This is a genomic window from Kitasatospora phosalacinea (assembly GCF_030268885.1).
Lineage (GTDB): Bacteria > Actinomycetota > Actinomycetes > Streptomycetales > Streptomycetaceae > Kitasatospora > Kitasatospora phosalacinea_C.
On the sequence record NZ_BSSA01000024.1, the window covers coordinates 47,577 to 103,100 of the forward strand.

Below are 55,524 nucleotides of genomic sequence, written 5' to 3' on the forward strand. Positions count from 1 at the left end.
CCGCGATCTGCTTCAACCCCGTCGCCGACCCCGACACCGCGTTCCACCCGCTCCACGAACTCGCCGAGTACGCACCATCGTTGATCTGCAACCCACCCCCCGCCCCCAGATCGAACAGATGCGCCGTGCTCCCCACCATCGCCGCCGCCAACGGCACCACCGACGGAGCGGGGGAGGGCGTGGACGGGTAGGGATCGGCGTGGTCGGCACCGAGTCCGACCTTGGGACCGCAGTACGGCCAGGCGTTCTGTCCCTGAACCGCGAGGACCTTCTCGCCGATCAGGATCTGCTGCTGCTTGGTGGCGAGATCGGCCCGGGCCGCGTACTGCGTTCCGCCGAAAGCCGTCCAGGTGTCGGCCGAGAACTGCAGGCCGCCGTAGTAATTGTTGCCGCTGTTGATGCTCCAGTTCCCGCCGCTCTCGCACTGGGCCAGCGCGTCCCAGGTGGCGATGGAGGCAGCGGACGCCTGACCGGCCAGGAGGAGCGGAGCGGTCCCGGCGATCAAGGCGGCACCGGCGATCAAGGAGGAAAGTTTGCGCATGCGGAGGGAAGGCATGGGTCGGTCCTGTTCTCGGGGAGGGGTATTCGGTGGGGCGACCACGGCCGGGCCCGCGTCTCCGGCGGGCCCGGCCGATGTGCGGGGGGTTTACAGGTCGTACCAGTTCGACCAGGTGTGGGAGTCCCAGCTGGCGTTGATGCCGTGGACCTTGCCGTCCGCGGTGGACCCGAACACGTGAGCACCGTTGGCGTCCGGCACCGCCGCGATCTGCTTCAGCCCCGACCCCGGGACCGTGTTCCACCCGCCCCATGAACCCGCGCTGTAGTCACCGTCGTTGATGTGCAGCGTCCCGTCCGACGTCACGCCCAGCACGTGCGCCACCGAACCGATCTGCACCGCCGCCACCTGCGTCACGTTCCCGCCACCCAGGCTGTACCAGCTCGACCAGGTGTGGGAGTCCCAACTCCCGTTCACCCCACCCACCGAACCGTCCGACATCACCGCGAACACGTGCACGCCGTTGCCGTCCGGCACCGCCGCGATCTGCTTCAACCCCGACCCCGGGACCGTGTTCCACCCGCTCCACGAACCCGCGCTGTAGTCACCGTCGTTGATGTGCAGCGTCCCGTCCGACGTCAACGCGAACACGTGCGCCACCGAACCGATCTGCACCGCCGCCACCTGCGTCACGTTCCCGCCACCCAGGCTGTACCAACTCGACCAGGTGTGGGAGTCCCAACTCCCGTTCACCCCACCCACCGAACCGTCCGACATCACCGCGAACACATGCGCACCGTTACCGTCCGGCACCGCCGCGATCTGCTTCAACCCCGTCGCCGACCCCGACACCGCGTTCCACCCGCTCCACGAACTCGCCGAGTACGCACCATCGTTGATCTGCAACCCACCCCCCGCCCCCAGATCGAACAGATGCGCCGTACTCCCCACCATCGCCGCCGCCAACGGCACCACCGACGGAGCGGGGCTGTCGTCCCGGCCGCCGATGGGCGAGACGTAGCCGCTGACCCGCTTGGAGCCGTAGTAGCCGCTCGCGCTGATGACGCCGCGGGTGACGTAGCCTCCGCCCTGGTTGCCGCCGATGGTGCCGATGGTGCCGTCGGCGTTGATGCTGGTGACGATGGCGACGTGCGCGGCCCAGTCGCTGCCGTTGTAGTCGAAGACGACGGCGTCGCCGATGTGCGGGGTACCGGTGAGGCCGCCGTTGTAGTGGGCGAAGCTGGCTGCGGCCGCAGTGAGCCCGGAGACGTTGACGCCGTCCTGGCTCCAGACCCACTTGGCGAAGTCGGCGCACCAGTCCTCGTTGGCGCTGTTGTAGTAGCCGTAGGTGCCGGCGCTGTTCAGGCCGGACCCGCTGTTGCCGAGGTTGGCGGCGGCGATTGTGCCGATCGTCGTCCCGACCGAGGCGGAGGCGGTGGTGGTGCCGAGCGCGAGGGAGAGCGGGAGGGACGCGGCGGCGATGGCGAGGGCGAGGCCACGGCGAATACTCTTCATGTTCATGTCATTACTCCGGATGGCGAACGGCGGAAGCCTGGACGTCTGACAGCGGCGACGGGACCCCCGGCCGCCCCCGGGACGGCTGCCCTGCAGGAGCAGCGGTCTCCGGTGCCCGCCCCGGTCACTCCGGGGCGGCGACCACTACTCTGTCGATCCGGAACGGGCACCGGAAGGCTTCACCGGTGTCCGCAACCCGCCAGTCCGACACCGGACAACAACTCGTGTCCATGTCATGAAAGCGCCGGGGGCGGAGTCCGCCTCCGCCCCCGGCCCCCGGGTCCGTTCGGGGCTACTCCGGCTTGCGGAACACCCTGGTCGCGGTGATCTCCCCGTGGATCGTCGGCCCGTCCGGGCCCTGCGGGGCCGGGAGGCCGGGGCGCAGGTGCTCCTCCACCGAGATGTACTTCAGGCCCGCCCGCAGGTCGGCGTCGTTGCGCAGCCGGATGACGAGGGGGAACTCGGCCAGCGCGGTGGTGTCGAACAGGCCGGTGGTGTAGATGAGTTGGACGCCGAGCGCGTCGGCGACGGCACGCTGCAGCTCCAGCAGGTAGGTCGCGTTGGCGCGGCCGATCGGGTTGTCGAGGAAGAGCGTCCCGGCGTGCCGCAGCTGGGACTGGCCGCGGTCGTTGGCGCGCAGCGCGGCCATCGTGCAGTAGAGGGCGATCGCGGCGGTGAGCAGCTGGCCGCCGGAGAAGACGTCCGACATCTGGCCGACCGAGACGCGTTCGGCGCGCAGCACCGCGTCCGGCTTGAGGATCTCGACCGAGACGCCCCTGGGGCCGATCGCCGCGGCGACGCCGCGCAGCAGCAGCGACATGCCGTCGCGGCGCAGGTCGGAGTTCTTCCTGACGGCGGAGCGGGTGGCCTCGTCGATGACCTCGCCGAGCCGTTCGACCAGGACGGCGTGGTCCGGGTCCTCGAAACGGATCCGCAGGAACTCCTGGCCCGACCACTCGCCGAGGCCCTCGGGGAGGCGGGAGAGGCGCTGGGCGGCGCGCAGGGTGCCGAGCGAGGTCTCGACCAGGCCGCGCAGCCGGTCGACGATGGAGGAGCGGTTGCGCTCCAACTGGGCGAGCTCGTCGGTGAGGACGCGCAGCCGGGGCGCGAACGCGGCGGCCCAGGCGGCGGCGTGGTCGGGCAGCGCGGCGGCGGGCAGTTCGCGGATCTGCTGCCGGGCGGGGGTGCGGACGGCCTCGTAGCGGGCGGCGTTGGCGTGCCGGACGAGGGCGTCGGCGGCGTCGCGGACGGCGAGTTCGGCGCCGGTGAGCTCGGTGGCGGCGGTGCGCATGGCGCGCCGGGTGTCGGTGACGGCGGCCCGGGCGGCGGCGAGCGAGCCGAGGTAGGCGTCGGCTTCGACGTCGCTCTCCTCGCCGTTGTCGCGCAGGGCGTCGCGGAGCTGTCCGGCGAGTTCCTCGAAGTCCGCGGCGGCGGCCTGCGCCTGGTCCAGCGTCCGCTGCAGGTCGCCGTGCTCGGTGCGGGCGGCCTCGACGCGTTCGCGGCGTTCGGCGAGCAGCGCGGTGGCGGTGCGCAGCAGGGCCTGGGCGTGCTCGGGGTCGGCGGGGAGCAGGTCCTCGGGGAGTTCGGTGTGCGCCTCGCCGTTCACCGGGGCGGAGCGTTCGGCGTCGCCGCGCAGGCGGCCGACCTCCTCGGAGGCGGCGCCGGAGCGGGCCTCGATGAGGGTGACGAGTTCCTCGGCGCGGGCGGCGGCGGCCTGCCGGGCGGGGCCGTCGGCGCCGTCGGGGCTGGCGAGGAGTTCCTCGGCGCGGGCCTTGACCTTGTTGCTGAGCCGGTCCAGCTCGGCCGCGGCGGCGGTCTCGTCGCTCTCGGCGCGGGCCTGTTCGGCGCGCAGGTCGGCGCCGACGCCGACCTTCTCGTAGAGCTGGGCGGCGGCCCGGTATGCCTCGCGGAGGGCGGGCAGCGAGGCGGGGGTGACGGTGGGGTCGGGTGCGGCGCTGGTGTCGACGGCGGCGATCTCGGCGCGTTCGCCGCGCAGGGTGCGGGCGGTGCGGCGGGCGTCGTCGGCGGCGCGCTGGGCGGCGCGGCGGTCCTCGTCGCAGGTGCGGGCGCGTTCGGCGCACTGGGCCTGGCGGCGTTCGCACTCGACGGTGTCCTCGGCGAGTTCGCGCAGGCGGCGGGTCCAGTTGGCGCGTTCGCGCAGCCGGAAGGCGAGTCCTTCGAGGGCGTCGGCGCGGCGGCGGGCGCGCTGGGCGCGCTCCCGGCACTCCTCGTGGCGGGCGGCGGCGGCCTGGTGCTCGGCGTCGGCGTCGGCGCGGTCGGCCCGCAGGGTGGCGAGTTCGGCGGCGGTGGTCTCGGCGTGCAGGGCGGCCGCGGCGGCGCTCTCGGCGAGTTCGGCGAGGGTGCCGGGCGGGCAGCTGGCGTGCCAGGAGGCGAGCCGGGCGGCGAGGGCGCGGTCGCCGCCGAGGCGGGCGGCGAGTTCGCGGATGTGCTCCTCGCGGGCGGTGGCGCGGGTGCGCAGTTCGCGGCGCTCGTCGTCGGCGGCGGTCTCGTTGTGCATGGCCGGGTTGGGCGGCACCAGGAAGAACGCGGGCTCGCCCTCGATCGGGGCGATCAGGGCGGCGGCGGTGCCGACGGCGACGGTGGAACGCGGCAGCAGGGCGGCGGCGGCGAGCGCCTCGCGGGCCCGCTCCAGCGAGGCGGGGTCGGTGACCACGACGCCGTCGACGAGTTCGGGGCGGGCGGCGAGGATGGCGTCGTGGTCGGCGGGGTCGACGGACTGGGCGAGGTAGCGCCAGCCGGGGAGGGCGGGGATGCCCTGCTCGCCGAGGTGCTCGACGGTGGCGAGGACGTCGGGGCCGGGCGGCAGCAGGCCGCCGTCGCCGAGGGCGGCGAGGATGCGGGAGTCGTCGGCGGCGGCGGTGCGCAGGTCGAACAGGGTGCGTTCGGCGGTGGCCACCGACTGGTCGAGCAGTTCGCGCAGGTCCTCGGCGCTGGCGTCCAGCAGGCGCGGGGTGAGGAAGCCCTCGGACTCCTCGGCGCCGTCCTGGTAGGGCGTCAGGGAGAGCAGTTCGGCGAGCCGGGGTTCGGCGGCGAGCTGGGCGGCGGTGCGCTGCTCGGCGGCCAGGGCGCGGTCGGCGGCGGTGCGGGCGTCGGCGGCGCGGGCGGCGGCGAGTTCGGCGCGGGCCTCGGCGGCGGCGGCTTCGCGGGCCCGGACGGCGCTGTGCTCGGCGGCGGTGCGGGCCTGTTCGAGCGCCTCGGTGGCGGCCTGCTCGGCGTCGGCGGCGTGCAGGGCGGCGCGGGCCGGGTCGGGCTCGGCGCCGGAGTCGTCGATCCAGCCCGCTTCGACGGCGGCGGCGGTCTCCTGCTCGACCTCGGCGAGGCGCTGGCGCAGGTGCTCGGCCTCGGAGCGGGCCTTCTGCGCGGCGGTGGCGGCGGCGGTGGCCTCGGACTGGGCGGTGGCGCCGTCCTCCTGCAGTTCCCCGGCGCGCAGTTCCTCCTGGTCGGCGCGGGCCTCGGCGTTCGCGGCGGCGGCTTCGAGGGCGCGGGCGAGGGCTCCGGCGGCCCGGTCGCGGGCGGCGAGGGCGGGGGCGGCGTCGAGTTCGGCCTCGCGGATGGCGGCGGCGACCCGCCCGGCCCGGTCGGCGGCGGCGCGGTGCCGCAGGACGGCCTCGGCGGCCTGCCAGGCGGCGAACTGGGCGCGGGCGTCGGTGAGTTCGCGGCGCAGCCGGGCGGCTTCGGCGGTGGCCGCCTCCAGGCCCAGCGTGGCGTGCCGGTAGGTGAGTTCGGAGACGATCAGCGAGTGCCGGGTGCGGTCGGTCTCGGCGGCGGTGACGGCGCTCGCGGCGGCGGCGACCTCGACGGCCAGGTCGTGGACGCGGTCGCGTTCGACGGCGGAGCGGGCGGTGAGCGACAGCGCGAGCTTGCGGGTGCGGCGTTCGGCGGCGCGGTGGCCCTCGCGGACGGTCTCGCGGGCGGCGGTGGCGTCGACGATGCGCTGCAGCAGGTCGACCGAGCCGGCCGTGAAGTCGCGTTCGGCGGTGAGTTCGGCGCGGCGGCCGAGCTTGGCGGCGAAGCCGTGGACGAGGTCGGCGAGGCCGTCGGTGTCGCGGGTGTCGGTGACGGCGCGCAGCAGCAGGTCGGTGAAGTCGGCGTCGTTGCGGACCGCGAACAGGCCGGCCGCCTCGCCCTCGTCGGCGTTCATCTCGCGCTGGTAGCGGAAGAGTTCGGGGTCGAGCCCGAGGGCGCCGAGGTGCTCGATCCAGCGGTCGTGGATCTCCTCGAAGGTGACGTCGAGGTGGGGCTGGGCCTTGCCGGCCTCGGTGAGGGCGTCGCGGAAGCCCTTCATGGTGCGGCGGCGGCCGCGGACCTTCTGGTCGCCGGTGAGGGCGGGGCGTTCGGCGACCGGCAGGCCGTCCAGGGTGAGGCCGGGGCCGGGCCGGAAGGAGTACCAGAGTTCGGCGAACTTCCGCGGGTCGGAGGAGACCTGGCGGCCGCGCCACTCGCTGACCTTGCCGACCACGATGAGTTCGCCGGTGACGGTGTGCTGCCACTCCAGGGCGACGTGGCCGCAGTCGTCGGCGAGCAGGAACTTGCGCAGCACGCCGGAGGAGGCGCCGCCGAGGGTGTTGCGGTGGCCGGGCAGCATCACCGAGAAGATCAGCTTGAGCAGGACGGACTTGCCGCCGCCGTTCTCCAGGAACAGCACGCCGGCGGGCGCGGGGCGGCGCTGCGGGCCCTCGGGCTCCTCGCCGAACAGGCCGATCTGCTGGGGCTGCGGCTCGGGCACCGGTTCGCCGACTCCGCGCAGGTCGAGCACCGTGTCGGCGTAGCGGGCGCCGGCCGGTCCGATCGAGTACAGGCGGACCCGGTTCAGCTCGTACATGTGCGGTGGTTCTCCTGAAGCTGTCTCAGCCGTGCCGAGGGTGGATCGGAGGGCGGGTCAGAGGGCGTGGAACGGCAGGCCGGCGTCGGCCACCAGCTCGTCGCTCTCGTCGGGCGGGGCCAGGGTGGGGGTGCCGTCGCTGACCGGGACGACGCCCAGGTCGAGGAGCTCGGCCATCGCGGCGCCGCCCGCCAGGTCGCGGACCTGCAGCTGGTAGCGGGCGGTGGTGCGGTAGGTGCCGCCGGAGTCGTCGGAGGTCTTCTGCAGGAAGCCGGAGTCGACCAGGAAGGACACCGCCTTGGAGACGATGCCGGTGGTGGAGCCGGCCAGGCGGCGGGCGTCCTTGGTGGCGCCGGTCGCGGAGCGGCGGGCCCAGACCCGCCAGGCGGCCTCCAGGCCGGGGGCGTCGCTGGCCGGGTCGGTGTTGGTGCCCTCGGCCTCGGCGCGCTCCTCCAGGCGGCGGCAGGCCTGCCGGACGAAGGCGTCCACGCCGTTGACGGTGACCCGGCCGAGGTAGCCGTCGTCGGCGAGGTCCTCGGGGCGGGGGAAGGCGAGCGCGGCGACCGCGAGGTGGGCCAGGCCGTGCAGGAAGCGGTCGGTGGACTCGGAGGCGGCGCGCCGCGAGTAGTCGCCCATCCGGACGGCGAACACCGAGTCCTCGGCGGCGGCGACGGCCATCCCGGCCCGGGCGGAGACCTCCAGCACGACCAGGCCCATGCCGGTGGCGACGGCGTCGGCGAGCCGCCCGAACGGCGGGTCCTCCCGGTAGCGGCGCACCAGTTCGCCGTACTCGGCGTCCCGGGCGGGCAGCAGCTTGGCCTGCAGGCCGAAGGAGACCAGCCGGGCGGCCTCGGCGACGTCCGCCGGGCTGATCGGCGCGGGCCCGGCGGCGGCCGGTTCGCTCTCGGGCGGTGTCCACGCCTCGCTGGTGGTGGTCATCCGAGCGCTCCTTCGATCCGGGCGGTGCGAGTGGTGCAGGTGGTACAGGTGGTGCGGGTACGGCGCGTGCGGGGGGCGGTGCGGGTGCTGCGGGCGGCGCGGGTCACCCGGCCGCCCCGGTGCCCTTGGCGTCCTTGCGGTCGGCGGCCATGCCCACCGCGTCCAGCAGCGCGCTGCCGACGATCAGGTCGGCGCCGCCGAAGCCGGGGTCGTCCAGCCGGGTGCCGTCGTCGACGGCGAACAGCAGCCGTTCCTCGCCCTGCCGGTAGGCGGTGCCGACCGGCGGGCTGGCGGCGTGCACGGCCAGCAGGGCGACCAGGTAGGCGAGTTCCTCGCCGTCGCCGTCCTCGCCGTCCTCGCCGAGCGCGGCGCCGCGGGAGCGGGCGTCGGCGAGCAGGCCGGAGAGGCGGCGGGGGGCGTCGGCGGGCAGGTCGAGCAGGTCGAGGGCGGCCTCCAGCTGGGCCTCGGAGAACCGGCTGTCGTCGGGGGTGGCGACCAGGTCCGGTTCGGGGAGCTCGGCGCCCAGGTGCTCGCGCTCGACCGGCGGGGTGAGCAGCAGGTCGACCAGGTCGGCGACCCGGACGGAGACCGGGGTGCGCAGGCCGGTGGCGCGGGCGAAGAAGGCGTCGGTGGGCCGGGTGGCGTCGCCGAGCGGGAGGGTGAGCACGGGGGCCAGCAGCTGGCCGTACAGGTCGATGCCGCTGCGGGCGGCGGGGGCGGCGAAGGCCTGCCGGTCCTGCTCGGCGCGGAACAGCGGGCCGGCCTCCAGCAGGCGGGTCTGCAGCTGGGTGTGGCGGCGGATGCAGTCCTTGACGATGTCGACGAGTTCGGCGGCGCGGCGCTTGTGCTCGCCGTCGACGCTCTCGTCGCGGGCCTTGCGGATGTTGGTGAGGATCGCGTTCTCGTGCCGGTAGCGGTCGGCGATGTGGTCGAGCGCCTCGTCGATCAGGTCGGGGACGGTCTCCATCCAGTCGACCGCGCGGACGTTGCGCCGGGTGGCCTCCAGGGCGCGGCGCAGCGTCTCGGCGTACTGGACGGTGCGGTAGCGGGCCTGCTCGGCGGCGAGCTGGGCGTCGGCGAGGCGGCCGCGGCGGATCAGCACCTCCAGCTTGACCTCGGCGGCGATCTGGGCGCTGGTCACGTCGGTGTCGAGGGCGCCGACCAGGACGTTGACGGCCTCGTCGGTGGTGCGCAGGTAGACCCCGCCGTCCTGGCCGGGGACCTCCTCGATCAGCTTGAAGTCGTAGTCGCGGCGGGTGTACTCGCCGTCCGGGCCGAAGGTGCCGTAGACGGCGCGGAAGCCGCGGTCCACGCTGCCGACGTTGATCAGCGACTCCAGCACCCAGCGGGCGACCCGCTCGTGCTCGGCGGTGGCGCGGCCCGGGTTCTGGGCGGCGATCCGGGGCAGCAGCCGGGCCAGCACTATGTCCCGGTCGGCGCCGGTGTCGAAGTCCATGTTGAGGGTGACCAGGTCGATCGCGGCGAGGCCGACCTCGGCCATGGTGTACGAGGCGTACTCGCCGGCCAGGTTGACCTTGCGGCTGTCCAGGTCGTGCAGCGGGGCGGTGCACGCCAGCGCCTTGAGCCGGCGGGCGAGTCCCTCGTCGGCGGCCGGGCCGGGGGCGGGCCGGGTGGGCTGGTCTGCGATGGCGGTCACGGGGGACAAGATTAGGGCTTTCCACGGACAGGTCCGAAAAGCCCCTTTCGGGCGGCCTGTCCCCGCATGTTGAACGCGTTCAAATTCGGGTCTAGAGTCCTCCTCGCGACACCGCGTGCCATCTCCAGGCACCCGCGCCATGAGGGGGGTTCCCCATGTCCGACATCGCCACCGTCCCGGCCGGTTCCACCACCGCCGGACCGGATTCCGCGCCCGCCGCCGACCCCGCACTCGTCCGCCGCCGCATCCGGCGCTGGCTGGTCCTGTTCGTCGTCTGCCTGGCCCTCAGCGGACTGACCGCCTTCCCGCTGCAGACCGAGACCTCCCTGCTGGCCCGCCTGCTCGACGCCACCGGCCTGGGCGGCACCTTCCCCGCCCTCGACGCCTGGGTGCACCGCGTCCGCGACGGCGTCGCCGACGGCTACGGCCGCCACCCCTTCCTCGCCTACGGCACCGACTGGCTCGCCTTCGCCCACCTGGTGATCGCCGCCGCCTTCTGGGGCCCGCTGCGCGACCCCGTCCGCAACGTCTGGGTGGTCCGCTGGGCCGTGCTGGCCTGCGGCGGCGTCATCCCGCTCGCCCTGATCTGCGGACCGCTGCGCGGCATACCCGTGTTCTGGCAATTCGTCGACATGTCGTTCGGCGTCGTCGGCGTCGTCCCACTGCTGGTCGTCCACCGCCTGATCCGCACCCTGGAGTGGCAGCAGGCCGTCACCGTCCACCACGACTTCGCCCGCGCCGTGCCCTGCCCCTGACCGGTCCGACCGCCCGTACACGGCCCGACTCCTCGTCGGCGAGGCACCGGTACGCGTCCTCGTCCCCGACCTCGGCGGTAGCGGTCGGTGGAGGAAGCGAGGAAGCACTCGGCGTGGCCGACCAGTTCGGGGCGGTGCCCGGCCAGGTCCGGGTGCTCGGACAGCGGGAGCGCGGCGAACAGTCGGGGGCGCAGCGCCCAGAACTCCCGCAGCGGCGGGTGCTCCTCGTCCTCCGCCGTCCCCCAGAACGCGGCCGCCCTCCGGGCCTCCTCCGCGGCGTCCGCCGTCCGCGCGATCTGCCGCAGCAGATCGGCCCGGTGGGTCGGCGGCCCGGGCCCGCTCCGCCGGGTCGGGGTCGGTCATCCGGGCCAGCAGCGCCGCGTCGAGTCTCTCCGTCGGGTGCGGGACCTCCAGCGCGGGCCAGTCGACGGCCGCCAGCAGGGCCCGGTGGTGCGGGAGTTCGGTCATCGCGGGTCTCCGGTTGCGGTCAGTCGCAGGTCGCCGTCCCAGGACTCGCAGCGGACGGTGCCGCCGGGGAAGTCGAGTTCGAACGCGGTGCGGCCGGTGTGCGGGGCGTGCTCCTGGCGGGTGGCCAGGACGGGGCGGCCCAGGTGGGGGGCGAAGGGGGTCTCGTGCGGGGCGTCGCGGACGTCGAGGCGGCCCCACTCGCCCAGGTCGACGTCGGGGTGCGGGTGGTCGTCGGCGACGATCAGGCACCAGTCGCTGCCGGTGGCGACGAAGGTGCAGCCGCCGCGGTCGTCGCGCAGCCAGAGGGCGACGGGGTCGGCGGCCCGCTCGCCCTCGTGGCTGTACCAGGACGCGACCACGCCGGTCAGCCGGCGGCCGACCAGCGCGGCCGGGTCGGGGCCGGGACCGTGCGCGGGGCACATGGGAGGGGAGGTCACCAGCGCATCCGGACGTCCTCGGCCCAGCCGAGCAGCCCGTCGACCGCGACGCGCAGGCCGTCGTCGGTGCGGATCGTGCCGCGGTAGTGGCCGAAGCACTGGTCGGTGCGGTTGGCGACGAACCCGGCCTCGGTGCGGGTGCGACGGTCGTGGAAGGGGAGGAAGGTGAGGTCGACCAGGTCGCTGTCGGGGGTGGTGATCCGCCAGGGGGCGAGCGGGGTGGCGGGGTCGTAGTGCCAGTCGAGCTCGCTGCCGATCTTGGTGAGGCGGCCGTCCACGCACAGCGCGTTCTCGGTGCTGCCGGTGCCGACCGTCCACTGCCCGCCGAACTGGAGGCCGACGGTGTGCCCGTCGGTGCGGCCGGAGGCGGCGCCCCAGTTCCAGCCGAGCGAGCGCGGCCAGCGTCCCCGGCCGTGGTCGAGCACGCCCCAGGCGTCGTCCCCGAAGGCGTACGTGCGGTCGCCGAGGCGGACGGTGCCGGTGGCGGGGCGGGCGGTGTGCTTGGAGGTGTACTGGAAGCGCCTGTCGTCCCAGGGGACGACCACCGACAGGGTCTCGTGACCCTCGGGCAGGGCGACCAGCAGGTCGACCTCCAGCGGGCGCAGGTCGGCGGTCAGGGCCCGGGCGCGCAGCCGGGTGCCGCCGGGTTCGTGGCCGATCGAGATCCGGACCCGGCGGCGGCCGGGCCGCTCGGGGCCGACGGCGAGGTCCGCGCCGTGCGGGCCGCCGGAGCCCGCGATGCCCTCGGGGAGGGCGGTGCGGCGGGTCGGCAGGCCGGGGGCGATCGCGGTGCGCTCGTGGTCCTCCAGGACGCCGTGCCCGTCCCAGGCGAGGAAGTACACGGTGTCGAGGGTGAGGAAGTCCAGGTCGCTGACGGTGAGCGCGATCAGGTGGGTGGGCGTGGTGACGCACCAGTACTCCCAGCGCTTGGTGCGCCCCCAGCCCTGCAGGTTGCCGCGGTGCAGCGGGGTGCGCGACCAGCCGACGGCGTCGCGGTCGAGCCGCCCGTCGGGTCGGCACAGGTCGACGGGGCCGGTGATCTCTCGCTCGTGGGTCGCCATCCGCGCACCCTACTGCCGCGACCTGCGCGGGAGCCACGGCGGGGCGTTCGTCCACGCGGGGACGAACGGCCCGCCGCCGACCACGCGCGCCTACTTCGCGGTCGCGCCCCCGGCCGCGGCGGCCTGCGCCGCGCCGTCCTGCGGACCGGCCTGGCCCGCAACACCGCCACCGCCACCGGCGACCGCGCGGCGGACGCCCGGGATGGCCAGGGTGACCAGGGCGGCGGCGACGGCCGCACCCGCGCCGATCACGAAGGCGGTGCGGAAGCCGCTCTCCGAGGGCAGGACGTGGCCGTGGAAGTCGGTGGTCAGGTGCGCCAGCACCACGCCGATGACGGCGGAGGAGCTGGAGGTGCCGATGGAGCGCATCAGGGTGTTGAGGCCGTTGGCGGCGGCGGTCTCGGAGACCGGGACGGCACCCATGATCAGGGCGGGCATGGCCGCGTACGCGAACGCGATGCCGCCGCTGATCAGGCAGGAGAAGAGGAGCACGCCCCAGGCGTGGCCCATCAGGACGAGTGCGGAGAGGTAGCCGCAGGTGATGACGACGGCGCCGACCAGCAGCGAGACCTTGGGGCCCTTGGCCCGGGAGAGCTTGGCGGAGAGCGGCGAGAGCAGCATCATGACCACGCCCGCGGGGGCCATCCACAGGCCCGCGGCGACCATCGACTGGCCGAGGCCGTAGCCGGTGGCGGTGGGCATCTGCAGCAGCTGCGGGGAGACCAGGCTCATCGCGTACATCGCGAAGCCGATCACCACGGAGGCGAGGTTGGTCATCAGCACCTGGCGGCGGGCGCTGGTGCGCAGGTCGACCAGCGGCTGCTGGGCGCGCAGCTCCCACCAGCCCCAGACCGGGAGGATCACGACGGCGGCGGCGAGCGTGCCCAGGGTGGTGCCGGAGCCCCAGCCCCAGTCGCTGCCCTTGGAGATGGTGAGCAGCAGGGCGACCAGGCCCGCGGTGAGTCCGAGCGCGCCGACGGTGTCGAAGCGGCCGCCGGAGCGGACGGGGGACTCGGGGACGAGGAAGAGGACGCAGGCGGCGACCACCGCGCCGAGCGCGGCGGAGATCCAGAACAGCGCGTGCCAGCTGGCGTGCTGGGCGATGACGGCGGACAGCGGGAGGCCGAACGCGCCGCCGATGCCGAGCGAGGAGCTCATCAGCGCCATGGAGGAGCCGAGCTTCTGCGGCGGCAGTTCGTCGCGCATGATGCTGATGCCGAGCGGGATGACGCCCGCGGAGACGCCCTGCAGGGCGCGGCCGACCACCAGCGGGGCGAGCGAGCTGCTGAAGCCGCAGATCAGCGAGCCGATGACGAGCATGGTGAGGCTGGCGAGCAGGATCCGGCGCTTGCCGTACATGTCGCCGAGCCGGCCGAGCACCGGGGTGGCGACGGCGCCGGCCAGCAGGGTGGCGGTGATCGCCCAGGACGCGTTGGCGGCCGAGGTGTGGAGCAGGTTCGGCAGGTCCGGGATCAGCGGGACGACCAGGGTCTGCATCAGCGAGACCACGATGCCCGCCCCGGCGAGCACTCCGACGACGGGGCCGGTGCGTGCCTGACTCATGGGGTACTTCCATCTCTCTAGCTACATATGCATGATGCACACAATGTGTACCATACACATGACACCCCTGCGGGATATGCTGCCGAAAAGTGACCCGCGGGACCGCTCCGGACGGACAGGACGGACAGGACGGACAGGACGGAGGAGCATGCAGCGCCACGAGGAACTCGCCCTGATCGAACGCGAGATGATGCTGCTCGCCCGTCACCAGGTACTGGCCACCGCCCGCACCAACGGCGGCCCCGACGCCCTGGAGCGCAGCGCGTACACCCTGCTCAGCCGGATCGAGACCGAGGGCCCGCTGACCATCGGCCAGCTCGCCGAAGCCTTCGGGCTCGACACCTCCACCGTCAACCGGCAGACCGCCGCGATGCTGCGGGCCGGCCTGGTCGACCGCATCCCGGACCCGGACGGCGGCGTGGCCCGCAAGCTGCGGATCACCGAGGAGGGCCTGCGCCGCCTGCACCAGGACCGCGACTGGTCGATCCAGGGCCTGGCCAAGGTGGTCGGCGACTGGACGGCCGCCGACCTGGCCGGCTTCGCCGAGGTGCTGGAGCGCTTCAACCGCGACATCGAACGGGTCCAGGGCCGCCCCTGGCCGCGCGGCTGACGGCACGACCCGGGCCCGCCCGCCCCGACCGCCGAGCACCCGCCGAGCACCCGCCGCACGCCCGTCCCCGGCCGCCGCGCACCCGTCAACGCCCGCCACCCACCGCTCCCCCGGCGGGTGTTGCGCCGAGCGGGTGGCCCTCGTGACGCCCGTCCGCGACCTGACGGGTAAAACCTGTCGCCCGGCCGCGGCCGCCACCCCCGGCCGAAACGATCAGGCCCTACGATCACCCCCAGAAGCGGACACCGGCCCCGGAACGGCCCCGGAACGGGCCCGGTCCCGGCCCGGAACGGGTCGCGTGCGGAAGGGCGGACGAGGAGGAGAAGTGGCCGACGCGGTGATCGATCTCAATGCGGACCTCGGCGAGGGCTTCGGACGCTGGAGCCTGACCGACGACGAGGCCCTGCTCTCGGTGGTCACCAGTGCCAACGTCGCCTGCGGCTTCCACGCGGGCGACCCGTCCACGATGCGCCGGGTCTGCTCGCTGGCCGCCGAGCGCGGCGTGCGGATCGGCGCCCAGGTCTCCTACCGCGACCTCGCCGGGTTCGGCCGCCGCGCCATGGACGTCCCGCCGGAGGAACTGGCCGACGAGATCGCCTACCAGATCGGCGCGCTCCAGGTGTTCGCCCGCGCGGCGGGCTCCCGGGTCTCCTACGTCAAGCCGCACGGCGCGCTCTACAACCGGGTGGTGCACGACAACGAGCAGGCGGAGGCGGTGGTCTCGGGCGTGCTGCGGGCCGGTGCGGTCTGCGACGGCCCGCTGCCGCTGCTCGGCCTGCCCGGCTCCCGGCTGCTGGCGGTCGCCGAGGGCGTCGGCCTGCCCGTGGTCACCGAGGCGTTCGCCGACCGCGCCTACACCTGGGCCGGGACCCTCGTCCCGCGCCGCGACCCGGAGGCCGTCGTCCACGACCCCGAGGCGGTGATCGCCCGCGCCGTCGGCATCGCCCGGGACGCCACCGTCACCGCCGTCGGCGGCGAGCCGATCGCCGTCCAGGCCCGCTCCCTCTGCGTCCACGGCGACACCCCGGGCGCCGCCCAACTCGCCTGGCGGGTACGGGGCGCGCTGGCCTCTGCGGGCGTCCGGGTCGAGGCGTTCGCCTGATCCTCCCGACGCCCCGTCACGCCCCGGAAAATTCCTGGAATTCCCGCCCCGCCGCCCGCCCGGAAAGGCCCCTTCCCGGCCCTGCGCCGCACCGCCGCGCCCCCGGCCCCCACCTCCCGGTGCGTGGCGGTCACCCGGCCGCGCAACCCCTCGCCGCGGGCCGCACAGCCCTTCGACACATAGCCGCTGACCTGGTGTTTTCCCGTTTTTCCCCTAGGGTTGGCGGCACTGCGGACCATGTCGGAGGGGACACGTGATGACCGAATACAACGCTGCGCACATCCAGGTACTGGAGGGGGCGGCCGTCGCCCGGAAACGGCCCGGGATGTACATCGGCTCGACCGGCGCGAGCGGCCTGCACCAACTGCTGTACGAGGCACTGGACCCGGCGGCGGAGGCCGCCCTGCGGGGCCGGGCGAGCCGGATCGAGGTCACCCTGACCGTCGACGGCGGCGCCCGGGTCGGCCACGACGGCCGCCCCGACGAGAACCTGCCGGAGCAGCTGGCCCGCTTCTGGACGCCCCCGCGCCAGGCCGGCCCCCGGGTCTACCTCACCCGCTTCGGCACCGGCCTCTTCACCGTCAACGCGCTCTCCACCCGGCTGGTCGCCGAGCAGCACCGCGACGGCGCGGCCGTCCACCACGCCTACGCCCGGGGCGAGTTACTCGCCCCGCCCACCGAGACCGGCGCCACTGACCGCACCGGCACGACGATCACCTTCCACCCGGATCCGGAGATCTTCGAGACGGTCGCCTTCGACTACCCCACCCTGGCCGACCACCTGCGCGAACTTTCCCTGCTCAACCGGGAGTTGGACTTCACCCTGACCGACGAGCGCAGCACCCCGCCGCGCACCGAGCGCTTCCACCACCCGGCCGGCCTGGTCGACTTCACCACCCGCCTCGGCGGCGACCCCGCCCAGACCCTCACCGTCGTGACCGAGGACGAACGGATGGGCGGCGCCCTCGAGTTCGCCCTCTCCTGGACAGGCCGCGGCGGCGTCCACTGCTACGCCAACAGTCGCCGCACCGGCGAGGGCACCCACCTCACCGGTTTCCGGGCCGGCCTGCGGGCCGCCCTGCTCCCCCGCCTGGGCCGGCACGCCCTGCGCGCCCTGTCCGGCGAACTGACGGCAGTGGTCTCGGTCAAGCTGGACGACCCGGACTACCAGGGCTGCATCCGCGACGTGCTCGGCAACCACCCCGTCCACGCCTGCACCGCCGAGGCCGTGCGACACGCGGTGGAAGCCTGGCTCGGCGAACACCCCGAGCGCGCCGCCGAGTTGGCGGGGGCGGGCCGGTGAGCGAGTACGACGCCAGCGCGATCGTGGTCCTGGAGTGGCCGGAGTCGGTGCGCAAGCGGCCCGGCATGTACATCGGCTCGATCGGCGAACGCGGGCTGCACACCATCGTGCACGACACGGTGGAGGCGGCGGCGAACGAGGTGCTGTCCGGACGGGCGACCCGCGTCGACGTCGCGCTGACGGCCGACGGCGGGGTGCGGGTGGGCCACGACGGCACCCACCCCCTCGACTTGACCCGCGTGCTGACCGTGATCGCGGCCGGCTACGGCTGCGGCCTGGATCGCCGGCAGATCGCCTGGGGCGGCACCTGCCTGGCCGTCACCAACGCGCTCTCCACCCGCCTGGAGGTGCGGGAGCAGCGCGACGGCACGACCGTCCACCACGCCTACGCCCGGGGCGAGCGGATCACCCCGCCCGTCGACAGCGGCCCGGTCGACGGCACCGTGATCACCTTCCACCCCGATCCGGAGATCTTCGAGACCGTCGCCCTCCGCTACCACCTGCTGGCCGATCACCTGCGCGAATTGGCCCTGCTCAACCGGGAGTTGGACTTCACCCTGACCGACGAGCGCAGCACCCCGCCGCGCACCGAGCGCTTCCACCACCCGGCCGGCCTGGTCGACTTCACCACCCGCCTCGGCGGCGACCCCGCCGAGACGCTCACCGTCGAGACCGAGGACGACCGGATGGGCGGCACCCTCGACCTCGCCCTCTCCTGGACGGGCGGTGGCGGCGTCCACTGCTACGCCAACAGCCGCCCGCTGGACGGCGGCACCCAACTGGTGGGCTTCCGCGAGGGGTTGGCCGCCGCACTCGGCCGCGCCGACCTGCCCGACGGGCTGATCGAAGGGCTGACCGCCGTCCTCTCGGTCAAGCTCGACGAGTTGGAACTGGAGGGCGCCACCCTGCGCACGCTCGGCAACACCCCCGCCCGGGCCTGCACCGCCGAGGCAGTGCAGCGCGCGGTGGAAGCCTGGCTGGCCGAACACCCGCACCGGGCCGCCGAGTTGGCGGGCGACTGACACCTCAGCCGAGGTACCGCACCGCGACCTGCTCGCTGTGCGGTGCCAGCAGGGCGCGCAACTCCTCGGCGGGCCCGGCGAGTTCCGCGCCGTCCATGGTCTCCAGCACGAACAGCACGTCCGTCGCCCGTTCGGTGACGCGGGTGCGGTGGGCGTCGCGGTGGTTCCAGTGCCGGGTGAGGACGCCCGCCGCGTCGGCGTAGACCACCTCGCCGGGCCTGGGGTGCTCGACGGTGTCGGGCGCGCCGAGCGGGGTGAACTCCTCGGTGCCGTCGGCGAACCGGATCTCGATCGGGCCGTCGACCGCCGCCAGGTCGAACGCCCCGGCCGGGTGGGCGTGCCGGACGGAGACGGCGTTGTACGAGTCGACGGCGGGGTTGATCCGGGGCAGCGCGCCCTGCTTGGCGAGGCGGCGGCCGAGCGCGTCCACGCTGGGGCGGACCCGGCGCGGGTTGCTGCCGAAGGCGCGGTAGGCGGTGTGCCAGGCGGCGATCCGCGGGTCGTGCTCGTCGGCGGGGTGCCAACCGCCTCGGGACGCCAGGGTTTCCAGCCGGGCGAGCGCGGCCTCGGTGGCGGGCCAGGGCCGGTCGGCGCGGACGCCGTGGGCGGTGAGGACGGCGATCCGGGCGGCGGGGAAGGCCGCGGCGACGTCGGGGTGCAGGCGGGGAAGGGTCATGGTGGGTCTCCGGAGGGGTCAGGTCAGGGCCAGCAGGCCGACCGCGAGGGCGGCCGCGCCGAGGCCGGCCAGCTGGCCGCGGTGGATGCGTTCGGCCAGGACGGCGCGGGCCAGCAGCACGGTGCCGGCCGGGTAGAGCGCGGTGATCACCGCGACCACGGCCAGGTCGCCGCTGCGGGCGGCGAGCAGGAACAGCACCCCGGCCAGCGAGTCGAGCACCCCGGCGGCGGCCGCCAGGGCGTACGCGGGGCGCTCGGGGCCGAGCCGACGGCGCCACAGCACGGCGGCGCCCAGGGTGAGCGCGGAGGTGACGGCGCGGCCGACGATCAGCGGGGCGACGCCGCTGCCGGACGGGGCCTGGTGCAGGCAGACCAGCTGGACGGCGATCGCGCCGCCCGCGCCCAGTGCCAGCAGCAGCGCGTGGCGGCTCACCCCGGCCCGGCCGCCGCCCGGGCCGGCGCTGACCAGCACCACCGCGAACAGCGCCAGCGGCAGGCCGAGCAGCCCGGCGGCGCCCAGCCGCTCGCCCTGGAGCAGGCCGACCAGGACCGGCAGCATCGCCGAGACCAGCGCCGTCACCGGCGAGAGCACGTTCATCGGGCCGATCGCCAGCGTCCGGTAGAGCAGGGCGAACGCCGCCGCCGAGGCCACGCCGGAGGCCGCGCCCCAGCCGACCGCCCCGGCCTCGAACCGGGCGCCGAGCAGCGGCCAGAGCAGCAGCTCGACGGCCAGGCTGGCGGGCGCGGCGACCAGCACGGTGCGCAGCACGTGCGCGCGGCGGGCGCCGAGGCCGCCGAGGAAGTCGGCGCAGCCGTAGGCGAGGGAGCAGCCGAGAGCGAGCAGCAGAGCGAGCATCACACTTCCCCGATGGTGAGGCGGAACGGTTCGACCGTACAACAGAGTGAACGAAACAGACCAACAGAGTGATCGGCGCCCGCATTCCCCACTCCGCCCCCTCCCCCGGAAAAGCGCTTGCCGCTCCCCCGACCCCGGTGCTCTGCTCGCCCGGTGACCACCCTCCGCCTGCGCACCGAGCGGCTCGCCCTGCGCCGCCTCACCCCCGCCGACCTGCCCGCCGTCACCGCCCTGTGCGGCGACCCGGAGGTGATGCGGTACATCGACGACGGCCGCCCCGTCCCGCCCGCCCGGGTCGCGGACGAGCTGCTGCCCGGCCTGCTGCGCGAGTACGCCGAACTGCCGGACGGGCTGGGCTGCTGGGCGCTGGAGGCGGACGGGCGCTTCCTGGGGTGGGCGGCGCTGCGCCCGCCCGCCTCGGTCGGCCTGGCGGAGGCGGACGGCCTGGAGCTGGGCTACCGGCTGCTGCCCGCCGCCCGGGGCCGGGGGTACGCCACCGAGGCGGTGTCCGCGCTGGTCGGCGCCGCGTTCGCGGAGCTGGGCGCCGAGCGGGTGGCGGCCACCACGATGGCGGTGAACACGGCCTCCCGGCGCGTCCTGGAGCGGTCCGGGCTGCGCCACGTGCGGACGTTCCACTTCGACTGGCCGGACCCGCTCCCGGGCAGCGAGCAGGGCGACGTGGTCTACGCGCTGACCCGCGCCGAGCGGGAGGCGTCCGCGCGCTGAGGCCGCCGGTGCGAATGGTCCGGTCCGTCCGGATCTGCACCTTTGCGATCTTCAGTACATCCGGACCCCTTATCATCTGCCCGCACCGGACCGCGCCCGGCCGCCGGACCACCCACGAACGAACAGGAAACCGCCATGCTGAGCCTCCGAGAGATATCCACGGCGGGTGTCCGGTGACCGAGTGGTTCCACGCCGCCGTGCTCGGCCTGGTGCAGGGGCTGACCGAGTTCCTGCCGGTCTCCTCCAGCGCCCACCTGCGGGTCTTCTCCGCCCTGGCCGGCTGGGACGACCCGGGCGCGGCGTTCACGGCGGTGACGCAGCTGGGCACCGAGTCCGCGGTGCTGATCTACTTCCGGCGCGACATCGGCGCGATCGTCAGGGCCTGGACGCTGTCGCTGTTCCGGGCTGAGTGGCGGCGCGACCAGAACGCGAAGCTCGGCTGGTACGTGATCGTCGGCACGCTGCCGATCGGCATCCTCGGCAAGCTGTTCCAGGACACCATCGAGACCACCCTGCGCGACCTGCGCCTGATCGGCACCACGCTGATCGTCTTCGGCGTGGTCCTGGCGGTCGCCGACCGCTCCCGCGCCGTCCGCAACGCCCGTCCGATCGGCGCGCTGAACTTCCGGCACGCGCTGATCTACGGCGGCGCCCAGTCACTGGCGCTGATCCCGGGCGTCTCCCGCTCCGGCGGCACGATCAGCGCGGGCCTGTTCCTCGGCTACAGCCGGGAGGCGGCCGCCCGCTACTCCTTCCTGCTCGCCATCCCGGCGGTGCTGGCCTCCGGCGGCCTGGAGCTGCTCAAGATCGGTGACGGCCCGGCGCCCGCCTGGGGTCCGACGATCCTGGCCACCCTGATCGCCTTCGCGGTCGGCTACGCGGCGATCGCCTGGTTCCTGAAGTACATCTCGCACAACAGCTTCACGCCGTTCGTGGTCTACCGGATCCTGCTCGGCATCACCATCATCGCCCTGGTCACCGCGGGCACCCTCGACCCGAACGCGGGCGCCGTGCACTGACGCCCTCGCACCGCCCCGCGGGGACGGTCCGCCGGAGCCCCGGCCGGACCGTCCCCGTGGCCGTTCCCGCTCCCGCCGTCACCCCGTCGCGGGGCGACGCGCCGGGACGCCGAAGATCGTTGCCGTTCGATCTGATGTGCGATTAAATCCCTTGGCATGACGCTCACTTGGAAAATTGTCGTGGACAGCCGGGACTCCGCCGAGCTCGCCGAGTTCTGGGCCGCCGCCCTCGAGTACGAGGTCGAGGACCCGACCGCGCTGATCGACGACCTGCTCGCCGCCGGCCGGCTCCCCGCCGCCGCGGTCCGCGAACACGGGGGCCGCAAGCTGTTCCGCGGCTACGCGGCCGTCCGCCACCCCGAGGACCCGTACGACCCGGCGAGCGGCGTCGGCAAGGGCCGCCGGATCCTCTTCCAGGACGTCCCCGAGACCAAGCAGGGCAAGAACCGGCTGCACATCGACGTCCACTCCGACGGCGAACTCGACGCCGTGGTGGCCCGGTTGGAGAAGCTCGGCGCCACCCGGGTCGAGGAGCAGGACCAGGGCCCGGCCGGCCACTGGTGGGTGATGCGCGACCCCGAGGGCAACGAGTTCTGCGTCGCCTGAACCGGTCGCCCGGACGCCCGACCTCAACCGGACGCCCGGCCTCAACCAGGCGTCCGGCCTCAGCGGGCGCCCGGCCCCGCCACCAGCCGGTCGCCCAGCTCCGTGCGGTGGTAGAGCACCCGGCGGCCCACCCTGGTCCGGTCGACCAGGCCGCTGTCGCGCAGGATCGCCAGGTGCCCGCCGACCGTGCCCACCGACTGGGCCAGCAGCAGGGCGAGTTCGCTGGTGGTGGCGGGCGTCTCCAGGTTCCGCAGGATCTGCGCCCGCCCGCCGCCGAGCAGCCGGGCCAGCGCCCGCCCGTCCCCCGGCCGGTCGCCGCCGCCGTCCTCCCCCGTCCCGCGGGCCGGGTACACCATCGCGTACGGGCGGCCCGGCGCCTCGCACAGCCAGGAGCTGCGCTGCGCCGTGACCGGGACGAACAGCATCCCGTCCGGCCCGACCAGCCGGTCCGGCCCGGGGCGGTCGCTGAACCGGATCGCGTCCGCGCCGACCCAGGCGCTGGTCCGGTTCATCAGGTGCAGGGCCCGCGGCCAGCCGTGCGCGGCCAGCAGCCCGGCCCGGTGGGTGACGTCGCGCTGCAGGGCGGCCCGCCGGGCGGGCCAGTCCGCGGCCAGGTGCGCGTCCCAGACCTCGCGGAACAGCGCGGCGGCGCGGGCGCCGTGGCCGCGGCCGGTGAGCCCGTCCAGTCGCTGGCCCGCCCAGGCGTGCGCCTGCGAGGTGCGCAGTCCCGCCTCCGCCACCTCGTCCGGCACCCGCGCCACCTCGGCGAGTTCGGACTCCAGCGTGGTCTCCATGCCGCCGCCCGGCGGCAGCGTCAGGTGGTCCGGCAGGTACTTGGTCGCCGCGATCAGCTCCACCAGCGCCCGCGCGTACCCGTCCCCCGCCAGCCGGGCCAGGAACGCCGGACGGTGCCGCTCCCGCCAGGCCGCGGCCCACGGCTCGGTGTGCGGACGGGCCAGTTGGACGACCGCCGCCAGCGTCTCCGCGAACGGCGACAGCGCGAACCGGGACCGCGACAGCGCGAGCGAGTCCAGCCGCAGCACGACCACGGCACCGCCCTCCCCCCTCGATGGCCTTTCGGCGGATCCCGAAACGATAGAGGCAGCGGCCCGCGGCCTCCCACACTCTGCGGGTGCTTCCACCACTCCTTCACCACCCCGGTTTCCGCCGCTTCCTGCTGGGCCGGACGGTCTCCCTGCTGGGCAGCGCGACGGCCCCGGTGGCCCTGGCCTTCGCCGTCCTCGACGCCGCCGCCGGACGGGCCGCCGACCTGGGCGCCGTGCTGGCCGTCCGGACGGTGCCGCTGCTGGGCCTGCTGCTGCTCGGCGGCGCGGTCGCCGACCGGTTCCCGCGGCGCACCGTCCTGGTCACCACCCACCTCGGCGCGGGCCTCAGCCAGGGCGCGGCCGCCGCCCTGCTGCTCACCGGCCACTACGCGCTCGGGCCGTTCGCCGCCCTGGAGTTCTGCAACGGCGCGCTGACCGCCTTCACCTCGCCCGCGCTGCGCGGCGTGCTGCCCGAACTCGTCCCGCCCGGGCAGCTCCGGCCCGCCAACGCCCTGCTGGGCCTCGCCGACAACGCCGGGAAACTGCTCGGTCCGCCGCTGGCCGGACTGCTGGTCGCCGGGGCCGGGCCCGGCTGGGCGGTCGCCCTCGACGCGGCGAGCTACCTGCCCGCCGCGTACCTCCTGGCCCGGCTCCCGGTCGGGGCCGCCCGCCCCCGACCGGCCGGGCTGCGCCGGGAGCTGCGCGCGGGCTGGACGGTCCTGCGCCGCACCCGCTGGCTCTGGTGGACCACCTGGTCCTGCTGCGTCACCAACCTGCTGCTGGTCGGGCCCTGGCAGGTCCTCGGCCCGCAGCTGGCCGGGCCCGCCCGGTGGGGCGTCCTGCTCGCCGCCCGCGGCGCCGGGCTGCTGCTGGCGGGCACCGCCGCCTACCGGCTGGCCCCGCGCCGCCTGCTCGCCACCGGCCAGCTCGCCGGGCTGCTGCTCCCGCTGCCCCTGCTCGCCCTCGGCCGGCACGGCCCCGTCCCCTGGCTGCTGGCCGCGGCGTTCGCCTCCGGCCTGGGCCTGGCGCTGTCCGCCACCGCCTGGGACACCTCGCTCCAGGAGCACCTGCCGAACGAGGTCCTCTCCCGGGTGTCGGCCAACGCCGACGTCCTCTCCTACCTGGCGATCCCGCTCGGCCAGCTCGCCTGCGGACCGCTCACCGGCCGTTTCGGCGCCCCGGCCGTGGCCACCGCCGCCGCGACGGCCCAGGCCGCCCTCGTCCTGCTCCCGCTGCTCTCCCCCGCCGTCCGCCGCCTGCCGCACGCCGCCCCGGCCCCGGCCTGAGCACGGCCGGGTGACCGGGCCGACGGGTCAGGCGGAGGGGGACTTCCGGCGGCGCAGCACCAGGACGACCAGCGCGCCGAGGACGGCGACGCCCGCGATGCTGCCGAGCACGACCGCGGTGGTGCTGGTGCCGTCCGCGCCGTCCTCCGGGGCCGCGGCCGCCACGGAGGGCGCGGCGGACGGGCTGGACGGCGCGCTCGCCGAAGCCGAAGCCGGTGCTGAGGCCGAGGCCGAGGCCGAGGCCGAGGCCGCGGCGGACGCCGGGGCGCTCGCACCGACCCCCGCGAGCGGGGTCGCCCCGGGGGCGGCCGGGCGCAGGGCGAGCGTCGGGGCGGGGTGCTCCGGCTTGCTGCCGTTCTGCGGGAGCTCGATCCAGCGGTCGGTGTGGCCGTCGGAGTAGTCGACCAGGGTCTTGAAGACCAGCGAGTCGGTGTCGGGCAGCTGCCGGACCTTGACCGTCCACTCGGCGGCCGCGCCGGGCGCAAGGGACGGTCCGGCCACCGCGTAGCCGTCGGCGGTGGGCGTCAGGGCCCAGCCGTCGGGGGCCTTGACCAGGGTGACGTCGGCGGGGGCGAGCCCGCCGGGCAGCACGACCTTGACGTCGGCGATGCCCGCCGTGGAGGACTCGCCCTCGGCGGAGAAGGCCACCTGGGCGTCGACCGCGAGGGCCTGTGCGGTCGAGGAGTCGACCTCGACGTGCGCCGCCGCGGCCCCGGCCGCGCCGAGCACCAGGCCCAGCGCGAGGGCGGCGGGTACGACGGACCGGCGGAGCGCTCGTGATCGCTGCATGGCCGAACAGCTTACCGGTCGCGGGCCGTCAGGCGGCCGCGGACGGCGGCGTGCACCTCGGCCTCCTCGGCCGGGTCGGCGGCGAGCCGGCGCAGGCGTTCGAGGACGCGGACGTCACCGGTGGTGACGTGGGTGGCGGCGAGCTCGCGGGTGGACTCCTCGCAGTCCCAGAGGCACTCGACGGCCGGTCCGGCCCCGAAGTTGGGGTCGGTGACGGCGAGCGCCTGGGCGGCGCGGCCGCGCAGCTCGGAGGAGGCGGCTTCGCCGTAGACGTGCCGCAGGGCGGGGACGGCGGCGGTGGCGTGCAGTCGGCCGACGCCGTCGACCAGGCTGCCGAGGGCGGCGCCGGTGACGCCGTTCAGCGAGATCCACTGGTGCAGTCCGGCGACGACCAGCGGGGCGTCGCAGGCTTCGCCCGCGTCGGCGAGGAGGCGGACGGCGGCCTGGGCGAGGGCGCTGTCCGCGCCGCCGGTCGCCGGGTCGGCCCAGCGGCGGGCGTGCGCGAGCGCCTCGGGACCTCGCATCCGGCCGAGCAGCTCCAGCGAGGCCCGGACCACCCGGTGGTCCAGGTCCGCGGCGGCGGTCTCGATCAGGGCGGCGGCGGCCGGGTCGCGCTGCTCGACGAGGTGCCGGAGCGCGGCGCAGCGGGCGCCGGCCGGTCCGTGCGCGGCGGCGTCGTGCAGCAGCGGCGCGTCCTCGGGGCGGACGACGGCGGTGAGGCAGCGGGCGGCCGCGGCGGCGCGGCGGGCGAGGGCGTCGGGTGCGGCGCTGTCGCCCTGGTCGGCCCAGGCGAGCACGTCGGCGGTGGACCAGCCGGGGGTGACGCCGGGGCGGTTCAGTTGCCGTTGCCACAGGTCGAACGGCGACTGCTCGGCGGCGGCGGCGACCCGCGGGTGGTGGGCGGCCCACAGCCGCCACACCCGGGGCTCGTACGCGGCGCGGACGGCTTCGCGCAGTTCGGCGTCGCCCTCCGGGTCGGCCGGGAAGCGGGCGAGGACGGCGGGGGCGAGGGCGAGCAGGGCCTCGTCGGTGTCGCGCAGGGCGAGCTCGTCGAGGGCCCAGGCCCAGTTGGTTCCGGTGGTGGTGTAGGCGCGCAGCAGGTCGAGGGCGTCGCGGCGGCCGTAGCCGGCGAGGTGGCCCAGGACGGCGAGGGCGAGGCCGGTGCGGGCCTCGTCGGTGTCGAGGCTGTCCTCGGGCGAGTGCAGGTGGAGCTCGATGCCGGTGAGGGGGGCTTCGAGCTCCATGTAGAGGCGTGCGTAGTACAGGGAGCGGTTCTCGACCTGCCAGTCGGCGCGGGGGTCGTTGGTGACGCAGGTCTCGACGGCGGCGATCGCCTCGTCGCGGTCTGCGGCCAACGCATGCAGCTGCCCGTCTCCGCGGCCTCTCTGCAGGAGGCCGAGGAGGCTGGCGCTGGGCGCTATCACTGGCTCGAACATGAGGTCAGCATCCGTTGCGGCGGTCGTCGTGGCAACGGGATTTCCGTCGCCGGGGTCGGTTGGCACAGCTCAGGCGCCCGGGCGCCGGAATCACCGAAGGTTACCGCCTGGGTGGCCGGTCTGCACACAGGGCAACGGATTTCCCCGGCGTGACCGTGGCAAACCGGGTCCGTCCGTACCGGATCGACCCCTTCCGCAACGGGACGTGCGTTCGAGCACGAATCGGATCGGCCCGCAGCTGGGAAAGGGCTCCGGGCCGACGGGCCGTCAGACCGTCCGGGGGCCCCGCGGCGCGGGGAGGGCCGCGTGGATCTGCTCCCGGAGTTCGGCGACCGCGGGCAGCCCCTGGTAGCGGGTGGAGAGGCGGTACATCTCGCGCAGCCGGTCCCAGGTGCGCTTGGAGGAGGTGTCGTTGATCGAGGCGAGGGCCAGCTTGGCCTGCACCTGGGCCTCGTCGGGTTCGCCGGAGATCCAGTGGATGGAGGCCAGGTTGATCCGGTCGAGCAGCGCGGAGCGCTCCCGGCCGGTGGCCTGGCGCAGCCGGATCGCGGTCTGGGCGTGCCGGAGGGCGAGCGGGACGGCGCCGGGGTCGTGCTCGGCGAGGGTGCGGTAGACCAGGGCCTGCATGCCGTGCAGCTCGGCCTCGTTGAACAGCTGCATCCAGCTGGGGGCGGGTTCGGCGGCGTCCTGGACGAAGAGCTCCTCGGCCTCGCCGAGCACCCGGCGGGTGGCCTCGGAGCGGCCGAGCGCGGCCTGCGCCCAGGCCTCGACGGTGTGCAGCATGGCCCGGGTGCGCGGCTGGGTGCCCTCCTTCGGCCCGGCGCTGGCGTTGGCGAGCTGCATGAGTTCGAGGGCGTCGTCGGCCCGGCCGAGGTGGAGCATCTGGCGGGCGGCCCGGGAGATCGCCTCCCCGGCCCGGGGGCGGTCGTCGGCCTCCCGGGCGGCCTGCGCGGCGATCACGAAGTAGCGCTGGGCGGTGGGTTCGAGGCCGACGTCGTGGGACATCCAGCCGGCCAGCACCGCGAGGTTGGCGGCGACCGTCCAGAGCCTGCGCTCCAGCGCGGGCGGGTGGCCGTGGGTGAGCAGGCCGCCGACCTCGTTGAGCTGGCCGACCACGGCCTTGCGCTGGAGCCCGCCGCCGCGCGAGGCGTCCCAGGCCCGGAACACCTCGACGGCGCGTTCCAGGGCGGCGACCTCCTCGTTGCCGACCGGTCCGGGTTCGTAGACGTCGAGGACGGGCCGGGGCCCGCCCCGGGCGGGGACGTGGCGGGGGCCGGGACGGGCGGCCGCCGCGGCGACGGCGCCGCCGGTCAGCCAGTCGTGCAGGTTGTCGGCGATGACCGCGCCCGCCGCGAGGGCGGCCGAGGCGCCGACCAGTCCGCGTCTGTTCAGCATGAGGTCCATTCCCGTGAACTCGGTGAGGACCGCGGCCGTCCGATCCGGTGCCCAGGGCTCCTTCGGCGGTACTGCGCTGCTGCCGGACCTGGTGGGCCGGTGTCGTTCGAGACCTAGGTCCTCGGTGGTGACGACACGGCCGAGCCGCTCCGTGAACACGGCGGCCAGCACCCTCGGCACCGGGTCGCGCGGGATCTCTCCCTGCTCGATCCAGCGCCGGACCCGGGAGGTGTCGGTGGACAGCTGCTGCTCGCCCAGCGCGGCACCCCGCCGGTTGACCAGCCGGGCCAGCTCGCCCTTGGACCATCCGGTCAGGGCGAAGTGGTCGGCCAGTCTGGTGTTCGGCCCCTTGCTCAACTGAAGCCCCCAGGATCCTCGGCTGGTCACCGACCCTAGTGGCTCTGTCACATGCCAGGCGACCATTCGCCAGGGTTCGCCAGGGTGCGCTACGTGGTGTGCCAGTGCCGTCGGGGTGTCAGGTAGGTATGCGCCACCCCGGCTTCGCACCGGAACGGCCCCCGACCGGCTCGGACTCCACTTCCGACGGTACGTCAGGCGGCCGTCCGGGAGCGGCGTTCCGGGGGGTGGCGCGACCGGGTGGCGCGGGGGCGCCGGGCAGGGCGCGGTGCACGTCGGAGCGGTCGCACTCCCCAGGGTGCGGGCGGTTCCGGGGCACCGTCGGCCGTGCCCGGCGCCCGCGCCCCACCCGGCGGCCCGGCCCGGTAAGGACCCGGGCCCGCGCGTCTCCCAGCTCCACCTGCTTTCCGCTGTGCCGCCGGTCAAGGAAGGACCCTCACCAGCCCATGTACTCCACAGCCAGCACCGGTACCCGTTCGTCGTCCCCGACCGGGGCGGACGCCGCGACCGTACGCCAGTCACGCTCCCCCCTGCGCCCCCCGACCGCCGGTGCGGGCCGTCCCGCGCCGCGCGGCGCCGAACTGCGCGACCCGCGCGGGCGCACCACCCTGGTGACCCGGCCGCTGGTCGACCAGGCCGGGCGGCTGGGCCGTCCCGGCGCGGGCCGGGCCCCGGAGGCGTTCGTGGACCGGGTGGACCCGGCCGCCCTGCAGACCCCGGCGGTGCGGGCGGTGCTGGCCAACGTCGCGCGGATATGTCCGGCGTTCCTGCCGCGTCAGGTGCTGCGCGAGGGCAGCCGGCACATCCTGATCGCGGGCACCATCGGCCGGGCCCCGGTGGTGGCGAAGTGCCTGGCCCCGGCGGCGCTGCGCGGGGAGCGGGCGGAGCAGCTGATCGAGCGCTTCCACCACGAGGTGGCGGTGTACCGGGCGTTCGTGCGGCACCGTCCGCCGGTGCGGCTGCCGCGGCTGGTGGCGGCCGACCACGACCGCTGCGTGCTGGTGCTGGAGCGGGTGCCGGGCCGTCCGGCGGCCCGCGAGCGGCACCCGGTGAACGCGCCGACGCCGGGCGAGGTGCGCGCGGTGCTGGGCGCGGTGCGCACGCTGAACCTGTGGCGCCCGCCGACGGACGTGTTCGGCAAGCCGATGGACTACCAGACCGAGATCGCCCGGTTCCACTCGCTGGGCCTGCTGACCGACCGGGACGCGGGCGACCTGCGCGGTCTGCTGCACGGCCTGTCCTCGGTGGCGTGGCAGCTCAACCACGGCGACGCGCTGCTGGGCAACGTGCTGCTGGCCCCGTCCGGCCCGGTCCTGCTGGACTGGGAGCAGGCGGGCTGGTACCTGCCGGGCTACGACCTGGCGGTGCTGTGGAGCGTGCTGTCGGGCGACACCGCGGCCCGCCGCCAGATCAGCCAACTCGCCCAGTCCGGCGGCACGCTGGCCCGGGACGCCTTCCTGGTGAACCTGGTGCTGGTGCTGATGCGGGAGCTGCGGCTGCACGACGTCCCGGGCGCGGGCGAGGAGCAGCGGATCATGATCCGCCGGCTGTACGACGACGCGGCGCTGGCCCGCCGCGCGGTCCGCGCGGCGGTCGGCACCCGCTGAGTCTCAGCCGTCCAGCAGGGCTTCGCCGAGGGCGTCCAGCACGGCGTCCTCGGCGGGCAGTTGGGTGCGCAGGCTGAGGGTGTCGCGCAGGTGGCGCTCCAGCGGGTGGCGCCGGTCGAGGCCGGTGCTGCCGGTGAGGGTGAGGGCCCGCTGCACGGTGTCGCCCGCGGTGCGGGCGGCGAGCAGTTGGACGGCGGGGGCCCGGGTGGCGGCGGCCGGGTCGGCGTCGGTGCGGGCGGCGAGGCCGTGCACGAGCTCCTCGGCGCCGGTGAGCGCGGCGGCGAGTTCGCCGAGCGGGCGGCGGTGGGTGGCGGCGGCGCCGCGCAGCCGTCCGGCGGACCAGTCGAGGGCGGCCCGGGCGGTGCCCAGCAGGACGGCGGCGAGGGAGAGTTGGTGCCAGGCCGCGGCGACCGGGTCGGGGGCGAGGGCGGCACCGCGGGGCAGCAGGGCGGCGTCGGTGCCGATCCGGGCGTCCTCCAGCAGGACGTCGTGTCCGGCGGCGGCGCGCAGGCCGAGCTGGTCGGCGGCGGGGTCGATCTCCAGTCCGGGGCTGTCGGCGCGGACCAGGAAGAGCCCGGTGCGGGGCTGCGCCTCGGCGGTGCGGGCCTCGACGACCAGCCAGGCGAGCGCCTCGGCGCCGGGGCAGTGCGGGGCGCGGCCGTCGAGCCGCCAGGCGTTGCCGTGCCAGTGCGCGGTGACCGCGGGGGGCCGTCCGGCCGGGGCGCGCAGGGTGCCGACCAGGGCGGGGCCGCGGCGGGACTCGGTGAGCAGCCGCCGGTACAGCGCGGCGGGCCAGGGCGCGGTGCGGGCCTGTTCGGCGTGGTGCAGCAGGGTGTGCGCGGTGAGCAGGGCGACGGAGGCGTCGCCGCGGCCGAGCCGGGCCAGCACCCGGACGGTGTCGGCGAGCCCGGCGCCCGGCCCGCCGTGGCGGCGGCCGACGGTGAGGGTGAGCAGTCCGGCCTCGTGGACGGTCTCGACGCCCTGGTAGGGGAAGGTGCCGTCGCGGTCGTGCTCGGCGGCGCGGGCCGCGAGCAGGTCGACCACCCGGGGCAGCCGGGCGAGTGCGCGCTCGACGGCCCCGTCGGCGGGGTCGCCGGTGGTCGCGGGGGTGGGGACGGTCGGCTGCGCTGCGGTGCGGGTCATGGCGGTGGCCTCCGGGCCGGGCGGCGTGGGGTGTCGGGCGGTCCTTGACTTGGGGGTCGTCAGGGGGCCGGACAGGCCGCGCCGGCGGTGCGCCGGAGGTCCACGTGCAGGCGTCGGGTGAGCAGCAGCGGCCGGGGCATCTCGCTAGCCCTGCTGGAACATCTCCGCCGGAAGCGGCTTGAGGAGCTGGTAGAGATCGTCCGAAATCGGCCGGTCCCAGGAGGCGATGGTGACCTGGACGCCGTCGCTGCGGCCGAACTGGGAGCAGTAGAGCCGCTCCTCGGTGACCTTGACCTTGCGGACGATCAGCAGGTCGTCGCCGAGCATGACCGGGAAGTCCTCGGCCGAGACGAACTCGACCTCCTCCTCGTTCTCCAGCGAGGCGAGCAGTTCGCGGGCCTCCAGCGGCACGCCGTCCTCGCTCTCGCGGGCGGGGGACTCCTGCGGGACGTTGCCGATCAGCATGGCCGGGCCGCGGCCGCCGAGCAGGTCGTACCGCAGGAAGATGCCTTGGCAGGATCCGTCCTGACCAGCCAGGATCATGGCGCCGAAGTCGCCGGGCCAGTCGCCCGGATCCATGGCCAGTACGTCGAAGTCCGGGCCCGCGGGCTGGCCGGAGCGTCGGCGGAGAAATGACATGGGCCCATCGTACGTGCCCGGTGGGCGGGGCCCGGTGAGCGGGTCCGCGATCAGGCCGAGATCTACGCTCAGGGACCAATGTTGACTCTGAGCAACCGTCCGGGCTACGTTCGGTTCAGCACGACGGCCGCTCCGGGGCGAGATCCACAGGGAGCGGGTTGTCGCAGCGTGCCTTGCGCGCATTCCCTCACTGCGCACGCGGTCGTGTGAACTCCGAGCACCATTTGCTGATTCAATGGTCCTTAGACTGTTCCTGAGCCTGCGGGTGATTCCGGCCGGCTCCGGGCGGTCGACGCACCGTCGGATCGGTGTCGTCAGTACCACCGAGAACCACCCAACACGAACCACATAACACCCAGAGCCAGGTTCGCGGGGCCCCGTGCCGTCGCGTCCGCGAACCTCGCCCGGATCACCGCCGCGTGGGGGCGTGCGGAATCCGGGTACCGGCCCACCCGGGGAGTCGCTCTTCCCGGGGAGGCCAATCCCGTTGCGACGGCTGCCGCACCCTGTGCGGCAGGGGTCGGGAAGCCCGTCATCGGCGCCGTTGACGGGCAGCAGAAGCGGGCGCCGTGCCTATACCGCGTGGGGGCGGTAGGCACGGCGTCTGCCTGCTCTTACTGTGCTGGCAGGCTTGTCGAACAGTCAACAAGATTCGGTCCATCAGAACTCTTTTGTAACCTCGACGTATGCCCACTCGTCACCTGCGCGCGGGCCCGACCGCGGGCCGCCGTGCTGCGCGGACGCCGGTCCGGCCCGTTGCGGGGCGGTGAACGCGGGGCGAACCGGCCCGGTGCGGCGCCGCTGCGGACCGGCCGGTTCCGGCACCGTCCGCGGGGGCCCTACCGCCCCTGCGGCCCCTGGCCGTCCTGGTTCTCCAGGTCGAACTCGCCGTCCCGGGCGCCCAGGACGAAGGCCCGCCACTCGGCCGGGGTGAAGACCAGCGCCGGGCCGTCGGGCTCCGCGCCGTTGCGCATCGCGATGTACCCGTCGACGAAGGCGACCTGCACGCCCTCCTCCTCGCCGGGCGCGTACTGCCACTCCGCCCCGCTGACGTCCAGCTCGATCTTGCGCCGCTCGTCCGCCGCCCGGGCCGCCTCTGCCGGCGTCATCCGCACCCCTCCCGCTGGGAACCGCTCCTCTGGTCGAGCCACCACCCTAGCCACCCTCCCCCGCCCGTTCCGGCGGATCGCCCCGGCACGCCCGCCCGGGGGCACGACTGGGCCGATCCGGCCCTCCGGCGGCGACACCTGTGCTAATGGCCTCGGTCCGGACGCCGCGCGGGGCGAGGATGGGGCGACGAGCAGTCAGCCACGCACCCGGGAGCAGCCGATGGACCAGCGGGACGGCAGCCGCGCCGACGTCATCCCGATCACCACCGCGCCCTCGGCCCCGCCGGTGGGGGCCGCGCGGGGGACGGTGACCGCACCGGCGCCGTCCGTGCCGCGCCCCTCCCGGCCGGCCGGGCACGGGCGGGTGGGGCTGGTGCTGGTGTCGCACAGCCAGGAACTGGCGGACGCGGTGCGGGCGCTGGCGCTGGCGGTGGTGGAGGCGGACGATCCGGCTCCGGTCGCGACGGCGGGCGGCTCGCTCGCGGACGGGCCGGGCACCAGCGCGGTGCTGGTGGCCGCGGCGGCCCGCCGGGTCGACCAGGGGCACGGCGTCGCGGTGCTGTGCGACCTGGACGGGCCGGTGCGCACGGTGCTGACCGTGCTGGCCGCCGCGGACGAGCACGGCCTGCCCTTCCCGACCCGCTTCGCGGACGCCCCGTTCGTGGAGGGCGCGGTGGCCGCGGTGGCGACCGCGACCGCGGGCGGCGACCTGGCGGCGGTGCTGGACGCGGCGGAGGAGACCGCGCGCCGGCCGAAGCGCTGACCGGCGGCTCCCCCCGCCCGCCCCGTCCGCCTGTCCGCCGTCCGTCCGCCGTCCGTCGGACGAGATGTGTCCGATGGGTTGGTTTGGTCGCGACTGTGCGGATTTCGTGTACGCCGGGCACCGGTCCGCCGCTAGAGTCGGCCGCACCGGCCCGGTGGGGGGAGTCCCCGGGCCCGAGCGAGGGGTGGTGCGCGGCGATGCGCGTGGTGGTCACCGGCGGTTCGGGGTTCATCGGGGCCAATCTGGCCAGGGAGTTGACGTCCCGTCCGGAGGTGTCGGAGGTCCGGGTGGTGGACGACCTGTCCACCGGCAGCAAGTCCAACCTGGCCGGGCTGGACGTCGCCTTCTTCGAGGGCAGCATCCTCGACCCGGCCCTGCTGGACGCCGCGTTCGCCGGCGCCGACGCGGTGGTGCACCTGGCGGCGCTGCCGTCCGTGCCGCGCTCGATCGCCGCCCCGCTGGCCAGCCACCGGGTCAACGCCACCGGCACCCTGGAGGTCCTGGAGGCGGCCCGCCGCGCGGGCGACCTGTACGTCGCGGCCGCGTCCTCCTCCTCGGTGTACGGCGCCAACCGGGAGCTGCCCAAGCGCGAGACGATGCGCACGGTGCCGATGAGCCCGTACGCGGTTTCCAAGCTCGCCACCGAGTCCTACCTCGGCGCGTACCACCACTGCTACGGCCTGGGCGTGCTGCCGCTGCGCTTCTTCAACGTCTTCGGCCCGCTGCAGACGGCCGGGCACGCGTACGCGGCCGTGGTCCCCGCGTTCCTGGACGCGGCGCTGGCCGGGCGGCCGGTGACGGTGCACGGGGACGGGCAGCAGAGCCGCGACTTCACCTACGTCGGCACGGTCACCCGGGTGCTCGCCGAGGCGGTGCTGCGCCGGGTCGTCTCCGCGGACCCGGTCAACCTCGCCTTCGGGACGCGCACCTCGTTGCTGGAGCTGATCGGCCTGCTGGGCGAGGTGCTGGGCGGGCCGGTCGCCGCCGAGCACGTCGACCCGCGGCCGGGGGACGTGCGGGACTCGCAGGCCGACAACGCGAGGCTGCGCGAGCTGTTCCCGGACATCGTGCCCGTCCCGCTGGAGCAGGGCCTGCGGCGCACCGCGGACTGGTTCCGGACGCTCTGAGCCCCGCGGGCGGGGGCGCGCGCCGGGCGCGCACCCCCGCCGTGCTAACGCTCCGTCAGCTCGAAGTGCGCCTCGTCCTTGCCGGCCAGCGCGCGGGCGATGTGCTCCCGCGCGCGGTCGCCCAGCTCGGGCAGGGCGTCCGGGTGGAACCAGCCGACCTCCAGTGACTCGTCGTCGTTGACCCGGGCCTCGCCGGACAGCGGGCGGCAGCGGAAGACCAGGTCGAGGTACTGGCTGCGGTCCCCGTTCGGGTACTCGATGACCGGGGTGACGCTCACCGCGACCAGCCGTTCGGGTAGCACCGTCACGCCGGTCTCCTCCCGGCACTCGCGCACCACGGTGTCCGCGGGCTGCTCACCGGGGTCGATGATCCCGCCGATCAGCGCCCACCGCCCGGTGTCCACCCGCCGCCCGAGCAGCACCCGCCCCTCCTCGTCCACCACCACCGCCGACACCCCGGACAACCACAGCAGCCGGTGCCCGACCACCTCGCGCAGTTCCGCCAGAAACGCAGGAATTCCCATGCCCGGGAGCCTATGCGCTGCACCGGGCCGGACGGCGGGGGCGGCGGGAGCGGGGGCGGGGGTCAGTGGGGCCCGGGGCGGGCGGGGGTGCCGATGACGGTGGTGGCGGGGGGGACGTCGCGGGTGACGGTGGCGGCGGCGCCGACGAAGGCGGCGCGGCCGACGGTGCGGCCCTGGAGGACCACGGCGCCGGAGCCGACCGTGCTGTCGTCGTCCAGGTGGACGGCGCCGGAGACGTTCGCGCCCGGGTAGACGGTGACGCGGGCGCCGAGCCGGGCGTCGTGGCCGACGGTGGCGTTGTAGTGGACCTGGCTGTGCGGGCCGAGCCGGACGCTGCTGGAGACGTGCGCGCCGCCCATCACCAGGCAGCCGGGGGCGAGTTCGGTCTCGGGGGCGATGATCGCCCGGGGGTGGACCAGGGTGACGGGGTGTCCGCCCGCCGCGTCCAGCAGTCCGGCCAGCCGGGCCCGTGCCGCCGGGTCCGCGATGCCGATCACGTACGGTGCGCCGGGCGGTAGTTCGGCGGGCTTGCGGACGGGCAGGCCGCGCACCTCTCCCCCGGCCAGCCGGTCGTCCAGGAAGCCGGACACCGGCACGCCCGCGGCGAGCGCCACGTCCAGCGCCTCCCGTCCGACCCCGCCCGCGCCCGCGATCCACACCATGCGCCGTTCTCCGTCCTTCGTGGGTGTCCTGCCGGTCCGTCACCGGCAAGGTACCGGCCGGGCGGCTGCGGTCGCCCGCTGCCGCCCGGCCGTGCGGTGAGGAAACGTCACTCCCGGGTCAGCCGCGCAGTTCCTCCCGGGCGAGCCGGGGCGCGGTGGCGGTGGCCTGCCGGGGCAGCACGATCCTGGCGGTCGCCGGGGCGGGCGCCTCGGCCGGGACCGGGAAGCCGGGGTTGACGCCGCCGGCGGCGGTGATGCCGGTGGGGCGGAGCAGCATCCTCGCGGTGAGGGCGAGGATGCGCAGGTCGAGGGCGAGGCTCCGGTGCTCGATGTACCAGAGGTCGAGTTCGATGCGTTCGGGCCAGGTGATGGAGTTGCGGCCGCGGACCTGGGCCCAGCCGGTGAGGCCGGGGCGCACGGCGAGGCGGCCGCGCTGGCGGTCGGAGTAGTGGGCGACCTGTTCGGGCAGGGTGGGGCGCGGGCCGATGACGCCCATGTCGCCGCGGACGACGTTCCACAGCTGCGGGAGCTCGTCCAGGCTGGTCTTGCGCAGCAGCGCGCCGAGGCGGGTGATGCGCGGGGCGTCGGGCTCGTCCTCGTAGTGCTTGTCGCGCATGGTGCGGAACTTGAGGATGCGGAACTCCTGGCCGTGCCGGCCGGAGCGGGTCTGTCGGAAGATCACCGGTCCGCCCATGGTGGCGCGGATCAGGAGGGCGATCAGCAGGCCGAGCGGGACGGCGATGATCCCGGCCAGCACGGTGACCGCGAGGTCCCCCCCTCGCTTCATTTCTCCCCCAACTGGGTTGGTGCGTTGTGGTGTTGTGGGTGCGCCGGGGCTGCCCGGCGCGCGGTGGTGCGGTGCTCCCGCGATGGCGCGGTGCTCTCGCGGTGGTGCGGTGGTGCGGTGGCGCGGTGCTCTCGCGGTGGTGGCGGTGTCAGTCGGTGGTCCAGCGCAGCCCGCGGCGGCGGGCGACGGCGGCGTAGGTCTCCAGCGAGACCCGGGCGACCGCGCGCTGGTCGAACCGGTCGAGGGCGCGGCGGCGGGCCGCCGCGCCCAGGCGTATCCGCAGCCCGGGGTCGGTGAGGAGCCGGTCGAGCGCGGTGGTCAGGGCGGCGGCGTCGGCCGCCGGGGACAGCAGCAGGTGCCGGTCGTGGGTGCCGATCTCGCGGCAGCCGCGGATGTCGCTGAGCAGCAGGGGCAGGCCGCTGGCGGCGGCCTCCATGCCGGAGCGGGAGAAGCCCTCCCGGTAGGAGGGGAGGACGAAGACGTCGAGGGCGGCGTACACGGCGGGCATGTCGTCGCGGGGGCCGAGGAACTCGAGGCCGGCCTCGGCGGCGCGCAGGGCGTCGGGCTTGTCGGGGTCGTCGGGGCCGATCCACACGAAGCGGGCCTTGCCGGCCAGCGCGCGGGCGGCTTCGGCGTACTCGCGGATGCCCTTCTCGGCGACCCGGCGGCCGACGCCGCCGACCAGCAACTCGTCCTCGGCGAGGCCGAGTTCGGTGCGCAGTCGGGCGCGCAGGGCGTCCCGGGCCGGGCCGGGGGCGGGGAAGCGGTCGAGGTCGACGCCGTTGCCGACCACGCGCGAACGCCCGGCGGGGACGCCCCACTTGGCGAGCGTGGCGTGGTCCTCGGCGTTCTGGTAGAGCTCGGCGTGCGAGAAGCGGGCGGCGAGCGCCTCGGCGCCGAGCACGGCGAGCCGTTTGGCGAGCGGGTCGTGGGCCTGCGCCCACAGGCCGTGGCAGGTGTTGACGACCACGGGGACGCGGGCGAGCCGGCCCAGGACCCGTCCCAGGACGCCGGTCTTCGGGTTGTGGGTGTGCAGCACGTCGGGCCGGATCTCGCGCAGTGCGGCGAGCAGTTCGCGGGCGGCGGCGAGGTCGGCGCGCGGCTGCCAGGCGCGGGTGAGCGAGGGCAGCGGCCGGTGCCGGACGCCGAGCTGCTCGATCCGCTCCCGGTAGGGGCCGGGGGCGCTGATGCCGTAGGTGCGCAGGCCGTGCTCGACGTCGACGGTCAGTTCGGTGGCGAGCAGCAGGTGCAGCGACATGTCGACGGTGGTGAGGTGGGCGACCCGCAGCGGGCGGCCGCCCTCGCCGCGCAGGCGCAGGGGCAGGGCGGGCTGTTCAGGCACCGGCGCCCACCGCCTTCGCGGTGGCGACGATCCGGGCGTAGGCGCGCTCCGGGAGGAGGCGGCCGTACAGCTTGGCCCGGAAGAAGTCGATCGGGTCGGTGCGCCGGACGGGGACGCGGTGGAAGCGGACCGGGTCGTGGCCGGGCAGGTTCCGGCCGACCCGGCCGGTGGCGGCGGTGCGGAAGCGGGCGCGCAGCGCGGCGTCCATGTGCGGGACGGGGCGGCCCCAGGTGTAGGCGAAGTGCCGGGGGCGGGTGCCGAGGTGCTCCTCGACGTCGTCGCCGCAGGCGTCGAGCTCGGCGGTGGTGAGCAGTTCGGGGCGGGCGTGGCTGCGGGTGTGGTTGGCGACGGTGCACAGCCCGGAGGCGGTCATCTCGCGCAGTTGCTCCCAGCTGAGGCCGGTGGCGGGGGCGCCCTTGGCGGTGGAGCCCTCCCAGCGCATCGGGGCGCCGACCAGGCCGCTGGCCAGGTAGACCGTGAACGGCAGGCCGCGCTCCCTGAGCAGCGGCCAGGCGGTCTCGTAGGTGTCGGCGAAGCCGTCGTCGAAGGTGAGGACGGTGCTGGGGGTGCGCAGGCCCGCGTCGAGGCGGTCGGCGGCGGTGTCCAGGGAGACCACCCGGCCGGGCGGGAGCTCGGCGAGCAGGTCGACCTGGGCGGTGAAGTCGGCGGTGGCGAGGTCGAGCTCGTCGACGGTGCCGCCGCCGACCCGGTGGTAGATGAGGACGGTGGCGCCCTCGCCGGGCACCCGTCCCGCCGCGCGGGCCAGCTGCTGCTTGACCTTCGACCGGATGCCCCCGGCCTGGGCGGCGCTGCTCGCCATGGATCCCCCTCGCGGTGCCCCCGCACCGGACCTGTGACTCCCCCGGCCCGCGGCTGCCGCGGGCGATGCGCATCACAGTAGGGGGAAGTGTGGGGTTGCTGCCCCCGAAACGTGAAAGAAGTGCGTAGGTAGGCCGAAAATCAGCCGGTCCGACCGGTCCTGTCCCATTGGTGGACGTTTTCCGGTCAGCGGGGGGTCAGAGGGGTCAGCGGGGTGTCGTCCGGACGGCGGCCGGGTCGGGGGCCGGGGCCGCCCGCTGCTTCAGGAGGTGGCGCCGCCGCGCGGGCGGAGCAGGCCGAGGCCGATCCGGACCAGCAGCAGCACCCCGGCGGCCAGGCAGCCCGCCACCGCCATCACCCAGGCCGGGCCGTCGGTCTCCGGGACCAGCACCGCCACCGCGATGCCCGTCCCGACGCAGACCAGGCCGACCAGGGCCAGCAGCAGCTGGTGGCGGCGCAGCGCGCAGCCGCCGAACAGGGCGGACCAGCGGGTAGCGGCGCGGTCACTTCGGGTGTCTGCCATGCCTTCCACGGTAACCCGGCGCCGGGGAGCGGGCCACAGTCCTCCGGCCCTTGCGCGACCCCGCCCGACCGCCCCGCGGCCCCCGCCCGCAAGGGCGTCCGGGCTCCTTCCGGGCCCCTCCCGGACCGCCCGCGAAATCTCGCCGTCCGGCGTACAACCATCCCGGGACGTCGTGGGTCTCCACTACATTGAGCGATCCAGGAGCCGTCCGACGAGCGGAATCGGGAGTGTCCGCCGCGGGCTAGATCACTCGGGTGCGGAGCCGCCGCGCCCGGGGTCGGAGGCCGGGCTCCGCCTGCCGACGGTACCGCCACGCCGCTTGTCGGCGACCGAGGGGGGAACCGTGTCGTACGCCACCACTGCCGCTGCCGTCTGCGCCCCGCCCCAGCCCGTCGTCCCGTCGTCCAGCGCGGCCGCCCCGCACCGCTCCCGGGAGCGGGACCGGGGCAGTTGGCTGCGCTTCAGCCCGGCCCAGCCGCTGTTCCGGGCCCGCGCCGCGCAGCGCCTGGCCGTGCTGGCGTACCACGGGATCACCGACCCGGCCTCGTTCGGCGCCCAGCTGGACCGGCTGCGGCGGCTGGCCACCCCGGTGTCGGTGCAGGACGTGGAGCGGGCGCTGGCCGAGGGGCGGCCGCTGCCGCCGCGCTCGGTGCTGGTGACCTTCGACGACCCGGACCGCACCGTGCTGCGGCACGCCCTGCCGGAGCTGGTGGCCCGGCGGGTCCCGGCGGCCGCGTTCGTGATCGCCGAGCTGGTCGGCACCGAGAAGCCGTTCTGGTGGCACGAGGCCGCGTTCCTGGCCCGGCACGGCGGCCGGGCCAGGATGCTGCCCGGCGGCGCCGACCCCGGCCGGGTGCTGGCCCTGCTCAAGGCCATGCCCGACCCGGACCGCCGCCGCAGCCTGGCCGAGCTGCGGGTCTCCGCGCACCGCCGCCCCCCGGTGCAGGAGCAGCTGCGCCCCGAGGACCTGTGCACCCTGCGGGACGCGGACGTCGCGGTCGGCAACCACACCCTGGGGCACCCCTCGCTGCGGCGCTGCGACGAGGCGACCGTGCACGCGGAGATCACCGGCGCGCACCGGGCGCTGACCCGCTGGCTGGGCGAGGCCCCGTCCGCGTTCGCCTACCCGGACGGCGGCTTCGACGAGCGGGCGGACGCGGTGCTGCGCCGCCTCGGCTACCGGCTCGGCTTCCTCTCCGACCACCGGCTGGGCCCGCGGCTGCCCGCCCACCCGCTGCGGATCAGCCGGCTGCAGGTCGACTCGACCACCTCGACGCGGCGCTTCGACACCATCCTGTCCGGCCTGGAGCCGGCGGTGCAGCGCCTGCTGGGGGCGCAGGCGTAGCGCTGCCGCGGACGGCACCGAGGCCCGCGCCCCCTGGTGCCCGGGGGTGCGGGCCTCGTGCCGTCCGGGGCGGCGGACGGTCAGTCGGCGGCGGTGGGGCGGATGCCGCGCATCCGGCCGATCGCGTAGACGGAGCCGGCCAGGGCCAGGTCGGAGAGCAACATGAACCCGATCGAGTAGCTGCCCTTGGCGCTGTAGATCGCGCCCATCACCAGCGGCGGGACGAAGCCGCCCAGGCCGCCGATCGCGCCGACGATGCCGGTCACCGAGCCGACCTGGGCGACCGGCGTGACCTGGGCGACCAGCGCGAACACCGAACCGCTGGTGGTGCCGAGGCCGGCCGCCATCACCAGGAAGGCGATGGTGCCGATCGGGCTGAGGTCCGGGTCGAAGGCCTGGACGATCGCGAACAGCGCGGTGACCGCCAGCGCCCAGCAGGTCACCACGGCCGGGTGGACCCGGTCCGACAGCCAGCCGCCGAACGGCCGGAAGACGACCGTGACCAGCGCGAACCCGGCGGCCTTGGTGCCCGCGTCGGTCGCCGACAGCTCGTACCAGGTCTTCAGGTACGTCGGCAGGTAGACGCCGAACGCGACGATGCCGCCGAACCCGATCGCGTACAGCGCCGACAGCTCCCACGTCACCCGCAGCCTCCCGGCCCGGCCGAGCCGGGAGGCCAGCGAGGCGGTCGGCACCACCCGGTCGGGGCGGTCGCGCAGCAGGAAGAAGGAGACCACGGTGTACGCGGCCAGGGCGATCGCCATCACCCAGAACGGCAGGTCGTGGCCGTGCTTCCACAGCCGCGGCGTGAAGTACCCGGAGAGCGCGACGCCGCCCATGCCCATGCCGAACACGCCGACGCCCAGGCCGCGCTTGTGCGGCGGGAACCAGGAGTTCACCAGCGGCACGCCGATCGCGAAGGTGGTGCCGCCGAGCCCGAGGAGGAACCCGACCACCAGCAGCGCCCCGTACGAGCTGCGGGCCGGGATCAGCAGCAGCACCGGGACGATGGTGAGCGCCGACATCAGCGGGAACATCAGCCGCGCCCCGAAGCGGTCGGTCAGCGCGCCGACCGGGACGCGGCCCAGCGAGCCGACGATCACCGGCACCGCGACCAGGAAGGACTGGGCGAAGGACGACATGTGCAGCGTCTTGTCGAACTCGCCCGCCAGCGGGGCGATCAGGTTCCACGCCCAGAAGGTCAGCGCGAAGCCGACGGTGGCGACCACCAGGTTGGTGTAGGCCGTTCCCGACACCTTGTCGTCGGCCGGCACCCGCTCGTTCGATGCTGTCAGCTGTCCCATGGGACCAACCCTGGGCGGGCGTGGTGCCGGGGGGCGGGAACGCGCCCGCGCGCTGGTCGTACCGTCAGTCGGACGGAGCAGGCCGGAGGCCCCTGCCGCACGTCCCGCCCGGAGGGCACGGGGTAGAGTCGGTGCTCGTGAAGATCGCCCTCGTGGACTCCGGAATCGGACTGCTCGCCGCCGCCGCCGCGATCCGCCGGGCCCGGCCCGACGCGGACCTGGTCGTCTCCTGCGACCCCGACGGCATGCCCTGGGGGCCGCGGACGCCCGAGGACATCACCGCGCACGCCCTCGCCTGCGCCCGGGCCGCGGTCGAGCACCGGCCGGAGGCGCTGGTGGTGGCCTGCAACACCGCCACGGTGCACGCGCTGGCCCGGCTGCGGACCGAGTTCGAGCCCGGCCTGCCGGTGATCGGGACGGTGCCCGCGATCAAGCCGGCCGCGGCGGCCGGCGGGGTGGTGGCGATCTGGGCGACCTCGCGGACCACCGGCAGCGCGTACCAGCGCGGGCTGATCACCGAGTTCGGCGGGGGCGCGGAGGTCCACGAGGTGGCCTGCCCGGGGCTGGCCGAGGCCGTGGAACGGGCCGACGAGGCCGCGATCGCCGCCGCCGTCGCCTCGGCCGCCGCCCGCACCCCCGCCGGGACCACCGACGTGGTCCTCGGCTGCACCCACTACGAGCTCATCGACGACCGGATCGCCGCCGCCCTCACCGGCCCCGTCCGGCTGCACGGCTCGGCCGACGCGATCGCCGCCCAGACCCTGCGCCGCCTCGACCCCGGCACGCCCCCCGGCGGCGGCACCCTGACCGTGCTGCACTCGGGCCGCCCGTCCGCCCTGCAGGCCGAGGCGCTCGCCTACCCGCAGGGCGCCCTGCTGACGGCCGCCCGGGTCTGACGCCCGGCCGCGGCCGCACCCGGACCGCCCCGGGCCGTCGTGCCTCGGGGTCGGCCGGGGCCGGATCGGGCAGACTGCCCGGGTGACGGTCCTGTGGTGGGTCTCGGTGGCGGCGTTGCTGGTGTGGGTGTGGCTGGCGCTGGGCCACGGCGGGTTCTGGCGCACCGACCAGCGGCTGCCGCGCGGGGGCGGCCGGCCCGCCCGGTGGCCTCCGGTGGTGGTGCTGGTGCCGGCCCGGGACGAGGCGGAGGTGCTGCCGCTCTCGTTGCCGAGCCTGCTCGCCCAGGAGTACCCGGGGCGGGCCCGGGTGGTGCTGGTGGACGACCACAGCACGGACGGCACCGGCGAGCTCGCCCGGGAGCTGGCGCGGCGCACCGCCGGGCTGGAGCTGGCGGTCACCACTCCCCCGCCGCTGCCCGAGGGGTGGACCGGCAAGCTGTGGGCGCTGCGGCACGGGGTCGAGCAGGCGGCGGACGCCGAGTGGCTGCTGCTGACGGACGCCGACATCGCGCACCGGCCGGGCTCGCTGCGGGCGCTGGTCGCGGCTGGTGAGGGCGGCGGCCTGGACCTGGTCTCGCAGATGGCCCGGCTGCGGGTCGCCACCCGCTGGGAGAAGCTGATCGTCCCCGCGTTCGTGTACTTCTTCGCCCAGCTGTACCCCTTCCGCCGTTCCAACCGCCCCCGTTCCCGGACGGCCGCCGCGGCCGGCGGCTGCTCGCTGGTGCGGCGCTCCGCGCTGGAGCGGGCGGGCGGGGTCGCGGCGATCCGCGGCGCGGTCATCGACGACGTGTCGCTGGCCCGGGCGGTCAAGCGCACCGGCGGCCGGACCTGGCTCGGCCTCGCGGACCTGGTCGACTCCGTCCGCCCGTACCCCGGCCTCGGGCCGCTGTGGCGGATGGTCTCGCGCAGCGCGTACGCCCAACTCCGGTACTCTCCGCTGCTGTTGGTGGGGACGGTGGCGGGTCTGGCGCTGGTCTACCTGGTGCCGCCGGTGGCCGCGCTGGCCGGGGCCGCGGCCGGGGCGTGGTGGACCGCCGGGGCGGGGCTGGCGGCGTGGGCGGTGATGGCCGGGACGTACCTGCCGGTGCTCCGCTACTACGGGCAGCCCGCGGCGGCGGCCCCGCTGCTGCCGTTCACCGCGCTGCTGTACCTGCTGATGACCGTCGACTCCGCCGTCCAGCACTGGCGCGGCCGCGGCGCCGCCTGGAAGGGCCGCACCTACCCGCAGCCGCAGCGCGCCGAATAGGCCCCGGCCGGGACGGGCAGGATCCCACGATGGAGCGTCACGAGATCTCGCGGGTCGCGCACCGCGACCACCCGATCGCCGCCCCGCTCTCCGACGGGTCGGTGCGGGAGCTGCTGGAGCGCCTGCTGCGCGGCCGGTCCGAGGGGCGGCTACTCGACCTGGGCTGTGGTGAAGCCCCGTGGCTGGTACGGGCGTTGGCCGCGCACCCCGCGCTGCGCGCGGTCGGCGTGGACACCGACCCGGACGCGCTGCGCGCCGCCCTGCGCAGCGCGCAGCAGCTCGGCGTCGAGCGGCGGATCGGCCTGCACCACCGGGACGTCCGGGAGTTCACCACCGTCGACCCCTTCGACGCCGTGCTCTGCGTGGGCGCGGCGCACGCCTTCGGCGGGCTCGGCCCGGCGCTGGCCGCGATCGGCCCGCTGCTGGCGCCGGGCGGTGCGGTGCTGCTCGGCGAGGCCTACTGGGAGGGCGAACCGACGCCGTCGGCCGGGGAGTTGTTCGGCGAGGGGGTCCGCGACCTGGCCGGGACGGTCGCCGCGGTCCGGGAAGCCGGCTGGCTGCCGGTCGCCGGGCACACCTCCAGCCGGGCCGAACTCGACGCCTACGAGTGGGCCTGGACCGGCTCCCTCACCGACTGGGCCCTGGACCGGCCCCCGGGCCCCGACCGCGAGCAGGCCCTCCGGGCGGCGGCCGAGCACCGCGAGCAGTGGCTGGGCGGCTACCGGGACGGCTTCGGCTTCGTCACGCTGGTGCTGCGCCGGAGCTCCTGACCGGCCGGGGGCGGCCGCGCCCCGGCCGACGCGGCGTCAGCGGCCCAGCAGGCGGCGGGCGGTGGGCTTGACGAACTCGTAGCGGGTCATCTGTTCGAGGTCGCGGAGCCAGGCGGTGCGGCCGGGGGGCCGACGGACGAGCTCGCGGTAGATCTCCTCGAAGGCGGTGGAGACGTGGCCGAGGGAGAAGCGGCCCACCACCCAGTCGCGGCCCCAACGGCCCAGCTCGGCGCGGCGGTCGGGGGCGTCGGCGAGGGCGCGGATCTGGGCGGCGAGGGCCTTGGCGTCGGCGGGGTGGTCGCCGTGGCCGTACATGCAGCGGGAGGCGTGCGGCTCGACCAGCGGGCCGGGTTCGTGGACGGCGGTGTAGCCGGCCGCGCCGTGGACGACGACGGGTTTGCCGAAGGCGAGGCCGCGCAGGGCGGAGCCGCCCATGCCCAGGACCAGGTCGGCGGCCTGGTAGGCGGGGCGGGGGTCGGCGCGCTGGCCGGTGAGGACGACGGCCCGGCGGCCGAGCTCCTCGTTCACGGCGGCGGCCTCGGCGCGCAGGCGCTCCTCGCTGGGGCCGCCGCCGACCACGGCGAGGACGAGGTTCGGGTCGTCGAGCAGGCGCAGGGCGGCGATGGTGCGGGAGACGCCCGCGTCCTTCTCCAGGCCGGAGACCAGGCGGGTGACGATGCAGAGCAGGAGCTGGTCGTCCCGGGCGCCGACCTCGGCGCGGAAGTCGGCGCCGGAGACGGCGCCGGGCGCGTCGGCGTCGGTGTCGACGGGGGGTTCGATCAGCCGCAGGTCGCGGTGGCCGAAGGCGCGGCCGTCCGGCATCAGGGCGCCCAGGCCCAGGACCAGGGGCTGGTGGCGGGGCATCCCGCGGAGCATCCGGATGCCGTAGAAGGTGGTGACGACCGGGATCCGGCCCTGGCGGCCCGGGCCGAAGTAGGCGTTGCGGGCGGCCCGGACCTCCCAGGCGTGGACGACCTGGGAGCCGTGCTCGGCGGCGAGCCTGGACAGCCGGGCCCGGACGACCGCGTGCGGGGTGGTCGGGTCGCCCGCGACGACCAGGTCGAGGCCGTGCCCGGCGGCCAGGTCGACCAGTGGGGCGGGCCCGTCGACGCCCTGGGCGAAGAGCACCGGCTGGTGGCCGCGGTCGCGCAGGGTGCGGGCGATGTCGACGGCGTTGAGCTGGGCGCCGCCGAGGGCGAGGTTGTTGAGGTGGACCAGGACCCGGACGGAACGCATGCTCAGTCCTCCCACTGGTGCGGGACGAAGACGGGGGCGGCCATCACGACGGCGCGCGGCGGGGTGTCGAGCATCGGGCCGAAGACGTCGAACTGCCCGGCGGAGTGCCAGCTCATCAGCGTCCCGCCGTCGGTCTTGCCGATCGAGTAGACGCCCGTCCACAGGGTGTAGCGGCCGCGCGGCAGCGGCAGCCGCGGGATGACGCAGGCGACCCGGTGGTCGCCGCCGGTCAGCCGGATCTCGTGGCTGATCTGGAAGATCGGGCTGGAGGTGCCCTCGCTGACGCCCAGGTGCAGGGTGGCGTCGCCGCGGTAGTCGCCGCCGAGGGTGAGCTCGACGGTGACCGGCTCGTCGGTGTGCAGGGTGGTGTCGTCGCCGTCCTCGCCGCGCACCTCGTACTTGAGCAGTTGCAGGGGTTCGCCGACCCGGGCGCTCGCCTCGGACTGGGCCTCGATGGAGTCGCGGTAGCCCGCCAGCGCGTCCTTGATCCCGGCGTCGACCCGGACGGTGCCCTGTTCGAGCCAGACGCCGCGGCGGCAGATGGACTGCACGGCGGGCAGGTCGTGCGAGACGAAGACGATGGTGGTGCCCTGCTCGGCGACCTCGCGCATCCGGTCCAGGCAGCGCTGCTGGAAGACCGCGTCGCCGACCGCGAGCACCTCGTCGACCAGCAGGACGTGCGGCTCCAGGTAGGCGGCGACCGCGAAGCCCAGGCGCATCTGCATGCCGGAGGAGTAGAACTTGACCTGGCGGTCGATCGCGCCGCCGAGGCGGGCGAACTCGACGATGTCGTCGAAGCGCCCGGCGACCTCGCGGCGCTTGAGGCCGAGCAGCGCGCCGAACAGGTAGATGTTCTCCCGGCCGGTCAGGTCCGGGTGGATGCCGGCCCGGATCTCGATCAGGGCGCCGATCCGGCCGCGCACGTCGATCACGCCCGCGTACGGGTACATGACCCGGGTGAGCATCTTCAGCAGCGTCGACTTGCCGGAGCCGTTGGAGCCGATCAGGCCGACCGACTCGCCGGGCTCGATGTGCAGGTTGACGTCGCGCAGCGCCCAGCGCCAGTCCTCGCCGCGGTCGCCGCGCAGGCGGCGGGCGGCCTGCTCGACCCGGTCGCGCAGCAGCATGCGCTGCTGGTCGGCGCGGAACCGCTTCCAGACCTGCTCGGTGCGGATGGTGCCGAGAGGGTAGTCACGCGACATCGGCGATCCCCGTTTCCAGCTTCTTGAAGACCAGGTACCCGCCGACCAGGAAGACCAGCGAACTGGCCGCGGCGATCAGCGTCATCCGGGCGTCGGGGGCCTCGCCGTACAGCAGCGCCTTGCGGTAGCCCTCGATGACCGCGCCGAGCGGGTTGACGCCGACGTAGACCTCCTGCAGCCGGTGCGGGATCTTGGCCAGCGGGTAGGCGACGGGGGTGGCGAAGACGCCCATCTGCGTGATGATCGGCAGCAGGTGGCGGACGTCGCGCAGGTAGACCACGGCCACCGAGAGGATCAGCGCGACGCCGTAGGTGAAGGCGAACTGGACGGCCAGCAGCGGCACCGCCCACAGGAAGGTCGCGGCGGGGGCCGTCCAGAACACCAGGAACATCAGGCCCAGCACGCCGACGCCGATCACCATGTCCACGGTGGCGACCAGCATGGTGGCGAGCGGGAACACCTCGCGCGGGCAGTACACCTTGTTCAGCAGGCTCAGGTTGTTGGCCAGGCTGAGCGCGCCCTGGTTCATCGTGTTGGAGAAGAACTGCCAGACGATCAGGCCCACGTAGGCGAACAGCGTGTACGGGGCGGCACCGGTCTCGATCTTGACGGCGCGGTGGAACACCAGGGTGAAGATCGCGCACAGCGCCAGCGGGGTGAGCACCGCCCAGGCGAAGCCGAGCACCGCCTGCTTGTACCGGGCGCGCAGGTCGCGTTCGGCCAGTGCCCGCACCAACTCCCGTGCGGCCCACAGCTCGTGGGCCACCTGGACGGGTCGCAGCCGGCGTTTGAAGACCAGTTCGGGCGGCGGTCCGACCGGGGCCGGGGCGCCGGGCGGGGCGGCCCGGCCCTGCTGCTCGTCGATGACCTGTGCGCGCTGTCCCCCCACGGACTCCCGCCCTCCCCGGAGGCGGTGCCCGCCCCTGGTGCCTGTGCCGTCTGCCTGCCGTCCCCGGTGACCGGGCCCGACTCGCGGACCACAATGACACAGAGTGTGCGGGCCGCGGGCGGGTTCGGTGAAGATTGCGGCAGCTCAGCCCGGTACGGGACGGTTCCGGACCGAACCGCCCTTTCCGGCCGGGGAGTTGGCGAGCAGGGGGATCGGGGGCGGATCAGCGGGCGGGCGGTCCGGCCGGCTGTTCGGCGACCAGCTGGTCGAGGGCGGCGGGCATGCCGTCCACGCCGCCGGCCCGGGTGGGCGAGGTGCGGCCGGTGCCGTCCACCACCACGGTGGGCAGCTCGGTGACCTGGTTCTGCGCGAACAGCTTCGGCGCGTCCTCGACGGCCCGGTCCACCTCCGCGGAGCGGTACGCGGCCCGGAACTCCGCCGCGTCGACGCCCTGCCCGGCCACCCAGTCGGCGGCCGCCCGCTCGGTGGTCAGGTCGGTGTGCTGCTCGCGGACGGCCCGGAACACCGCGGCCTGCAGCCGGTCGACCTCACCGAGCCGCTCCAGGGCGTAGAACAGCCGCGCGTGCGCCCGCTGTTCGGCCTCGTCGGGGCTGCCGGTCCAGATCGCCGGGACGCGGCGCAGCGTCACGTCCGCCTGGTGCCTGGCGGCCCAGCGGGTGAGCGGCTGCTCCAGCAGGGCGGAGTGCGAGCAGTTGTACCAGAAGAACTCGACGGCCTCGTGGGCCCGTTGGGCCTTCGGCGCGGACGCGGGCGACGCGGTGGAACCGAGCGGCGCGGCGGGCTCCAGCGGGCGGGTGGCGGGCACCGGCGCGTGCTGGTGGGTGGGCCCGGACGGCTGGAGGGCGGCGAGCGGGCGGCCGGGCGTCGGCAGCTGCTGCCCGTTCGGACCCGGCGGCAGCTTCGGGAGGCCGGGCGCGGCCTCGGCGACGGCCGGGGCGGCCAGCAGACCTCCGGCCACGGCGAGCAGGACAGTGGTTCCGAGCAGCGACTTCACCCGGGCAGCCTGGCAGGAGCGGTGCGCGGCGTTCCAGGCGGGCGGGCCGCGGTCGGGGTAATTCGCCGGATCGGAGCAGTGCGGCACCGGTGCGGGTCGAACGCCGGTCCGGGGTTCGACGTCCCGTCCGCCCGCCGCCGTCCGCCTGCTGTCCGTCCGCCGCCTTGCCCGGCAGGGGCGTCGTGCTCCCCCGCGGCCCCGGTGGGCGGGCGCGTCCCCGCTGCTGCGCCCACCTGCGGCCCCGGCGGGCGGCGGGCTACTTGCCGTCGTGCTTCCACTGGGCGCGGGCCTCGGCCTCGCTGGTCTTCGGGACGCCGACCTGGATCTGGTCGGAACCCTCCTCGGCGACCGGGCAGTAGCGGCCGTCCTTGACGTCCATGGTCAGGGTCAGCACCTGCTCGTTGCGCACCAGCTCCAGCACCTCGCCGGTGGTGCAGGTGGCGTTGGCGGCGACCGGCGGCGAGGCCAGCCAGCTGACGGCCTGGTAGACCGGGGCGTTCGGGCGCAGCACGGTGCCGTGGGCCTTGTCGGTGGCGAAGCTGCCGGTGCCGAGGACGCCGCTCTTCAGCTTCGTGAACTCGTTGGGCACGTGGTTGGTGCGCAGGTCGGGGCCGCCGTAGACGACGCAGTCGTGGCCGCTGGTGTTGGTCAGCTTGATCACGCCGTTGATCCGCGGGTTCGCGCTCCGGTCGAGGGTCAGCTCGGCCTTGACGTCGCTCTCCTTCTCGGAGTTGCCGCAGATCGGGACGTCGGCGCCGACGGTGCCACCGGTGCCGCCGCCGGTCGCGGCCTTGCTGGCGGTCGCCCCGGCCGTGGCGGGCGGGGCGGCGGCCGGGGCGCTCGCGGCGGTGGTGGCGCCCGACGCGGCGGAACCGGCGTCCTCGGGGTCGCAGGCGGTCAGTGCGAGGACCGCGCAGGCGGTGAGGGCGGCGAGGGCGGCGGGCTTGCGGACGTTCATCTCGGCTCCGTGGTCCGGTGCGGTGGGCCGCCGGTCGGCGGCAAGCATCACCACGGCGTCCGGCCACCGGACGGTTGCGGGGGTGAACGTCCGGTACAGCGCTGTTACGCACGCTGTTACACGGGGACGCCGGACGGCCGGTCAACTCCGCTCCGGGTACGACTGGTTCGTGCACCGGACGGTTCCCGGCCGTGACACACCGCGGCTCCCCTACGGTGGGGTCCATGACGAACCGTGAGTTCCTGGTGGTGACCACCACCCACGACGACGAGGGCGCGGCCCGCGAACTGGCCGCCGCCGCGGTGCGCGAGCGCTTGGCGGCCTGCGCCCAGGTGTACCCCGTCCGGTCGGTGTACTGGTGGGACGGCGAGGTGCGGGACGGCGCCGAGTGGCGCGTCGACCTCAAGACCCGGGCCGCGCTGGCGGACCGGCTGACCGCGTTCCTGGTCGAGCGGCACTCGTACGACACCCCGGAGGTGGTCGGGGTGCCGGTGGCCGCCGGTTCGGCGGCCTACCTGGACTGGATCGCGACCGAGACCACCGGCGACTGAGCGGCTCCCGTCCCCGTGGCCGTCCCCGGATTCCGGTGCGCGAGGGCCTAGGGTCGGCGGATGGACGCACCCCCGCAGCAGAAGCAGTCGCCACCGCCCGGTCCGGACCGGCGCCGTCCCCGCCGCTGGCGGGAGGTCTCCCCCACCCGCCGCGGCCTGGTGCTGGCGTGGTGGGGCTTCACCCTGACCTTCGGCTTCCTGCGACTGCTGACCTGGCTGATCCACGTCGACGCCGCCGGGGTGGGGAACGTCTCGGCGGGCGGCGTCCACCTCCACCACTACGTGTGGGGCATCCTCGTCCTGATGGTCGTCGGCGCCCTCGGCCTGGTCGAACGCTCGCCGCGCTGGCGGACCTGGATGGGCCTGGCCTACGGCATCGGCACCGCGCTGGTCGTCGACGAGACCGCCAACCTCATCCATCTGAGCGACGTCTACTGGGAGCACGCCGGTGGGACCAGCATCGCCGTCGCGCTGATCGCCATCGGCGTCGTGGGCGGCGCCCTGGCCTTCACCCACCGGGACGGCACGGGGAAGTCCGGTACGGAGGACGGGTCCTAGGCGGCGCGTTCCCGCGTGCGGGCGACCTCGCGCAGCAGGTGCTGCCAGGCGGTGGTGACGGCGGCGAGGTCGAAGTGGGCGAGGGCGTGCGAGCGGGCCGCGGTCGCGTACGGGGTGCGGTCGGTGGTGAGCAGGGTGCGCAGGGCCCCGGCGAGGGCGGCCGGGTCGCCGGGCGGGACCAGCAGGCCGCCCTCCCCGGGGCGGACCACGTCCGCGACCCAGCCGACGTCGGTGGCGACGGCGGGGAGGGCGGCCAGGGCGGCCTCGATCAGGACGCCGGGGACGCCCTCCGAGTCACTGGTGAGCAGCAGCAGGTCGGCGGCCCGGTACAGCGGGGCCGGGTCGTCCAGCGGGCCCAGCAGGTGGGTGCGCGGGCCGGGGGCGAGGGCGGCCCGCAGGGGGCCCTCGCCGGCCAGCGCGAGGTGGACGTCCGGGGGGAGCAGGGCGTGCGCGGCGAGGGCCAGGTCGGGGCGCTTCTCGGGGCTGAGCGCGCCGACCCAGGCGATCAGCGGGACGTCGGCGGGCAGGCCCAGCTCGGTGCGGGCGGCGGCCTTCGCGGCGGGGTCGGCGGCGGGCCGGAAGCGGTCGGCGGGGCGGGCGTTGGGGAGGGTGTGCAGGCGGCGGGCGGGCAGCCGGAAGCGGGTGCGCAGGACGTCCACGGCGTGCGGGGAGATCGCGGCGACGGCGGCGGCCCGGTGCAGGAGGGCGCCCACCCGCAGTCGGCGCAGCGGGTCGGCGGTCCAGTGCCTCGGGTCGCCGATGTTGACGTACACGAAGGGCGTCCGGGCGGCGAACAGGCCCAGTGCGCACGCCTGGAGGGTGGAGGAGCCGTGCGCGACCACCACGTCGGCGCGGGCCGCGAGCGTGCGCAGGGCGCGCAGGGTGGCGGGGTGGTGCCGGGAGGGGCCGAGCACGGGGACGGCCGCGTCGGGGGCGGCGTCGGGGTGCGGGTGCAGGGCTGCCAGTTCGGAGGGCTGGCCGCGCCGCAGCAGTTCCCGGTGCAGGTCGCGGGCGAGGCGCTGGGCGCCGCGGGCCCTGGGGTCGGTGATGACGTGGAGTACCCGCGGGTCGGCCATGGCGCCGAGAGTAGCGGGGCGGGGGCGGGTCGGGTGGCGAAATCAGGGGGCCGGGGAACGGCGGGGCCGTGCTGCTTCGGGCCGCCCGAACAGAACCCGAAGCCGATGCGCGCACCGGCGGTGCGCCGGCGGCAGACCCGTGCCCGCCGTTCCCCGGGCCCCTGATCGCGCGTCCCACCGGACCCCTGATTCCGCTTTCGGCGGACGGGGGGCAGGTTCGGCTGGGATGCTGATCCGCGGTTCAGGGGGTGGCCCGGCGAGGGGGTTGGCGCGGTGCGCGTGGTGTACGTGATCGACAGTGTGAGCCGGGTGGGCGGCGCGGAGCAGGGGCTGGTGGCGATGGCTCCGTTGCTGGTGCGTTCGGGCGTGGAGTTGCACGTGGCCTTCCTGAAGGAGTCGCCGGGCGGCTTCCAGGAGGAGTTGCGGGCGGCGGGCGCGCAGGTGCACCCGGTGCTGCGCGGGTCGCGGCGGGCGCGGGTGGCGGCGTTGCGGGCGGAGTTCCGGCGGCTGCGTCCGGACCTGGTGCACACGACGCTGTACGAGTCGGACGTGCTGGGCCGGTCGGCGGCCTTCGCGGCGCGGGTGCCGGTGGTGTCGAGCCTGGTGAACTCCGCGTACGGGCCGGAGCACCTGCACGCGCGGGGGTTGAGCCCGTGGAAGGTGCGGGCGGCGCAGGCGGTGGACGCGGTGACGGCGCAGGGGGTGCGGCGGTTCCACGCGTTGACGGAGCACGTGGCGGGGGTGATGGCGGCGCGGTTGCGGGTGGCGCGGGGGCGGATCGACGTGGTGCCGCGGGGGCGGGACCCGCTGGTGCTGGGGCGGGTGGGGGCCGAGCGGCGGGCCCGGGTGCGGGCGGGGCTGGGGGTGGGCGAGGAGGTGCCGGTGGTGCTGGCGGCGGCCCGGCAGCAGTACCAGAAGGGCCTGGACGTGCTGGTGTCGGCGTGGCCGCGGGTGCGGGAGGCGCGGCCGGACGCGGTGCTGCTGCTGGCCGGGAGCCGGGGGGCGGAGACGGGGCGGTTGGAGGAGTTGGCGGCGGCGACGGGGGGCGTGCGGTTCCTGGGGCCGCGGGACGACGTGTTCGACCTGATGGCGGCGGCGGAGGTGTTCGCGGTGCCCTCGCGCTGGGAGGGGTTGGGGAGCGCGGCGATGGAGGCGATGGGGGTGGGGGTGCCGCTGGTGTGCGCGGACGTGGCGGCGTTGCGGGAGACGGTGGGCGGTTCCGGGGAGTGTGCGCTGCTGGTGCCGCCGGAGCGGCCGGAGGCGCTGGCGGGGGCGCTGCTGCGGGTGCTGGAGGAGCCCGGGGAGGCGCTGGTGCGGGCGAAGGCGGCGCGGGCGCGCTTCCTGTCGGGGTACACGCTGGAGCGGGTGTCGGCGCGGATGGTGGAGTTCTACGGGCGCGCACTGGCCTGACCCCGTACGGGCGGGCGGTGGCCGAACGGACCGGCGGGGGCCCGGAGCGCTTTTGATGACGTTGCGTCAGTTCGGGTGCGTGCGTCCGGAATCCGACCGGTGGCAGGTGTCAGTATGGCCAAAGTGCTTGCGCCGCAGGTCCGGGGCGGGAAGCATCGGTCGCAGGGGAGGACCGTGGGGGCGGTCTGGGACGTTCGCTTTTCCGCTAGCCGCTGCCGGGGGTGCACGCGGCCCGGCCGTACCGATGCGCGCCGCCCGTAGGGGCGGGTGCGGCTGTTGGGGCGCGTGTGCACCGTGACGAGGCGAGGGGAACCAACCGGTGGAACCGGCAAATCTGTTCACCGTTCTGCGGCGGTACTGGCGGCTGCTGGCCGCCTGCACGGCGGCCGCGCTGGTCGTGGGTTTCCTGCTGACGCCGGCGGGCGACGCCGTGGACAACGGGAAGTGGCAGTGCAAGGTCGCGATCACGCCGGTCGCGGGCGCGGCGGACACCGTGCGCGCCGACCAGGTGCTGTCGTACGCGCAGGGCTCGGCGGTGACGACGGCGGCGGCGCAGAAGCTGAACGTCAAGGACGTGGCGGCGCTGACCGCGCGCCGGACGGTGGCGGCGGAGTCGACGCAGATGCTGCTGTTCACCACCACGGGCCCGACCCAGGCGGACTGCACGGGGCTGGCGCAGGCGCTGTCGGAGGCGACGATCACCGGCTACGCGCAGGAGTCGAAGAAGAGCGCCGACGAGTCGATCAAGCGGTTGCGGGCCCAGGCGGACGCCCAGCAGGCGCAGTTGGACGAGCTGCAGAAGTCGGTGAGCCGGGCCAACGCGAGCGATCAGGCCAAGCTGCAGCCGCAGTTGTCGACGGCGACGGCGGCGCTGACCAAGACCCTCGGGGCGATCGCCGACCTGCAGAACTACAGCCAGACCGACGCGATCCAGCAGTGGGGCTCGATCGACGCGAAGGAGCTCGGCGGCAGTCTGCTGTCCTCGCCCTCGCGCGGGGTGCGGCTGACGCTGGCGGTGGTGCTGGGCCTGTCGCTGGGCGTGGTGGCGGCGCTGATGCTGTCCCGGATGGACACCCGGCTGCGTTCCCGGGACGGCGCCGAGGAGGCGTTCAACCTGCCGGTGATCGGGGAGATCCCCCGGCTGTCGCGGCGGCTGCGGCGGCTGCACGAGCCGCTGGTGACGGCCCGTCCGGCGGACCCGGCGACCGAGGCGTTCCGTTCGCTGCGCTCGACGCTGCTGCTGACCGGCCCGGAGTCGCTGTCCGCGCAGTTGGGGCAGGGCGGCCTGGACCCGGACGAGCGGCGGGTGCGGCGGGCGGTGGGACCGGCGCCGGTGGTGCTGGTGATGTCGGGGCGTTCGGGCGACGGGCGGACCACGACGGTGGCGAACCTGGCGGCGGCGCTGGGCGAGACGGGCCGTCACGTGCTGGTGCTGGACTGCGACTTCCGGCAGCCGGAGCTGAACGCCCACTTCGGGATGGACGAGGGCCCGGGCATGGCGGAGCTGCTGTCGGGCGAGCGGTTGGACGACCTGGCGGACCTGATCCGGCCGACCCGGGTGCCGAACGTGTCGCTGATCGCGGGCGGCCACGCCACCGCGTACCCGGCGGCGCTGGTGCTGCGCGCCGGGGAGGTGCTGGCGCTGGCCCGGCGGTACGCGGACGTGGTGCTGATCGACTCCTCGCCGCTGCTGAACGCGAACGACGCGTACGACCTGGTGCAGCACGCGGACGCGGTGCTGGTGACGCTGATGGCGGGCAACGTCCGCCCGGAGGAGGCGGACCGGGTCGCGGAGCTGCTGGCCCGCACCGGGGTGCCGGTGGCGGGGGTGGCGCTGCTGGGGGCGGAGGTCGCGACCGGGCGGCGGCACCGCGGGCTGCGGCTGCCGGGGCGCCTGGGCGGCCGGCCGGAGCCGGAGCCGGCCCGGGCGGCGCTGCCGCGTCCGGTGGCCGCCGCGCCGGCCCGGCCGGAGCCGCGCCCGGAGCCGCACGCCGAGCCGCGGCGGCCGGATCACCGGCGTCCCGAGCACCAGCGGGCGGCCGACGGCCGTCGCGAGCCGGT

Annotated in this window: 51 protein-coding genes (1 of these 51 cut by a window edge); 20 read left to right on the top strand and 31 right to left on the bottom strand. The window is 75.4% G+C overall.

Annotated elements, in window-relative coordinates; genetic code table 11:
- From QSK52_RS28050 to QSK52_RS28070, 5 genes are all read right to left on the bottom strand, one after another.
- Nucleotides 1-523, bottom strand: a 523-nt coding sequence (locus QSK52_RS28050) for a transglycosylase family protein (RefSeq protein ID WP_285738969.1), incomplete at its 3' end; no start/stop codon positions are given.
- 123 nt (nt 524-646) lie between these two features.
- A complete protein-coding gene (locus QSK52_RS28055; protein ID WP_285738970.1) occupies nt 647-2,011 on the bottom strand; it encodes a CHAP domain-containing protein in 1,365 nt (454 codons plus the stop codon).
- A gap of 292 nt (nt 2,012-2,303) precedes the next feature.
- Nucleotides 2,304-6,854 (bottom strand): hypothetical protein, encoded by a 4,551-nt coding sequence (locus QSK52_RS28060; protein ID WP_285738971.1) that lies wholly within the window; start codon nt 6,852-6,854, stop codon nt 2,304-2,306.
- Between the two features lie 57 nt (nt 6,855-6,911).
- Complete coding sequence (locus QSK52_RS28065) at nt 6,912-7,793, bottom strand: hypothetical protein (RefSeq protein WP_285738972.1); 882 nt, start codon at nt 7,791-7,793, stop codon at nt 6,912-6,914.
- Between the two features lie 103 nt (nt 7,794-7,896).
- Nucleotides 7,897-9,450 carry a hypothetical protein gene (locus QSK52_RS28070; protein WP_285738973.1) on the bottom strand — a complete coding sequence of 518 codons (1,554 nt, stop codon included), beginning with the start codon at nt 9,448-9,450 and terminating at the stop codon, nt 7,897-7,899.
- A gap of 155 nt (nt 9,451-9,605) precedes the next feature.
- On the opposite strand from QSK52_RS28070, the gene QSK52_RS28075 reads away from it, so the two are divergent.
- A complete protein-coding gene (locus tag QSK52_RS28075; RefSeq protein ID WP_285738974.1) occupies nt 9,606-10,205 on the top strand; it encodes a hypothetical protein in 600 nt (199 codons plus the stop codon).
- A 464-nt stretch (nt 10,206-10,669) separates the two neighbouring features.
- Here QSK52_RS28075 and QSK52_RS28080 read toward each other — a convergent pair whose 3' ends face one another.
- From QSK52_RS28080 to QSK52_RS28090, 3 genes are all read right to left on the bottom strand, one after another.
- Nucleotides 10,670-11,110, bottom strand: a complete 441-nt coding sequence (locus tag QSK52_RS28080; protein ID WP_285738975.1) for a hypothetical protein — start codon at nt 11,108-11,110, stop codon at nt 10,670-10,672.
- Complete coding sequence (locus tag QSK52_RS28085) at nt 11,107-12,171, bottom strand: DUF2804 domain-containing protein (RefSeq protein ID WP_285738976.1); 1,065 nt, start codon at nt 12,169-12,171, stop codon at nt 11,107-11,109. Before QSK52_RS28085 ends, QSK52_RS28080 begins: the two co-directional genes overlap by 4 nt.
- Before the next feature lie 90 nt (nt 12,172-12,261).
- Entirely contained in the window at nt 12,262-13,734 is a 1,473-nt protein-coding gene (locus QSK52_RS28090) for an MFS transporter (RefSeq protein WP_285738977.1), read from the bottom strand.
- A gap of 148 nt (nt 13,735-13,882) precedes the next feature.
- On the opposite strand from QSK52_RS28090, the gene QSK52_RS28095 reads away from it, so the two are divergent.
- From QSK52_RS28095 to QSK52_RS28110, 4 genes are all read left to right on the top strand, one after another.
- Complete coding sequence (locus QSK52_RS28095; RefSeq protein ID WP_285738978.1) at nt 13,883-14,344, top strand: MarR family winged helix-turn-helix transcriptional regulator; 462 nt, start codon at nt 13,883-13,885, stop codon at nt 14,342-14,344.
- Between the two features lie 337 nt (nt 14,345-14,681).
- Nucleotides 14,682-15,446, top strand: coding sequence for a LamB/YcsF family protein (locus QSK52_RS28100; RefSeq protein WP_285738979.1), 765 nt, complete (start codon nt 14,682-14,684; stop codon nt 15,444-15,446).
- A 256-nt stretch (nt 15,447-15,702) separates the two neighbouring features.
- Nucleotides 15,703-16,749 (top strand): DNA gyrase subunit B, encoded by a 1,047-nt coding sequence (locus tag QSK52_RS28105; protein ID WP_285738980.1) that lies wholly within the window; start codon nt 15,703-15,705, stop codon nt 16,747-16,749.
- Nucleotides 16,746-17,771, top strand: a complete 1,026-nt coding sequence (locus tag QSK52_RS28110; RefSeq protein ID WP_285738981.1) for a DNA gyrase subunit B — start codon at nt 16,746-16,748, stop codon at nt 17,769-17,771. Before QSK52_RS28105 ends, QSK52_RS28110 begins: the two co-directional genes overlap by 4 nt.
- Nucleotides 17,772-17,775: 4 nt before the next feature.
- On the opposite strand, the gene QSK52_RS28115 is transcribed toward QSK52_RS28110, so the two are convergent.
- Nucleotides 17,776-18,447 carry a B3/B4 domain-containing protein gene (locus QSK52_RS28115; protein ID WP_285738982.1) on the bottom strand — a complete coding sequence of 224 codons (672 nt, stop codon included), beginning with the start codon at nt 18,445-18,447 and terminating at the stop codon, nt 17,776-17,778.
- 18 nt (nt 18,448-18,465) lie between these two features.
- On the bottom strand, nt 18,466-19,302 hold the full coding sequence (locus tag QSK52_RS28120; protein WP_285738983.1) for an EamA family transporter: 837 nt from the start codon (nt 19,300-19,302) through the stop codon (nt 18,466-18,468).
- A 153-nt stretch (nt 19,303-19,455) separates the two neighbouring features.
- Here QSK52_RS28120 and QSK52_RS28125 point away from each other — a divergent pair, with 153 nt between their 5' ends.
- The 3 genes from QSK52_RS28125 to QSK52_RS28135 all read left to right on the top strand — a co-directional run bounded on the left by QSK52_RS28125 (nt 19,456) and on the right by QSK52_RS28135 (nt 21,653).
- The gene (locus QSK52_RS28125) at nt 19,456-20,028 is read left to right on the top strand and encodes a GNAT family N-acetyltransferase (protein ID WP_285738984.1); all 573 of its coding nucleotides are present in this window, start codon (nt 19,456-19,458) and stop codon (nt 20,026-20,028) included.
- 173 nt (nt 20,029-20,201) lie between these two features.
- The gene (locus QSK52_RS28130) at nt 20,202-21,047 is read left to right on the top strand and encodes an undecaprenyl-diphosphate phosphatase (protein WP_285738985.1); all 846 of its coding nucleotides are present in this window, start codon (nt 20,202-20,204) and stop codon (nt 21,045-21,047) included.
- Nucleotides 21,048-21,203: 156 nt separating this feature from the next.
- Nucleotides 21,204-21,653: a VOC family protein gene (locus QSK52_RS28135; RefSeq protein WP_285738986.1), complete on the top strand. Its 450-nt coding sequence runs from the start codon at nt 21,204-21,206 to the stop codon at nt 21,651-21,653.
- A 59-nt stretch (nt 21,654-21,712) separates the two neighbouring features.
- Here the strand turns inward: QSK52_RS28135 and QSK52_RS28140 are convergent, their stop codons facing one another.
- Nucleotides 21,713-22,702: an ArsR/SmtB family transcription factor gene (locus QSK52_RS28140; protein ID WP_285738987.1), complete on the bottom strand. Its 990-nt coding sequence runs from the start codon at nt 22,700-22,702 to the stop codon at nt 21,713-21,715.
- A gap of 83 nt (nt 22,703-22,785) precedes the next feature.
- On the opposite strand from QSK52_RS28140, the gene QSK52_RS28145 reads away from it, so the two are divergent.
- Nucleotides 22,786-23,985: an MFS transporter gene (locus tag QSK52_RS28145; protein WP_285738988.1), complete on the top strand. Its 1,200-nt coding sequence runs from the start codon at nt 22,786-22,788 to the stop codon at nt 23,983-23,985.
- 27 nt (nt 23,986-24,012) lie between these two features.
- Here QSK52_RS28145 and QSK52_RS28150 read toward each other — a convergent pair whose 3' ends face one another.
- The 3 genes from QSK52_RS28150 to QSK52_RS28160 form a co-directional block, all read right to left on the bottom strand.
- A complete protein-coding gene (locus QSK52_RS28150; RefSeq protein WP_285738989.1) occupies nt 24,013-24,774 on the bottom strand; it encodes a DUF1775 domain-containing protein in 762 nt (253 codons plus the stop codon).
- Nucleotides 24,775-24,785: 11 nt separating this feature from the next.
- Complete coding sequence (locus tag QSK52_RS28155) at nt 24,786-26,210, bottom strand: HEAT repeat domain-containing protein (protein ID WP_285738990.1); 1,425 nt, start codon at nt 26,208-26,210, stop codon at nt 24,786-24,788.
- 267 nt (nt 26,211-26,477) lie between these two features.
- On the bottom strand, nt 26,478-27,962 hold the full coding sequence (locus QSK52_RS28160) for a DNA-binding protein NsdB (RefSeq protein ID WP_285738991.1): 1,485 nt from the start codon (nt 27,960-27,962) through the stop codon (nt 26,478-26,480).
- A 446-nt stretch (nt 27,963-28,408) separates the two neighbouring features.
- Here QSK52_RS28160 and QSK52_RS28165 point away from each other — a divergent pair, with 446 nt between their 5' ends.
- A complete protein-coding gene (locus QSK52_RS28165; protein ID WP_352230316.1) occupies nt 28,409-29,569 on the top strand; it encodes an aminoglycoside phosphotransferase family protein in 1,161 nt (386 codons plus the stop codon).
- 3 nt (nt 29,570-29,572) lie between these two features.
- Here the strand turns inward: QSK52_RS28165 and QSK52_RS28170 are convergent, their stop codons facing one another.
- From QSK52_RS28170 to QSK52_RS28180, 4 genes are all read right to left on the bottom strand, one after another.
- Nucleotides 29,573-30,712: an acyl-CoA dehydrogenase family protein gene (locus QSK52_RS28170; RefSeq protein ID WP_285738992.1), complete on the bottom strand. Its 1,140-nt coding sequence runs from the start codon at nt 30,710-30,712 to the stop codon at nt 29,573-29,575.
- Between the two features lie 59 nt (nt 30,713-30,771).
- Nucleotides 30,772-30,852 (bottom strand): putative leader peptide, encoded by an 81-nt coding sequence (locus tag QSK52_RS39510; protein WP_342449664.1) that lies wholly within the window; start codon nt 30,850-30,852, stop codon nt 30,772-30,774.
- Nucleotides 30,853-30,856: 4 nt separating this feature from the next.
- Complete coding sequence (locus QSK52_RS28175) at nt 30,857-31,351, bottom strand: hypothetical protein (RefSeq protein WP_285738993.1); 495 nt, start codon at nt 31,349-31,351, stop codon at nt 30,857-30,859.
- 839 nt (nt 31,352-32,190) lie between these two features.
- Nucleotides 32,191-32,460 (bottom strand): DUF397 domain-containing protein, encoded by a 270-nt coding sequence (locus tag QSK52_RS28180; RefSeq protein WP_285738994.1) that lies wholly within the window; start codon nt 32,458-32,460, stop codon nt 32,191-32,193.
- Between the two features lie 220 nt (nt 32,461-32,680).
- Here QSK52_RS28180 and QSK52_RS28185 point away from each other — a divergent pair, with 220 nt between their 5' ends.
- Together QSK52_RS28185 and QSK52_RS28190 are read left to right on the top strand one after the other, a co-directional pair.
- The gene (locus QSK52_RS28185; RefSeq protein WP_352230317.1) at nt 32,681-33,223 is read left to right on the top strand and encodes a PTS-dependent dihydroxyacetone kinase phosphotransferase subunit DhaM; all 543 of its coding nucleotides are present in this window, start codon (nt 32,681-32,683) and stop codon (nt 33,221-33,223) included.
- Nucleotides 33,224-33,420: 197 nt separating this feature from the next.
- Nucleotides 33,421-34,350, top strand: a complete 930-nt coding sequence (locus QSK52_RS28190) for an NAD-dependent epimerase/dehydratase family protein (RefSeq protein ID WP_285738995.1) — start codon at nt 33,421-33,423, stop codon at nt 34,348-34,350.
- 44 nt (nt 34,351-34,394) lie between these two features.
- Here QSK52_RS28190 and QSK52_RS28195 read toward each other — a convergent pair whose 3' ends face one another.
- From QSK52_RS28195 to QSK52_RS28220, 6 genes are all read right to left on the bottom strand, one after another.
- Complete coding sequence (locus tag QSK52_RS28195) at nt 34,395-34,874, bottom strand: NUDIX hydrolase (protein WP_285738996.1); 480 nt, start codon at nt 34,872-34,874, stop codon at nt 34,395-34,397.
- A gap of 62 nt (nt 34,875-34,936) precedes the next feature.
- Nucleotides 34,937-35,536 carry a NeuD/PglB/VioB family sugar acetyltransferase gene (locus tag QSK52_RS28200; protein ID WP_285738997.1) on the bottom strand — a complete coding sequence of 200 codons (600 nt, stop codon included), beginning with the start codon at nt 35,534-35,536 and terminating at the stop codon, nt 34,937-34,939.
- A 118-nt stretch (nt 35,537-35,654) separates the two neighbouring features.
- Entirely contained in the window at nt 35,655-36,323 is a 669-nt protein-coding gene (locus QSK52_RS28205) for a sugar transferase (RefSeq protein ID WP_285738998.1), read from the bottom strand.
- A 148-nt stretch (nt 36,324-36,471) separates the two neighbouring features.
- Complete coding sequence (locus QSK52_RS28210) at nt 36,472-37,665, bottom strand: glycosyltransferase (protein WP_285738999.1); 1,194 nt, start codon at nt 37,663-37,665, stop codon at nt 36,472-36,474.
- Complete coding sequence (locus QSK52_RS28215; RefSeq protein WP_285739000.1) at nt 37,658-38,485, bottom strand: polysaccharide deacetylase family protein; 828 nt, start codon at nt 38,483-38,485, stop codon at nt 37,658-37,660. The genes QSK52_RS28210 and QSK52_RS28215 overlap by 8 nt, the downstream gene beginning before the upstream one ends.
- A gap of 261 nt (nt 38,486-38,746) precedes the next feature.
- Nucleotides 38,747-39,007 (bottom strand): hypothetical protein, encoded by a 261-nt coding sequence (locus QSK52_RS28220; RefSeq protein WP_285739001.1) that lies wholly within the window; start codon nt 39,005-39,007, stop codon nt 38,747-38,749.
- Nucleotides 39,008-39,350: 343 nt separating this feature from the next.
- On the opposite strand from QSK52_RS28220, the gene QSK52_RS28225 reads away from it, so the two are divergent.
- The gene (locus QSK52_RS28225; protein ID WP_285739002.1) at nt 39,351-40,352 is read left to right on the top strand and encodes a polysaccharide deacetylase family protein; all 1,002 of its coding nucleotides are present in this window, start codon (nt 39,351-39,353) and stop codon (nt 40,350-40,352) included.
- An 80-nt stretch (nt 40,353-40,432) separates the two neighbouring features.
- Here the strand turns inward: QSK52_RS28225 and QSK52_RS28230 are convergent, their stop codons facing one another.
- A complete protein-coding gene (locus QSK52_RS28230) occupies nt 40,433-41,656 on the bottom strand; it encodes an MFS transporter (RefSeq protein ID WP_285739003.1) in 1,224 nt (407 codons plus the stop codon).
- Between the two features lie 137 nt (nt 41,657-41,793).
- On the opposite strand from QSK52_RS28230, the gene QSK52_RS28235 reads away from it, so the two are divergent.
- The 3 genes from QSK52_RS28235 to QSK52_RS28245 all read left to right on the top strand — a co-directional run bounded on the left by QSK52_RS28235 (nt 41,794) and on the right by QSK52_RS28245 (nt 44,568).
- On the top strand, nt 41,794-42,552 hold the full coding sequence (locus QSK52_RS28235) for a glutamate racemase (RefSeq protein ID WP_285739004.1): 759 nt from the start codon (nt 41,794-41,796) through the stop codon (nt 42,550-42,552).
- A gap of 82 nt (nt 42,553-42,634) precedes the next feature.
- Nucleotides 42,635-43,798: a glycosyltransferase gene (locus tag QSK52_RS28240; RefSeq protein ID WP_285739005.1), complete on the top strand. Its 1,164-nt coding sequence runs from the start codon at nt 42,635-42,637 to the stop codon at nt 43,796-43,798.
- A gap of 29 nt (nt 43,799-43,827) precedes the next feature.
- Nucleotides 43,828-44,568: an SAM-dependent methyltransferase gene (locus QSK52_RS28245; RefSeq protein ID WP_285739006.1), complete on the top strand. Its 741-nt coding sequence runs from the start codon at nt 43,828-43,830 to the stop codon at nt 44,566-44,568.
- 36 nt (nt 44,569-44,604) lie between these two features.
- Here QSK52_RS28245 and QSK52_RS28250 read toward each other — a convergent pair whose 3' ends face one another.
- The 5 genes from QSK52_RS28250 to QSK52_RS28270 form a co-directional block, all read right to left on the bottom strand.
- Entirely contained in the window at nt 44,605-45,804 is a 1,200-nt protein-coding gene (locus QSK52_RS28250) for a glycosyltransferase family 4 protein (protein ID WP_285739007.1), read from the bottom strand.
- Between the two features lie 2 nt (nt 45,805-45,806).
- Entirely contained in the window at nt 45,807-47,006 is a 1,200-nt protein-coding gene (locus QSK52_RS28255; protein ID WP_285739008.1) for an ABC transporter ATP-binding protein, read from the bottom strand.
- On the bottom strand, nt 46,996-47,895 hold the full coding sequence (locus QSK52_RS28260; protein ID WP_285739009.1) for an ABC transporter permease: 900 nt from the start codon (nt 47,893-47,895) through the stop codon (nt 46,996-46,998). Before QSK52_RS28260 ends, QSK52_RS28255 begins: the two co-directional genes overlap by 11 nt.
- Before the next feature lie 223 nt (nt 47,896-48,118).
- Complete coding sequence (locus tag QSK52_RS28265) at nt 48,119-48,910, bottom strand: thiol:disulfide interchange protein DsbA/DsbL (RefSeq protein WP_285739010.1); 792 nt, start codon at nt 48,908-48,910, stop codon at nt 48,119-48,121.
- Nucleotides 48,911-49,166: 256 nt separating this feature from the next.
- Entirely contained in the window at nt 49,167-49,868 is a 702-nt protein-coding gene (locus QSK52_RS28270; protein ID WP_285739011.1) for a hypothetical protein, read from the bottom strand.
- 224 nt (nt 49,869-50,092) lie between these two features.
- On the opposite strand from QSK52_RS28270, the gene cutA reads away from it, so the two are divergent.
- On the top strand, nt 50,093-50,419 hold the full coding sequence (cutA, locus tag QSK52_RS28275) for a divalent-cation tolerance protein CutA (RefSeq protein ID WP_285739012.1): 327 nt from the start codon (nt 50,093-50,095) through the stop codon (nt 50,417-50,419).
- Nucleotides 50,420-50,479: 60 nt separating this feature from the next.
- Complete coding sequence (locus QSK52_RS28280) at nt 50,480-50,977, top strand: hypothetical protein (RefSeq protein ID WP_285739013.1); 498 nt, start codon at nt 50,480-50,482, stop codon at nt 50,975-50,977.
- Here QSK52_RS28280 and QSK52_RS28285 read toward each other — a convergent pair.
- A complete protein-coding gene (locus QSK52_RS28285; protein ID WP_285739014.1) occupies nt 50,974-52,053 on the bottom strand; it encodes a glycosyltransferase in 1,080 nt (359 codons plus the stop codon). The genes QSK52_RS28280 and QSK52_RS28285 overlap by 4 nt on opposite strands.
- A 288-nt stretch (nt 52,054-52,341) precedes the next feature.
- Between QSK52_RS28285 and QSK52_RS28290 the strand changes: the two genes are divergently transcribed.
- Nucleotides 52,342-53,463, top strand: coding sequence for a glycosyltransferase family 4 protein (locus QSK52_RS28290; protein WP_285739015.1), 1,122 nt, complete (start codon nt 52,342-52,344; stop codon nt 53,461-53,463).
- A 319-nt stretch (nt 53,464-53,782) separates the two neighbouring features.
- Nucleotides 53,783-55,524 carry the 5' portion of a tyrosine-protein kinase family protein gene (locus QSK52_RS28295; RefSeq protein ID WP_285739016.1) on the top strand. 127 nt of this gene lie beyond the right edge of the window, so 1,742 of the gene's 1,869 nt are visible here — the first part of the coding sequence; the start codon lies at nt 53,783-53,785; its stop codon lies beyond the right edge, outside the window.

What these genes read in the sequence shown, in the direction of transcription:
- QSK52_RS28195 (WP_285738996.1), bottom strand. Translation starts at nt 34,874, where the DNA reads ATGGGAATTCCTGCGTTTCTGGCGGAACTGCGCGAGGTGGTCGGGCAC.
- QSK52_RS28085 (WP_285738976.1), bottom strand. Translation starts at nt 12,171, where the DNA reads ATGGCGACCCACGAGCGAGAGATCACCGGCCCCGTCGACCTGTGCCGA.
- QSK52_RS28250 (WP_285739007.1), bottom strand. Translation starts at nt 45,804, where the DNA reads ATGCGTTCCGTCCGGGTCCTGGTCCACCTCAACAACCTCGCCCTCGGC.
- QSK52_RS28270 (WP_285739011.1), bottom strand. Translation starts at nt 49,868, where the DNA reads ATGAACGTCCGCAAGCCCGCCGCCCTCGCCGCCCTCACCGCCTGCGCG.
- QSK52_RS28220 (WP_285739001.1), bottom strand. Translation starts at nt 39,007, where the DNA reads ATGGCAGACACCCGAAGTGACCGCGCCGCTACCCGCTGGTCCGCCCTG.
- QSK52_RS28285 (WP_285739014.1), bottom strand. Translation starts at nt 52,053, where the DNA reads ATGGCCGACCCGCGGGTACTCCACGTCATCACCGACCCCAGGGCCCGC.
- QSK52_RS28095 (WP_285738978.1), top strand. Translation starts at nt 13,883, where the DNA reads ATGCAGCGCCACGAGGAACTCGCCCTGATCGAACGCGAGATGATGCTG.
- QSK52_RS28115 (WP_285738982.1), bottom strand. Translation starts at nt 18,447, where the DNA reads ATGACCCTTCCCCGCCTGCACCCCGACGTCGCCGCGGCCTTCCCCGCC.
- QSK52_RS28255 (WP_285739008.1), bottom strand. Translation starts at nt 47,006, where the DNA reads ATGTCGCGTGACTACCCTCTCGGCACCATCCGCACCGAGCAGGTCTGG.
- QSK52_RS28170 (WP_285738992.1), bottom strand. Translation starts at nt 30,712, where the DNA reads ATGACCCGCACCGCAGCGCAGCCGACCGTCCCCACCCCCGCGACCACC.
- QSK52_RS28190 (WP_285738995.1), top strand. Translation starts at nt 33,421, where the DNA reads ATGCGCGTGGTGGTCACCGGCGGTTCGGGGTTCATCGGGGCCAATCTG.
- QSK52_RS39510 (WP_342449664.1), bottom strand. Translation starts at nt 30,852, where the DNA reads ATGCCCCGGCCGCTGCTGCTCACCCGACGCCTGCACGTGGACCTCCGG.
- QSK52_RS28105 (WP_285738980.1), top strand. Translation starts at nt 15,703, where the DNA reads ATGACCGAATACAACGCTGCGCACATCCAGGTACTGGAGGGGGCGGCC.
- QSK52_RS28200 (WP_285738997.1), bottom strand. Translation starts at nt 35,536, where the DNA reads ATGGTGTGGATCGCGGGCGCGGGCGGGGTCGGACGGGAGGCGCTGGAC.
- QSK52_RS28280 (WP_285739013.1), top strand. Translation starts at nt 50,480, where the DNA reads ATGGACGCACCCCCGCAGCAGAAGCAGTCGCCACCGCCCGGTCCGGAC.
- QSK52_RS28055 (WP_285738970.1), bottom strand. Translation starts at nt 2,011, where the DNA reads ATGAAGAGTATTCGCCGTGGCCTCGCCCTCGCCATCGCCGCCGCGTCC.
- QSK52_RS28120 (WP_285738983.1), bottom strand. Translation starts at nt 19,302, where the DNA reads ATGCTCGCTCTGCTGCTCGCTCTCGGCTGCTCCCTCGCCTACGGCTGC.
- QSK52_RS28065 (WP_285738972.1), bottom strand. Translation starts at nt 7,793, where the DNA reads ATGACCACCACCAGCGAGGCGTGGACACCGCCCGAGAGCGAACCGGCC.
- QSK52_RS28245 (WP_285739006.1), top strand. Translation starts at nt 43,828, where the DNA reads ATGGAGCGTCACGAGATCTCGCGGGTCGCGCACCGCGACCACCCGATC.
- QSK52_RS28135 (WP_285738986.1), top strand. Translation starts at nt 21,204, where the DNA reads ATGACGCTCACTTGGAAAATTGTCGTGGACAGCCGGGACTCCGCCGAG.
- QSK52_RS28180 (WP_285738994.1), bottom strand. Translation starts at nt 32,460, where the DNA reads ATGACGCCGGCAGAGGCGGCCCGGGCGGCGGACGAGCGGCGCAAGATC.
- QSK52_RS28175 (WP_285738993.1), bottom strand. Translation starts at nt 31,351, where the DNA reads ATGTCATTTCTCCGCCGACGCTCCGGCCAGCCCGCGGGCCCGGACTTC.
- QSK52_RS28185 (WP_352230317.1), top strand. Translation starts at nt 32,681, where the DNA reads ATGGACCAGCGGGACGGCAGCCGCGCCGACGTCATCCCGATCACCACC.
- QSK52_RS28165 (WP_352230316.1), top strand. Translation starts at nt 28,409, where the DNA reads ATGTACTCCACAGCCAGCACCGGTACCCGTTCGTCGTCCCCGACCGGG.
- QSK52_RS28075 (WP_285738974.1), top strand. Translation starts at nt 9,606, where the DNA reads ATGTCCGACATCGCCACCGTCCCGGCCGGTTCCACCACCGCCGGACCG.
- QSK52_RS28060 (WP_285738971.1), bottom strand. Translation starts at nt 6,854, where the DNA reads ATGTACGAGCTGAACCGGGTCCGCCTGTACTCGATCGGACCGGCCGGC.
- QSK52_RS28090 (WP_285738977.1), bottom strand. Translation starts at nt 13,734, where the DNA reads ATGAGTCAGGCACGCACCGGCCCCGTCGTCGGAGTGCTCGCCGGGGCG.
- QSK52_RS28155 (WP_285738990.1), bottom strand. Translation starts at nt 26,210, where the DNA reads ATGTTCGAGCCAGTGATAGCGCCCAGCGCCAGCCTCCTCGGCCTCCTG.
- QSK52_RS28150 (WP_285738989.1), bottom strand. Translation starts at nt 24,774, where the DNA reads ATGCAGCGATCACGAGCGCTCCGCCGGTCCGTCGTACCCGCCGCCCTC.
- cutA (WP_285739012.1), top strand. Translation starts at nt 50,093, where the DNA reads ATGACGAACCGTGAGTTCCTGGTGGTGACCACCACCCACGACGACGAG.
- QSK52_RS28215 (WP_285739000.1), bottom strand. Translation starts at nt 38,485, where the DNA reads ATGGCGAGCAGCGCCGCCCAGGCCGGGGGCATCCGGTCGAAGGTCAAG.
- QSK52_RS28230 (WP_285739003.1), bottom strand. Translation starts at nt 41,656, where the DNA reads ATGGGACAGCTGACAGCATCGAACGAGCGGGTGCCGGCCGACGACAAG.
- QSK52_RS28205 (WP_285738998.1), bottom strand. Translation starts at nt 36,323, where the DNA reads ATGAAGCGAGGGGGGGACCTCGCGGTCACCGTGCTGGCCGGGATCATC.